The following is a 57,671-nucleotide window of genomic DNA, read 5'->3' on the forward strand; positions in this document are numbered from 1 at the left end:
CCTTAACGACTTAATTAGAATAACATGATTAGTTGATTTCGTCAACTACTTTTGAAAAGTTTTTTTAATTAAGTTTATTAGAGCTTTTAATCTCGTTCGTTTTTTTACGACTTTTTTATAATATCACTTGAATCAATCGATGTCAACATCTTTTAAAAAGTTTGTTAAACACGACTTCGCTTGTCTCAAGGACATGTATTAATATACCAAGTTTAGAATAAAAAGGCAAGTCTAAATCTGATTTTTTTTAATAACTGGGATTTTAAATAAAAATAGCTTAATCATGTAAACATGATTAAGCTATTTTTTCTGACAATCCGGACAAATGCCATATAATTCCATTCTGTGTTTATTTATTTGAAATCCTGTTAACTGCTCAGCAGCAACCTCTACATCATCTAAACCTGGATAATATGTATCTACTATTTTTCCACACTCTTCGCAAATAGCATGATAATGTTTCTGGCTACTAAAATCAAAACGACTAGATGAATCACCATATGCCATTTCTTGAACAAATCCAATTTTTGTAAATAATCTCAAATTATTATAAACCGTCGCCACGCTCATACTTGGAAAACGTGTTGCTAATGCTTTATATATATCATCTGCTGTCGGATGAGAGTGGCTTTCAATTAAGTATTCTAAAATAGCATACCGCTGAGGAGTGATTCTGATATCTGACTGTTTCAATTGTGCAACTGCAGCTTCTACTTTCATTTCCGTCATAGCTTCCTCCCCCTATCTAGCAATAATCTTTAAACTAATGATACTCTTTATACTCTAATTTTTCAAGAATTCTGTCCGATACTTTTTTTAGATTCCCTATTATATAATCTTACAGTAAATCTTTAAAACAAAAAAAAGCGAGAAAGACTTAACTTTCTCACTAAAAAATTCTTAAGATTGTACATTTTCCTTTATTATAAGCGCTCTATTCCATAGCATTAATACAAAAGATACAATCGCTCCTATCGCGACTCCAATCCATTTGTATTCTGAAACCTTAACAATAAGATAAGGTAACCATGAACCACCATAATCCAAACTTGAGATTAAGCTAGAACCTTTTGGAATAGCAAAGTTAGCCTTTGCCGCTGCTTCTGTAAAGATTGAGGCAACCCCTGTTCCAATTAATAAAGCCATACCACAAGTGACAATCCCTACTACAAGTGTTCTAAAGAAATCATTTCGACAAATAGGCGTTATGAGTACAAACATAAATGTTAAACCTGATAAACTTGCAATCGGTAAAAATTGATTACCAGGAATAATAAAGGCTAGTAAAATAGTGACCGGAATCATCACTAATGAAATAGTCAGTGTCACAGGATTTCCTACACCTACTGCCGAATCTAAACCAATAAGTAACTTTGCATTCCCATTGAATTTTTCTTGTAATTTTTCTTGGACAGACTCACTAACCGGCATTAGACCTTCCATTAAGATTGCTGCCATCTTCGGTATCAGTACTAATACTGCTGCAGTGGTAACCCCTAGGTTTAATATACCTTTCACATCATACTTTGCGATTACACCTAATAGAGCCCCAATAATCATTCCTAATACTGCAGGATCACCAAACAAACCAACTCTTTTTTGAAATTGCTCGTAATCCAAGCTGATTTTATTAACACCTGGTATTCTGTCTAAAATCCAGTTAACAATAAAAGCAATCGGTACAAATGAAGCTGTGAAGGCGTGAGGGATTGAAATACCGGGTAATCCCAATTCTTTTTCAACATATTTAGCCGTTCTATCTCCTATTACCATGATAATAATCATGTTAAATGCTGCCATTAATAAACTAACAATCAAATCCTGCGTAATCATATATACTAATGATCCTGTAAATGCAAAATGCCAGTAGTTCCATATATCCACGTTTACTGTTTTAGTCGTTTTAGTTAAAAGCATTAACACATTAACAACCAAACCTACGGGTATAATTAACACCCCTACGGCAGAGCCGAATGCAATCGCACTAGCTGCTGGCCAACCTACATCAATAACTGTTAAATTTAACCCTGAGTTTTCAACCATCCGTGTTGCGGCAGGACCTAAGTTTTCTGTTAATAATTGAATTGTTATATTTAACCCAATGAAACCTATCCCAACCATTAAACCAGACTTCAACGCCTTACTAAATTTCAATCCAACCACAAGCCCGAATATCAAAAAGATGATAGGCATCATAACTGCCGGACCCAAGTCTACTATATAATCCAAGATAAACATCTTTATTCCTCCCCTTCTTTATTCACACATAACAAAACTTCACTAGCCGTTTGAGCTTCAAGTAATTGATTAAGAAAATATCGGTTTGAGAAATTACCCATCAACCTACTTAAAACAGTAACTTGCTTCTCCTTATCCTTCACCAATAGGAAAAATAGCAATTTAACTTTTACGTTATTTAACGTTACCATCTCTTTAAAATTACAACTATTCGATAACCTTACAATTGCAATACCATGTTTTAAAATATGTTCACTGTCTGTATGAGGGATTGCAACGCCACACACTTCAGTTTGAATAGCTGTAGGAAACTTCTCTTCTCTGTCAATAATATTTTCCAAATAAGAAGGTTTCACATAACCAGATGCTTCTAACTTATTTGCTATTTCACTATATAATTGTTCCTGCGACTCACAATTAATATCTAAAAATATTAGTTCTTCTTGAAACATTCTCTACACCTCACTTGAATTAAATATTTAAAATAGATACTACTTCATCGATAACTTTATCTACCCCTATCCCTGTTATCAATCCTAAACCTGAAACCACGGGTACACCTAAATCAGTTCCACCCTGAGCTGTTGTTACAATTAAATCATGCCCTTCAACAAGTGAAGGTAACTCCGATAATGATGTTTGACTAAAATTAACTTGATCTAACTTCCCTCTCTTTTCCAATCCCGTTTTTAATTTTTGCAAAGCAACTGTACTAGTTGCAACACCTGATCCACACGCCACAATAATCTTTTTCATAATAATAAATTCTCCTTCTCTTCTATATAATTAATTTTTGTACTTGTTCAAATGACCGCTTAGTTAAAATCGCCCTGACTTTAGTATCGCTGTCTATTTTTTCATATAATTCCATAAATAATTCTCTATAATCCGAATCATCTACTTTATTACTCACTAAAGTCATGATGAGGGAAACCTCTCCCACTTCCCAAAAAACCGGACTTTCTAACAGAACAATCATCAAACAAGGCTTATGTACTCTCCCGGCCATATTATGTGGAATAGCAACACCATGACCTATTTCAGTCGTTCCAATCTTTTCTCTGGCAATAATAGACTCTGCACATTCATAATCTACATATCCTTTTTCGTGTAATGTCCTAGTGATGTAACTAAGTACTTCTGGTTTACTAGGTTTCCCCTTATATACATGAAATAATTCTTTATTAAACAATTGCCCAAGAGATAGTTGACTCGTTTTTTTTTGAATAACCTGTTTAACCTTCTTAATCTCTTCATCACTAACAATAGGAGAAATATACAAATAAGGAACTCGCCACTCCTCACTTAAATGAATAGTACTAATTATTAAATCAATGTCAGATAGATCTCGTTCTGGTAATTCATAGTAAGAGCATGTTCCCTTAACTTCAAGTACATGACCTAAACGTTTTTTTAATTTAGTTTGCAAAAGAACTGCAGTACCCATTCCAGATGTACATACAATCAAGATTGATTTTTTTTGATATTCTTCCCCTTGTCCATGCCTCTCCATTGCACCACAAAAATGAAGCGCCAAATATCCAATTTCATTTATATCAAGCGTTATTCCCAACGTTTTCTTAATATTATTAGATAAAAAATTGGCTAATTGAATTTCAAACGGATAGGTTTCAATGATATTATCCAACATATCATTACGTATGGGCATATTAAGACTAATTCGTTTCAATACACTTTCTAAATGAGTCAAAATCCCTTGTTTTAAAATTAAGTCGTTCTCAAAATCAAACTGATAAACTGTCTTAATTTCTTTCATCGTTTCTTTATAAAGTAATTCTTTTTCTTTTGATGTAGACACCGGCTCATCTGAAAACTTAGTAATAACTTTTTTTTGAGAAATGAGATGAATATAGATGTTTGTCTTTTCTTGCTTAGGCATCTCTAAGTTAAATCGCTGCTCAATTAATAAACACAAATGAGTTGCACATTGATATTCTCTTGTTGTTCGTTCAATAGGTCTCACTTTAGAACCCACATCATCTATTCGATTTTTATTCAATCTTATTATTAGAATTTCTAGATGCAATAATAGGTTTTGAAACCCCATATCAGTCACCTTTAACTCATGTCTTTTTAATGACTTCAAAAGTAGTACTTTTAATACCTTTCTACTATTATCATCAAAAACATATACCTTATTAAAATTGACTAACGAATTATCTCGTGTTAATTGATAACTAATAAATGATCTGACATGCTGTTCTTCTCCAACCACCTTCACTCCCTTATTATTCTTCTTAACCAAAGACAAATCAAAACTCAAAAGATCCTTTTTGACTAATTCCATGTCTCTTTTCAACGTTGACAAACTTATATATAATCCAGTTGCTAAATCGTCGTAAGAAATAATCTCATCATTCAAGGCAACTTTTGCTAATTCCCTTTCTAGCCACTCTACTCGTTTAACTTGAATATCAGGTACTATCTCTTCTTGATATGCGCCTTGTTTCACTAAAATTTCATTTGCTCTTTGAGTTTTATTCTTAGGAATAAAAAACCCTCTTCCTTTTAGAGAATCAATTTGTACATTATAATTTTCTAAATAGTCATTTATTTTCTTGATTTCTCGACGGATGGTTTTCCCAGATACTTCAAAATTTTTAGCGATTTCTTCACTTGATACATAAGTCCGTTCTTTAATCAGTAGAACTATAATTTCTACTTGTCGTTTAGAAAGATTCATGAGTATTTGCCTCCTTAATACACAGTCTAGCCTTTAAGTATCCGTTTTCACAGTTTAATAATGTCCACTAAGCATATGAGTAACGGACAACTTTTTTCATAAATGAAAATAAATCCTTATCCTTATAGTCTTACGCTATAGTATCCCCAAACTAACGTGTCAACAAGGCTTTATAAAAAAACACCTAAAATAGGAACTGTAAAAAAAAAAGAAGGTAACGTATCGTTACCTTCTTTTTATATAACCTCATCAGACCTTACCCATTCGTTCGCCTGTCTATGTTCTTCATTATATTCCAATAATAATAATTCTAAATCTTCTTGAGCCTGGCTATCATCATAACCATAAACACTTTCACTCAATACTTTCTGAAGACGATATCCCATTGGTTTAATCCCAAAATATGTTAACCCACCAGAAAAAATACCTCCCGCTAACGGTATCGCCTTAGCTAATCCCTGACTTAATGCTTTTTTAGATGACTTCAATCCCAATAGTTTTAAAGTTTTTTTTGCCACATGATGAACAATTGTTTGCTGAAAAACATGATTAGGTAATTTTTCAAGTACAGTTTTGCTTAGGGTATTTGATAACATACGGGTAGCTGATGCCGCAACATTGACTCCCATCATAACTCCTAAATAAACTAATAATTGATCTTCTGCTTCCGTTATTTCCTCAGAATCTTTGTACCAAATATCTTCTGCTCCATATATATAAGATAATTCTTGCGCTAACTTTAATGTTGTGGCATATATTTGTACTGTATCTACGGGCAACGTCCCTAAAATTGCAAAACCACCAGGTATTCCTGTAACAAATGACATCATAGTCGCACTTTTTGTTGCTGCTTTTATTTTTCTTAATGCAATTTTATCTACTGTTTCTTGGTTGAATATCTCAGTTGGTCCTTTTTCTAATAATTCTGCTTTATGATCCGTACCTGAAACATAATCTGTGAAAGCTTCCAATAAGAACGCTTCCCTAGAGACTTTAACTCCTGGTATTTTCAATAACTGCCTCACGATAAATACAGAATTAGACTTAATTGCTTTTTTATTTTTCTTCATATATAACCTCCACTGGGTAACTCTTATATCACAGTATACGCTACACATCACTATATAGATTCCGTCCTAAGACTGATTTATTAGCTCTATTTCTCACTCTAAAATCATCTTTAGCATTATATAGAAGATAATCGTCAAAATTATTTAATTGTAAAGGAATTAAAGTAATTTAGCTGCCACTTTTGGGTTTGAGTTGCTTGTTTATTCAAATCATGAGACCATTCAGGATAAACACGCATGGCCATTTTACCTTTTCGTTTATCTGTTGAATAAATTCCTTTTGTTTCTAATACTGTTTGATCAAACAAGAAAATGCCTTTATTTTCACCTTCTTCTACTTCTATCAATAAATATTTTGGAGAGTCATTCAAGTCATATGGTTTGTTTTTGTTTTGGAAATCTTTTTCCCAAAATGCCACAAATAGACCTGATTTTTTAGGTGTTACTTTAGCAAATCTATAACGTGTTAAAATGCCTGATACCTTGATAAGTGCGCCCCCATATTCTTCATTTTGATTTTCAAACATTACTATCTCAATTGATTCATTTAATTCTTTTGAAATTATAGCCAACTTGTCTGTTATATTATTTTCCATCCTAACTCCCTTTACTATGTTTTGATCTAATTAAGATTACTCTTTCTAGTCCTTATTAGCAACTCACCCATTCCCTTACTATTTCTCTCATAAACCACACATAAATGAATAAACCGGTCTATATCAATCACCGCGTACCCATTAAAAGAAAGCGAATACACATTTTTTTATATAATCCGCTCATTTTTTAATAGGATTCTCATAAAAAATAAGTTATACTAATAAAGTCCCTATTTTTTTCATAAATAATTAATAAATAAAAATAGGGGATTCGAAATAAGAAAGGGTGTTTTTTATTGTCATTAGAAAGAGGATTAAGTAACCGTCATGTCCAGTTGATTTCTATCGGTGGTGCTATCGGAACTGGATTGTTCTTAGCATCTGGTAAATCAATCGAACTAGCCGGACCTTCTATTTTATTAGTCTATTTAATAGTCGGAGGTTTCATCTTCCTGATTATGCGTGGGCTAGGGGAATTATTATTATCAAATTTAAATTGTCATTCATTTGTCGACTTGGCTCATGAGTATCTAGGACGTCGAACCGCCTTCATAACAGGTTGGACATACTGGTTCTGTTGGATTAGTGTGGCGATGTCGGATTTAACGGCTATTGGGATTTACATGAGATATTGGTTCCCGAATCTACCACAGTGGATTCCAGCCTTTATTGTTCTAATTGCTTTAATGCTTTTAAACTTAACATCAGTTAAATTGTTCGGTGAAATTGAGTTTTGGTTAGCATTAATTAAGATTATCGCTATTGTCGCTTTAATCGGTGTTGGTCTTTATATGATCATTACACAACACGAAACAGAAGTTGGAAAAGCATCATTAACTAATCTTTATAAATATGGTGGCTTCTTCCCTAAAGGGTTCACAGGATTTATCTTAGCCTTCCAATTAGCAGTATTCTCATTTACAGGTGTTGAACTTGTTGGCTTGACTGCTGGTGAAACAAAAGATCCTGAAAAAGTTATTCCAAAAGCGATTAATAATATTCCGATTCGTATTTTATTATTCTATATCGGTTCATTAGCTGTAATCATGAGTATCCAACCTTGGAACACAATCGATCCAACTAAGAGCCCGTTCGTAACAGTATTCTCAACAATCGGTATCGTCGGTGCTGCAAGTATCATTAACTTTGTTGTATTAAGTTCTGCTTTATCAGCATGTAACAGCGCGATTTTCAGTACAAGTCGTATGTTATATGGTTTAGCTGCTAACGACAATGCACCAAAACCTTTTGCTAAATTAACAAAACGTAAAAACCCATCATTATCATTATACTTCTCAACTATGGTTGTAGGAATTACTGTCGTACTTAACTACATCATGCCTGAAGGAGTATTCAGTTTAATTTCTGGAATTTCAACAGTATGTTTCTTATTCATTTGGGCAATTATTATTATCTGCCACATTAAGTACATTAAGACAACAAAAGAGCGTGGTTCATTCAGAATGCCATTCGCACCTTTTAGTAACTACTTAAGCTTAGCTTTCTTAGCACTAATCATTGTGATTTTAGCAATCTTACCTGACATGCGTTTCTCATTAGTCATTAGTCCATTATGGTTCTTAGGACTCTTCATCATGTATGAAGTAAAATATAAAAATACATAACAAAAAAGCAACTAACTTTAGAGTTAGTTGCTTTTTCTTTTGAATTTTATAATGATGACGTTACTGTCGCTTCTGTATCATTTAAGACCTCATCATCTAACTCACCAATACGTCTACTTGTTACTACACCAGCCAACATACTATCATTCACGTTAACTGCTGTTCTAGCCATATCAATTAAAGGTTCAACAGATATAACTAGACCCACTATAGCAACTGGTAAACCTAGACTTCCTAGTACGATTAGAGAAGCAAATGTGGCACCGCCACCTACTCCAGCTACACCGAATGAACTAATAGTTACGACTGCAACAATCGTTAAAATATACATTGGACTAAAGACATCTAGTCCTACTGTTGGTGCGACGATAGCTGCTAACATAGCAGGATAAACACCAGCACACCCGTTTTGCCCAATTGAGATACCAAAACTTCCTGCGAAGTTGGCTGTTGTTTCATCTACACCTAGTGCTTTACGTTGTGTTTCTATGTTCATCGGCAACGCTCCTGCACTTGAACGAGAGGTAAAAGCGAAACTTAAAACTGGCATAACCTTTTTAAGATAAACAAATGGGTTAACTTTTACTCCAACTAATACTAGCATATGCATAATAAAGACTAATCCTAATGCTACGTATGAAGCGAGTACAAACTTACCTAAATTTAATAAGGCTGCAAAGTTACTTGTTGCTAATACTTTAGTCATCAATGCTACGATGCCGTATGGTGTTAAACGCAAGACCAATGTCACGATACGCATCACAATTTTATATAAACTTTGAATTAATTTTGCAAAAAATTCAGCTTCTTCAGGACTTTTACGTTTTACTCCTAAGTAAGCCATCCCTACAAATGTTGAGAAAATAACAACAGCAATCGTACTTGTCGCACGCGCCCCTGATAGATCTTCAAAAATATTAGTTGGAATAAATGATACGATTTGTTGTGGAACTGTTAAATCTTGAACCATTTCTTGTCGGCTTGCAAGATCAGCTATTCGAGCTGTTTCAGCTGCTCCTTTAGTAAATTCTGCCCCTTGTAAATTAAATAAGAAGACAGACATAATCCCAATAAAGGCTGATACTGCTGTGGTAATTAATAAAGTAGCTAACACAGTAAAACTAATTTTCCCTAAATTTTTATTACTTTCAAGCTTAGTGAATGCCCCTACTATCGATACAAAAATAAGTGGCATAATAAGCATTTGCAAGAGGCTCACATAGCCGTTTCCTACAATGTTAATCCAATCAATCGATTGTGTTGTAACGGCTGATTCACGGTGAAATAACAGTTGAATAATAACACCATAGACTACCCCTACTCCCAATGCGATAAAAACACGATTAGAAAACTTCACATGTTTCTTTTGCATGCGGTAAAACCCAAATAAAATTAAAACAAATAACGCTAAAATCAATACTGTATAAACTGTTGTCATTTTACTTCCTCCTTTAAGGTGTTCACCAAATGACAGGCGAACGAATCAATCATAAGAGTAAAGGTCTCAGTCCACTCATTTTTTCCGAATCAGTTGACCTAACAAGTGAGAATGTTTCTCATTTATTAGTGATTGAACCTATACTACTATACAAAAGTAAGTAAATCAACTATAACGACTTTCATTTGGATTCATTCAAGAAAATTACACGTCTGAATTTCATTTTTTCACAAACTTCAGTTGACATCAATGCAAAGGAAACCTTATTTAATCAAGGTTTTTTAGTGAATATTATCAATTAGATAAAAAAAGTTTGTTCTAATTGAGAAAACGGTTTATTTCACTTTACAAAAAACTTATAAGACACTATTATGTACTCACACAAGTTGGTTTGGAGGGAAAATGATGAAAGTAAGTATATTTACAAGTTGTGTTGTTGATTTATTATTTCCAAATGTGGCAATTGCCATGGTAGAAGTTTTAGAACGTTTTGGTGTAGTGACTGATGTACCAGAGAAACAAATCTGTTGTGGCCAGCCTACTCTTAACAGTGGCTACAAAAAAGATTCTCAAAAAACATTAGTCAACCAATTAGAGTCATTTAAAGACTCTGATTACGTAGTAGGCGCTGCAGGAAGCTGCGTAGCAATGCTTAAAGAGTATGAGCACTTATTCGAAGATGATCCTAAGTATGCTGCGATGGCAAAAGAGCTAAATGAAAAAACATATGAATTCACTCAATTCTTAAATAAAGTATTGGGCTTAACAGATGTTGGTGCAACGCTAGATGCACGCGCAACCTATCACCGTTCATGTCACATGACACGTTTACTTAAAGAGAAGCAAACACCTTTTACAATGCTAGATCACGTTAACAAACTTGAGATGATTCCATTAGGACACTTAGAGAATTGTTGTGGATTTGGTGGGACTTTCTCTGTAAAAGAACCACTTATTTCAGAACAAATGGTTTGCGAAAAAATGAACGACGTAATCGACACAGGGGCTGAAGTATTAATCAGTGCGGATATGGGCTGTCTGATGAATATCGGTGGTAAATTTAACCGAGAAGGTAAAGAAATTAAGATTATGCATATTGCTGAAGTATTAAATAGCAATATCAACAAGACTCGTGTTGAAGAGATCAAAGCGGCTATGGCCGTAACTAACTAATATCTACTTTATATAAAAGAAAGAGGGACTCCAATGGGATTAAAAACAAGTGACTTATCTTTTGAAGATCGTGTAAAACGCAGTATTGATGATAAATTTATGCAAGCTGCCGTTCGTAAATCACAAGATGATCAATGGGTAAAACGTGAATCATCACGTGAACAACTCGGAAATTGGGAACAATGGCGTGAACTAGGTGAACAAATTCGTAAAGAAACAATCGCCTACCTACCCGACTACTTAGAACAATTTGCTGATAATGTCGAAAAAAATGGTGGTCATGTTTTCTTTGCTCAGAATGAACAAGAAGCACAAGACTACGTAAAAAAAATAACTCTTGAAAAACAAGCGAAAAAAATTGTTAAATCAAAGTCTATGGTTACAACAGAGGTCGGCCTAGATCAAATGCTTTTAGAACTTGAAGGCGTTAGTGTAATGGAAACTGATTTAGCTGAATTTATCCTACAAATGGATGATTGGGACGAACCATCTCATATCGTATTCCCTAACATTCATAAAAATAGAGAACAAATCCGTAAAGTCTTTGAAGAAAAATTAGGCTATGATGGTGATAACGAACCTGTTCATATGGCTCGTTTTGCCCGTGAAGTGTTACGTGAATTTTTCTTAGAAGCGGATATCGGAATTACCGGTTGTAACTTCGCTATTGCCGATAGTGGTGTTATTAACCTTGTTACTAATGAAGGAAATGCCGATTTATGTATCAGTATTCCTAAAACACAAATCGTTTTAATGGGAATGGAACGTATCGTTCCTTCTATGAAAGAAGCTGAAGTTGTCGATAACCTACTTTCACGTAGTGCCGTTGGCCAAAGCTTAACCAGTTATATTACCTTTGCAGGTCAAAAAAATGAAACAGAATCAGATGGACCTGAAGAGTTTCATGTTGTTATCTTAGACAACGGCCGTTCAAATGCTTTAGGGACTGAATTTGAGTCGATGTTACAATGTATCCGTTGCGGGGCGTGCTTAAATGTTTGTCCTGTTTACCGTCAAATTGGTGGTCATGGTTACGGTTCAATTTACCCTGGACCAATGGGCGCTGTTTTATCTCCTATCTTAGGTGGCTATGAAGACTTCGGTGATTTACCATATGCATCAAGTCTGTGCGGGGCTTGTACAGATACATGTCCTGTGAAAATTCCATTACATGAATTATTAGTGGCTCACCGTACTAAGATGACCGATGAATTGAAAATACCTAAAGGGATGGACCACCAGACCATGAAACTTATCGGTCGTGCGACATCTTCTCCTATCTTATTCAAGATGGCAATGAAGATGGATCACGGGGCTACTGGCTTAATGGCTAAAAAAGGTGATGTAACTGTCGAAAACTTCTACAACCATGGTGGCTATATTGATAAAGCTCCTGCAATGGCAAAAGGATGGACAGATGTGCGTGACCTTCCTCGTCCACCGAAATCTAAAGATGCCTTTAGAGAATGGTACAAACGCCACAAAAAAGAACAAGAGGAGGCTGGAAAATAATGGCTGAAACAGCAAACAATAAAGAAAAATTCCTTAACCACTTAGCTGACCGGTTAGGAACTCCTCGTCATTCTTTAGGCGATAAAAAAATCGAAGCCGTTCATGACCTAGCTCAAACGACTTTAACAGATAAAACACAAGACGAATTACTGGAAATTGCAAAAGAAAAATGTAAAACAATCCACACACCAGTTGTTGAGGTTAACTATGCTGATTTACTTCCTAAATTAGAAGAATTAATCGCTGACTACGGAGATGGTAATTTACTATTCCCAGACGATGCTCGTTTTAAGGAATTTGAGTTAGATAGCTTACTAGCTAAGGAAGAGGCCCATATTTGGAAACGTGGAAATGAATTCCGTGATGAAAATATCCGCGTGGCAGCTGATACTAATGTAGCAGTAGCTTTCGCCGAATTCTTCTTAGCAGAATCAGGTTCAGTCGTTGTAGAATCAAATGCTGGCCAAGGACGTTCTTTACACTTCCTACCAAAACGTTATATTTCAATTATTCCAAAAAGTAAGATTGTTCCTCGCTCGACACAAGCAGCAGCTTACTATACTGAAAAACGTGAACGTGGTGAAGAAACTGGCGCTATTCACTTCATTTCAGGCCCTTCGAACTCTGGAGACATTGAAATGCAACTCGTTGTTGGGGTGCATGGTCCTCTAGAGGTTACTTACTTAGTGGTCATGGATAAATAATAAAAGCAGACACGAAAAATCGTGTCTGCTTTTTATTTATAAACTCATATGCAAGATTGGGTAGTCTCTACCCTCATTATCTTTTTCATCTCGTCCGATTTTTCTAAATCCTCGAGCCTTATAAAAAGAATAGGCACCTGAATTCTGTTCATTTACATCTACTGTTTTCAAGCCCTCATTGATCATAATTTGAATAATCGTTGTACCATGACCTTTCCCTTGATAGATCGGATCTAAAAACAACATTTCTAAATGATCTTTGGAAAGGGCACTGAAGCCTATAATCTCACCATGTCTATACCATAACTGGACATCAAGTAAGTCCAAGTACTTAGGTATAACCTGTTTTATCTGCTCAAAATCATCTTGTTTCAAAAAATCATGTGTATGCTCCACCGATTTACTCCAAATATCTAAAATATCTGGATAATTCTCTTTAACTGCACGGCGCTTTTCCATAATATTCCCCCGAATTAATCACTGAAATATTATCTTACCATTAGCATCACTATTTTAATAGTTATTTTTGTTATTTCGATCTAATTTAATTCAATTTACTCTTTGATAACATCATATTACACCCAATAGTTGCTACTACTAAATAACAACTAATCACCCAAAGGGAAAGTGAAAAAGCGTGCTGATAATCTTTTAATGATGCATTATCTAAACTAGCTTTTAAAAAGTATTGAAATAATAAACCTGCCACACATACACCTATAACATTAGCTAAATACATCACCGTATTGATAAATGCACCACCTATTCCTAACGTTTTTACTGACACTTTTTGTAGGACTATACCTACTAACGGTGTCGTAGTTGCACCCAAAAATCCACCATATAGAAATAATAATGTTGCATTTAGTGGTGATAACAGATTAGGCATTACTAAAATACTAAAACTTAAACTAGCTAATGAAACAATCATCCCTACACATCCAACTAATAGAATTGACTTACCCACTACTGCTAATAAATGGCTAGATGCTAAGGAGGAGAAGATAAACCCTAGTCCTAGTGTCAAAAATATTAAACTAGTTCCTCCTACTGTTTTACTTAAGCCATATTGGGCATAGTAAGTGATAATAAAAAATAAAGAAAACATTGCTACATATGTGAAAAAAACGGTAAATAAACCTTTATTATAATAGGTATTTTTAAATAATTCCGTATCCACAACAACTGATTTATGTTGTATTTTTCGAATTCGTTCGATTTTAAAAAATAATACAATACCGACACTGCCCAATAAAATAAGTAGTAACTCTAGATAAAATGCCCCAGTTTGAATTTGATACAAACTATTTATAACCAGTAAAATAGAAGGAACTAAAAGTCCTACACTCCACCAATCAAATTTAGAAGAATCCTTTACACTGACCAGTTTAGTCTTAATATCTAATTTTTTCATACCTATTAATACAAGTAAGCAACATGGGATATTAAATAAAAAAATATTACGCCAACCTAATCCCATGATATTAGCACTCATTATGATACCACCAAACATTAATCCAAATGTAAATCCTAATCCTATAACCACACCATAAATACCAAATACAAGAGGTTGATCATCTTCTTTAAACTCCTGTCGCATTAAAACTAAAACTTGTGGTTGAATACATGCCGCGAATCCCCCTTGTATCAATCTAATAAAAATTAATACATCTGGACTACTTGTTAAAGCACCAGAAATTGAAGCAAGTAAAAAACCCACTAAGCCTAACACTAATAGTTTTTTTTGACCAAATAAATCGCCTAATCTACCTCCGATAATAAGTAATGCTGATAGCCCCAATGAATAGGCACTTAATATGTATTGTGCTTGAGTAAACGTTGCATCTACATCTAGTTGTATTTGGGGCAATGCTACCTGTAACATATAAGTATTTAGTGAAATAATAAGATTAGGTAACAAAATAATAGCTAAGGCAAACCAGTTAAATTGCTGTTTCTTATTAGTTTCGTTAATTTTGCCCATTATTATCCTTTGCCATTTCCTTAGCCAATGCCTCTATTCCATCAAATGATTGATAGCCATAGCCAAACATGGCATTATAATCTAGTCCATACATCTTATTTTCTTTAACGGCTTTCATCCCACTTAAACGTTTATCTGCTTTTATCCCCTCAATCAGTTCTTCTGCCGTTACACCATTTCCTTTACCATCAGACCAATCCGGAACAATTAAATAATCTGGATCTGCTTTAATCAATGCTTCAACACTAACATTACCTTTTTCATCTTTAAAACTATTAGTCATATTCAAAAGTTCAAAAACACTTTGGAAAAAGGTTTCTTTTGCTGCTGAATAAACCATAACCTCATCTTTCGTACTCATGTGTAAATACGCAAAGGTAGCACTATCTCTTGAACCAATTGTTTTCTTAATTCTATTTTCTTTTGCTTGTAATTTCTCAGAAAATTCACTTGCTTTGTCCTCTACTTGAAAGACTTTTCCTAGCTTTTCTATATCTGAATAAATAGACTTAATGGTTCCCCCTTGGATAGATGATTCTAAAATAAGTGTAGGAATTTTCATACTTGCCAGCGTTTCAACAGAACCATTTCCCCATTCATCTTCAGTAAACAATGTTCCTCTACCAAAAATTAAATCCGGCTCCGTACTTATTGCTAGTTCTTTACCTACATAATCAGTTGAAACTTTAGTTAACGTCTTATATTCTTTTTCTACCTCAACATCTCCCCGACCAAAATCAGCTCCAACTCCAGTTATATTATCTTTTAAACCTAGGTGCAATAATAACTCAGCTGCCGGCTTAGTATTTACAAATACTTTTTTCGGAACAGCTTTATAAGTCATTTGTTTTTCTTCAAAATCAGTGGATCCCGCATTGTTCCAATAATTAGTAACAGTAACGCCTTCTTTATCATTTGCTTTTTCAGACTGATTTGCACCACATCCTACTAATACAAGACTACTTATTACCAAACTGACAATTAATTTTTTCATTAGTTATTCCTCCAATTTAAAATAAAAATTTAAGCCTTGATCTATTGGATTTCGGTAAATATGACAAGGCACATTATATAACTCACTTACTACGCTTTCTGTTAATACAATTTCTGGTGTTCCTTCTGCTACTATCTCGCCATCTTTCATAGCATAAATATAATCACAATATTGTGCTGCTGTTTCCAAATTATGTAAAGCTGTTAGTATCCCGCACTCTATTTTTTTCAACTCATTTAATAAAGAGAGCTGGTGATTCACGTCAAGATGATTTGTTGGTTCATCTAGTATCATGTAATCCGTTTGTTGACACAAGGCACGCGCTATAATAACGCGTTGCTTTTCTCCTCCTGATAACGATAAGAAGTTGCGATGTCTATATGCGGTTAGTTCCGTTTTCTCTAGTGCCTCATCTACATAATTTTGATCTTCAGTTGTATTTCCTTCCATCATTTTCTTATAAGGCGTTCTCCCAAGAAGAACCATATCTTCAACTTTTAAATCAAAATTCACTTCATTAAATTGTCCTACGACTGACAAATGCTGGGCCGTTTCTTTTGTCTTAGTCGTCATAAGGTTAAGCTCATCCAATTTTATAACCTTTGCTTTACATGGCAGAATACCCGCAACTCCCTTTAAAAGAGTAGACTTACCACACCCATTCGGTCCAATAATTCCAACAAATTGTTTATCAGATACTTTTAGTGAAATCTCATTCACAATTGTTTTAGCTTGACGTTTTATCGTTAATTTTTCAACTTGTAGACTCATTTATTCTCCTCCAAAGTTGTATTCTTTTTTCACTATCATATATATAAAAATAGGGGCACCGATTAATGCCGTAATGATCCCAATTGGTAACTCACTTTTAGATAAAATTAAACGTGAGACTAAATCACAAGCTAGCATAAATAGTCCACCTGATACTATTGAAAGAGGTACTAATTTTTTATGACTCGACCCACAAAATCCTCTGACTATGTGAGGGATAATCAAGCCAACAAACCCTATCATACCTGAAAAAGCAACAACTACACCTGTTAAGACCGCTGCCAATCCCATGTATAAAAATCTATAAAATCGCAAATTGATACCTAATGATGTTGCAGCTTCTTCACCTAATAACATAACATCGAGAACTCTATATTGAGTTAAAAAGAAGCCAATTAAACTCACAAGTACCAACGCTAGAACCGTTACATTTTCCCACGTCGCCGAAGCTAAACTTCCCATTGACCAAAACGTCACTGTTTTCATACCTTCTGCATTATTTGAAAGAAATACAATTAAACTTGTTAATGCCCCAAATAACGAGCTGACAATGGTACCCGATAAAATTAATTTAATAGAGGTCATCCGTCCTCCTATAGAAGAAAATGTAAAAACTAAAAGTGATGCGATAATAGCACCTACAAAGGCACCAAATGAAATTCCTGCCGATGCTAGATAGGGGATTGAGCTAAATCCAATTAGTATTGAAAAGGTTGCACCTAACGACGCACCTGATGAAATCCCTAGAATATAAGGATCTGCCAACGGATTTTGAACCATAGCTTGCATAATAACACCTGCTAATGATAATCCCATACCTACAAATAATGCTAGAAAAACTCTGGGTGCTCTAACATACCAAATAATATTACTGTTAGCTAAACTAACCGAATCACTTCCAAGAGTTATATGATTAAATGTTAATTTTTCAATCAATACACTTGCTACATCACCGAATGAGATAGAGGCTTGACCATTAGCTATCGATATAATAATCATTCCTATTATTGCCAACCCCAATAGTACCAAACTCATTGAAACTAATTTTACTTCTCTCTTTATCACTCTATTCACCTCGATATTTTTTAATTGAGAATGATTATCACTATCAATAACAAAATAATAACATAGTTAGTTGACTTAATCAATGTGCCTTATCTCACAATCTTAAATCATAATGAAAAAGCCTTAGTACATCAGATTATGTACTAAGGCTTTTTCTATTAATAAACTAATCGCTCAAATGGGTACTCTTTATTAAAGCGTTTCTTATACGCTGCTGACATATAATCATACCAATCATCGGATCCTTTTTGCCCCTCTAACTCTAACTTACCTGGTAATTGATAATACTTATAATCTTCTTCTGCAAAGAAAAGGACTTCCTGAATGTAATCTTCTTTATTCTCAAAACTACTAAAACGATCTACTTCTTGTGGATCAAAGTGAACAAATACTCCCCAACCACTTTGATTATGAGCAGAGACATAGTCCCCATCTTCAGAACCTTCTCCGCCAAATTCTATTTCAGCAAAACGGTTGGCTAATTCTTTTTCTAAGAATAACATTAACTCATTACGAGTCGTAACATATTTTTCTAAATCTTCATCTGGAATAATCCAACCTCCGATATCAGTTCCACCCTCATATTTTTTTCCCATTATAATTCCTCCTACCTCAAAAATCGCCATAATTCACGCCCTATCTTAAAGAGCTATTCACCATCCATTATAGCATGTTTAAAACTAACTTCCTCACTACTTAAACAATAAATTAAAACAGAAAGCCCTATTCGAGCTTCCTGTTTATAGTTCTGATAAGGGATACTTCTCCCAGATGTTAAATAATACTTGATTTTCTGAGTTATAAATATAACGATTAATACGGTCATAAAATTCATCAAAACTATTTAATGTAATCTCCTCATCCCATAAAAATCGGCCTGTTAAAAATGAAAGTAAATACTGATCCCAATCCTCAAACTCTTTACGAATAATAGGTAAGATTTCATTTGATGATCTCTCGAAAAATTCTTCTAACTCCACAAAACCAACTAAGTAACCATGTAACATAATATTACCGGCACGACACAACTCCCATGCTTTTATATTTGGCAACTCTTTAAGTGATACCGACTCTAATTCATTTGCTTGTCTCATTAAATTTAACTTATCTAAATAGTCGAAGCCACCTTCAATTAAACCTAGTTTCATCATATCTATCACTGACAATTTCTCATGATTTAGTAGACAATTTAAAATAGGCTCTGCACTTTCCATCAAATAAAACATATCAGCTACTCGTTGAACCCCAAGATAATTCTCAGTGGGCATGTTATCCACTTGGATATGTGCTTCGCTAAAAATCACCAACAATTTTTGATAATCTTTTTCAAATTGAAACCGTTCAATCTCTGATTCAAACACCCATTTTTCAGATCGACCATAATTTAATGTCGCGATATACCGTTTCATATCCGTACTCGATATGTAATTATCTTTGGTATTCATCGCTTCATAGTGAACCTTTCCTTCAACTAACTGATTTATTGTCGTTAACAAGTCCTCACGTGAGTGTATATTCCACCCTTCAGCTAATACAGCTAAACTATCAGTATGCTGGGCAGCTGTTCTAGGATAAAGATAATAAGGAGCTTTCTTTGCCCAAGCTGTATATATTGCCATAATGGTTAATACTTTCTCATCTTCTTCTGAAAACTTCATTCCTTCATAATGATGAGCTTTTTCATCCGAATCATACACTTTCGGTTCTACTGTTAACCATTTTAACTTTTTGAATCGCTGTCTATTCGTAGCACTTATATAATCAAAGTTGGTAAATAATAAGTAATTGTAATTATTCTTTGGAAAATTAAGACTATTTTCATTTAAATAATGTCTCATTTTAATTATATAATCTTCCCATGATTCAAAATAAGGAACAATTTTTCTCAAAATATGAGTACTATAGTTATCAAAATCTTCATCTGATAGCTTTCCTATTTTTTGAAACCATCTCAAACGTGTCAGTATCATCAACAAGCCTCTGATTTGTTCTCCGTCAAAGTAAACCGATGTGTCTTGACTTTTTCTCTGCACAGTATTTTTTAGTACCATAAACCCATAACTACTCATTGTATAATTGCCTAAATTAACTGCTTCTATTTTTTTTAATAAATTTTCATCTACTTCATCGCGCTTAAACTCACTTAAAAGTACTCGTTGTTGCTCTTTAGAAAAGTTAGCTGCATCTAAATCTGTTTTTAAAAAAGGCATCAATAAATAATCTAGAGGTAAATTGTTCTTATTTAATTCATAAAACGAAAATTTATACTGTTTTTTCTTTATATACATCCAGCCAACCATCCATCCATCTAAAAGTCACACAAAACGTATTTTTATTGTAACATAAATGAACTTTTTTTCCTTGCTTGATGTTTCATTTTTTTTATATTTTTTAAGTTAATTTTTAGTTTTTACTAAATCCATTACCATCTCTGGATTCTCTTTTTTTAATTGTTTTAAAAAAGTTTGGGTAGCACTATAAGAATCTCGTGACATTTTTATTGCACACACATCTTTTTCAGTCGCACCTACCAATTGTAAAAACTGAACCTCACCATGTATCGTTTCTAGTTTACCTAATAAAGGATCTTCAGAAACGATACATGTTGTATAATGCATTTCTGATGAGAATGGTTTGTTATTACTACTTAACACTTCATCTTCGATAAAATAACACTCTGTATTTTTTGTATGCTCACCATATTCAATCATTTTATCCAATAACCAGTAACACTCTTCAACAGTATCAACCTTTAATTTAGCTGTCATTTCATATCCATATTTACTATACCTACTACTAAAAGCTGCTTTTTTAGAATATAGTTCAGACATTCCCAAACTCACGATATGAAAATATTCATTATTAACATGATAAATTCTAAATCCTTCAATCGGTGATTTTGCTCTTTTTTCTACAGGAATTGAAATATATATAGGGGTAATCAATGGATAAACCTTACTCAATCTTTTTTCTATTGCATCTAACCCAGGAGCATTCTCTTTTACTGATACTACTTTTGTATAATTGAAACTATTCCAACCTAATGCTATTCTTTTTTTCAATCGACTAAATTTTGTAGTCTCATTTTTAGGTACAAATATTTCCATTTATAAACTCCTCCACTTCATTGCGTTTTTCTATCTTAAATAAGTATAACTAATAAAAAAAATAATTTTTATTTTAGATTTCAAGTTTTAATAAATCAAAAAAAAAAGCTCACACAAGGTGAGCTTTTAATCTTGCCATTCTACAATTTTTGTAACCTCAGCTAATTTAACATCTACTGTGTATTCCATATCTGGATCTTTCGGATAACGACTCTCACGTCTATAGATTTTCATCTCAACTGTTTTTCCATCTTTCGATTTGGTAAGGGATACAAAATGTAAACGTGACCGTTCTAATTTTTCTTTTTCTTTTTTCTCTGTATCCTTATCTTTGTCTTTATCCTTGTCTTTATCTTTTGCGGGATCTTTGTATTCGCCTTTCCACTTCATAGCGATTGTATCATTCTTATTCTCTTTGACTAACCAATTTTTATTATCATAATTATCCCAGTCAATTTTTTCATTCATAATAACGCCAGAATTTTTATAAGTTTGTTCTAACAATTTTATAGCTTCATCTCTTGTCCAACGACGCTTTTCCTTATCTTCTGTATCCACTTTAACTTCTTTACCTGCTACGATATCCTCAAAACCTTTTTGTAATTCTTTATTATCTGTAGGGCTAAAGTAAACCAAACCAGCACTGTTTGACTCATCTTGTAAAGTTACAATAACTTTAGGTTTATTCTCAGAAATAGCGAAGAAATAAAGATACGCAGCATCATCTTTACTTGCGTCAATATCTGAATAAATACCTACAATATTATACTCTTTTTTACCCGTTCCATCTTTTGATACTCCAACGGTCACTTTGTTACCATTAACTGCAATATTATTTTTAGATAAATCAGCTGGAAATTTCATACCATGAAAATTAACATCAGAACTACCTGGATAATAACGCTTATATGTTTGATCATATTTCTTACTCCATGAGGACATAAATTTATCTAATGACTCACCTTTTTGTGTGGACCATACTAATTCTGTAGACGGCTTAACTTTATCTTTTTTCTTATCTTTGTCTTTCGCCTTATCCTTATCTTTTTTCTTATCTTTCTTCTTATCTTTCTTCTTATCTTTGTCTTCTTTTTTCTCGTCTTTTGGACCTTTTTCAATTTCATCCATTAATTCTTCTGCTTGTTTTTTTAAATCAATCGAGCCACCAACAACACGTCTCAACTCTTTTAACTTATCCATAGATGCTTTGTAAGATTTGTCTTCTTTCAATTTAATCGCTTCTTTATACATAGCGAGTTGTTCTGTGAAGATCTTAGCATCTTTATCATCTTTTTTCAGATCTAAAGCTTTTTTAAAGGCTTTCTCTGCCTTATCCCAGTCTTTATTCTCTATTGCTTTCTTACCTTCTGCCATAGCCTCTTCATAGGTTTGCTTCTTTTTAACACCTTCCTGACTATTAACAGAACTTGTTGGTTTATCTTCATTTTTGCTTTCTACTTTTACCTCTTTAGCACAACCTGTTATGCCAAGTAAAACAGAAAACAAAACTATCATCTTTGTGACTTTCATTATATACACTCCTAAAATATTTCAATTTAAACTTTATTATACAATACCTATGTTTTTTTTCATATAGACTTTCATACAGTATAATCAAAATTTTGATTTTTTCATGTTTAATTCACAAAAGAATCTTATTTAATATCCCATTTTTCCGACTATTTTTCCTTGTTACACTATAAAAAAAAGCCTACTTCATGTAGACTCTAGTTTTTTACCACGCATTTCTTTCTCTGAAATCACAGGTTAATTTATTTTTTGCTTCTAACGCTATTCGCCCCGAATATGTCATGACACACTTTTCTGATGATGGAATAATTCCCACCAAAGTATATTCATAATAAGGAGCTTGCATTTCTTGCCATCCAGCTTCTTCAAAAAGTTGTTTACTTTCACCAGAAGGTGAGAGCGCACCAAAATGGTAACATTTATCAATCATTTGATTGATTTTCTGCATCATTGCTTGCCCAATTCCTTTATGTTGATACTCAGGTATAACACCCATCGCTTCAACATACCCAACTTTATATGGCTTGTTATCCAATAAAATAGAGCGCTGAACAACTGCTGCATGAGCGATTAATTGATCCTTTTTAAATGCCAGAAAATGACTCCCACCTAATGCATGAGACAGCTCTTCTACTGAAAAATCATCACCATTAACTTCTTTCAATAACTTGAATACTGTCAATAACTCATCATCAGATAAATCACTCGTATGTTTTTTTTCTATTATAACTTCTTCCATCTTTTTTCACCTCGTTAGTTTTAACAGAACTATCATACTAATTTTACTAATAAATAGCAATTAAATAACCATTTTCTACTACAAATAGACTCTTTTTTATATAACGAACCATTTGTATACAGGTTTAAGAATTAAAAAGAAGTAACACTGATAACAAAATTAATGGGATAGCGAACAAAACACTCCCCAAAGTAACAAGTATTTTATCTAATCTATCGTGTTTAACTAACTTTGAAAGCCCCCTATACACACCCAACCCAATAATTCCACCTAGCGTATTAGTTAGCACATCCGTAATATCAGTTGCCCCTATTCCTAGTATATACTGACTCATTTCGATGCAGACACTGAACCCTAACATCATCAGTATTTTCTGTAGATTACTTGACTGTTTACTAATAATACCCAATAACCCACCAAACGGAACAAAAATCAAACAGTTATTTATAATTTCACTAAGGTCCATTTTGCCATTTATAATAACTGATTCACTGAACGGAATTAAATTAATAGCACGTTGTCCTGATGTTACCAACGCTTTAAAATCTGCTGGAGATGCTGCCATCTTAAATAACAAAATCCAAACTAATACAACAAGATAACACATGAATAAATAATTACCTTTTACTTTTTTCTCCACACAACCATCCCCCTCGTCCTTTTTAGTCTTTACTAAGTATACGAACTATTTGAACATTAGACTATCCAACTTTTGAATGATATTTTTAAACCTCTCTGTAAGACTTTAGTCTGATAAAAAAAGCAGAGGCCTCATTGGCACTCTGCTTTTAATTAATTTTCTAATACATTTTTTTGATAAAATGTGACCAAATCAGCCACTGATCCTTTAGTTATGAGAGGCATGGCTTCTTCTACCAAGGGACGCTTCCAATCGAACCATCTCATCTCTAACAACTGTTCTGTTTCTTCTTCAGTGAAACGTGATTTAATCACCTTAGCTGGATTCCCCCCAACCACAGTGTAGGGGGGGACATCTTTGGTTACAACTGATCCCGATGCGACAATAGCGCCCTCACCAATCGTGATACCTGGCATAATCATCGCATTCATACCAATCCATGCGTCACTTTTAATAACAGTATCACCTTTAGGTTCATATGTATCTGCAATTGTTTCTGCAAAAGGATAGACACTGATACTGTCTGTAGGGTGGTTATGATTCCCCCCCATCAAAATAATAACACCACTGGCGATACACACGTAATTTCCAATACTTAATTTATCGACATGCCACCCCATATCTTCTATAGGATTAAATAGTCCTCGAGACACTTGATCGCCCCACATATAACGGACACAGCCATCTTCAAAATTAGGGTTATCATAGTAGCCTGAATAGTAAGAATACTCCCCTGCTTCAATTAGTGGATTTGTTATAATATCTTTTATATATTTAGTCTCTGACCAATGATTAAATGTTGTCATCTTTTTTCCTCGCTTCTAAGTTTTAATTTAATGGTTAACCTAGAAGCATACTACGGTTGCAACATTTTTGAATTTTAATAATCGTCTTACCATGCTATAAAACTCCCTTTTAACGATAGTTCTTATAGTTTAATACCAAATACTAAGTTCGTCAATCTTATTGCAACACATGATTCAATCTTACTTCGTCTTTTTTAAAAACTCGGAAATATCTTTTGCCATCTCTTCTGATTTTGTATGATGGAGATAGTGACTTCCTTCATAGATCTTAATGTCTGTATACATACTGTCTTTTAACATATCCTCATGAATTGGAAGCCATTTATCATCCGGTTCTACACTTTCAGATGCTAAAAAATATAAAACTGGTAGGTCTTTCGGATAGCTAAGTTTTTTTGTTTTCTCAAAGGTCTCTGTCATCTCTTCACCTTCAGCCATTGTGGCTTTATTTCCCATATTCTTTAAAGAAATATAAGTGAATTGTTCAGCCAGTTTATCCTCCACTGGTGGAAGAGATAACATCTCAGGACTTGCTTTTACCAATTGTCTGTATAGACCTGATTTACCTAAGAAACGTAATGTTCCAGTTGGATTGTCACCCGCTCCTTCTTGAGAAGGTAAACTGCTGTCGATTCCGATAAAACTTTCGACCTCATCAGGGTACTTCGTAATATAGTCTAAACTATACACCCCCGAAATAGAATGCCCGATCAGACTATAGTGCGTCATACCTAACTGTGACAACGCATCATGTAATTCCTCTGTTAAATTTTCAATGGTTCTTTCCTTAGCTGTATCCTCACTTAACCCATAGCCAAACGGTTCAACTACTACAACTTTAAATTCTTTAAGTAGTTCATCAGTTAAGGGTTTAAAATCTATTACTGGCGAACCTGTCAGATAGCCTGGTAAAAGGACTAGTGTTCGATCACCCTGTCCTAATATTTGAACTCGCATACTTTTACCATCTACTTTTACTTCTTGTCCATACGGTACAATCTCTTTTTGCTCCTTCTTAAGTGCGGACGTGCTAATTACTTTTAGACTAATAAAAAATAACAGAACTAATAAGACTAGACCTAAAATGATACTACCTAAAATAATACCTAATTTCTTCATCTAAAAGTTCCTCTCCGTAAATAACGTCACCTCTTCAACAATTTTCGGTGTTTGCGTATGGTGCAAGTAATGTGTTCCTTTTAGTGGAACTAATTTAGATGTTGTCAGATTAGAAATCTGATCTTCATGCATTTTAATCCAATTTGCCATAGATTGATCATTATCTGCTACAAATAATAACACTGGCATATCTTTTGGATACATCAACCCTCGAGATGCTGGAAAACTAGTATCTAATTCTTTAAGCTCTTCTTTAAGATTACGACTGCTCATATTTTTTAGTGTAATCAAACGCATTTGTTCAAAATCAGAATTTGATTTTGCCATACCTAAGGCACTTTCTGGATTAACTTTTATCATTGCACGTAATACACCGATTTCTTTTAAGAAGTCTAAAGGTCTCATATCAATACCTGGCCATGGTTGATTCGCCACACTTGAGTCAATTCCAATAAAACCGTTCATTTCATCAGCATACTCCTGAGCATAATTTACAGCATATAACCCTGCAATAGAGTGACCCATTAACGTATACTTTTTAAGACCTAATGTTTTAACTATCTCATGAATTTCTTCTGTTATGTTAGCAACCGACCGTTTACGATTCGTTTGACTGCTTAATCCATAACCAAATGGCTCAACTACAATCACTCGGTAATTCTTTTTTAATTCATTAACCATAGGCTTAAAATCAAGATAAGGGCTCGCTGTTCCTTGCCCGGGAAGTAAGACAATCGTCTCTTCCCCTTTACCAATATCTACAACATTTACCTCTCCATCAAATAATGGAATTTTTTCTCCATAAACCTTAATTTGACTGGCTTCTCGTTTCAAACTCACTTTGTTAATAATATAACCAGAACCACTTATTAAAATTAGCGTTAAGATAATCCCAAACATAATCTTACCTGCTCGTTTTAATAATCGCTTCCCTCTTGATACGCCTTGTTTACTTTTTTGCTTGCTCATTTAGTTCTGCCGCCTTTCGTTCAATCTCATTCATAAGGCGTGTCATCATCTCTTCATTCAAGATTGGCATACCTGCTTGTTCTAAAATAGTTGCTGCTGCTGTTAATTTATCCATAAATGTTTCTACCGTATTCGGGAACAATGCTGGAATAAACCAAGTACTCACGATTAATAGACTTAACTCAGCCGATTGTTTAGGCTGACTCACGTTAACTGACCCATCTTCATTACCTTCGATTAGACACCTTTCAATTAAAGGTGCCATGACGTCATTATTAGATAATACATAGAGTGCAAAAAACTTTGGATTTTCTAATAAATTGAACGACAACTCTCGTGTGCCTCCTAGATCACTATTAAACATCGTTTGAAACATTAACTCTTGAATTTTTTCCAAACCACTTTTATTAGGTAATGCGACTATATCTGCAAGTTCTTCTTCTTTAAGTAAAAATCGTCGAACAACAGCTTCGATAATATCATCCTTTGACTTAAAGTGATGATAAACCGCTCCTTTTGATAAGCCGTCTAATTCTCTTACAATATCTTGAATCGATGTTTTTTCATAACCCTTTTCAACAAATAAACGAGTAGATACATCTAATATCAAGCTTCGGGCCTGTTCTGCTGTGTATTTTTTAGCCATTATAAACTCCTTCCTCAAAAAAACATTCAATCGGTATGTTTTTAATCTTACGAGATTTATCTGGTCGTGTCAATAAAAAAAGCAAAGCGATTACTCGCTTTGCTTTTAGCTCTCTGTTAAGTTCTGGGTATACTGTATGTATAACTCATCCAATTTTTTCGTAGAAGATGATATGCCTTCCTCTACTGACCACTGACTTACTGTGAAGATAGTCTCAACGAGTTGTCTCGCTGTTAACTGTTTAGGCTCCACGTAACTTGAACACAACTGTAAATAACACATAGCTTCTTCTACCATGATCGCTTTCGTCCATTTTGTTATAAGATGGCTGCCTTCTAAATCATAGTTTTGTGAGAGGATCAAGTCTTGTAAAGGTGAGGTATCAAAAAAATGACCTGCACTACTAAACGGTCTTTGATAACGTTCTAAAACAGGTATTTTTAAATAATCTAACATTAAAAGACCTATACCATATTTAAAAACCGCTTCTTTATCTTCAAAGTGATAGTAAAAACTGGTATGATGAATGCCAACTTTTTGACATATTCCTCGTACCGAAAGCTTACTGTATGTCTTTTTTTCTACGACACATTCTTCGTACATCGCTTGCCAAATTGCATCCTTCAAACGCTATCCCCTCTTTTCCCGACACTCTATCAAAGCTGTCGGATGTTATTTTTTGTTTAATTTATTATACTGATTGTAGAACAAAATAGAAAGGAGCTCACTTAGCATGAAAGCCATTAAATTATTTATCGCTATCAGCTTAGACGGCTATATTGCAGATAAAAAGGGACAGATTAACTTCTTAGAAAGTATTTCCCAAACAGAAGAGGATCATACGTATGAGACATTTATCAAAACCATTGATACGGTTATACTTGGAAGTACAACCTACCTACAAATTATTAATGACCTATCTCCCAATGATTATCCGTATAAAGATATGACTTCTTACGTCCTAAGTAGCCAATCAGATCTACCACTAAAAGAAAATGTGACCGTCCTTAATGAAGATGTCGTAACACTTCTTTCTCAACTTAAACAGACAGATGGGAAAGATATTTGGTTAGTGGGAGGAGCAAGTATCATTAACCCGCTGATTGAAGCGAATCTAATCGACGACTATTATATTAGCATTACCCCTTATTTATTAGGTAATGGTATTCCACTCTTTTCACCTAAATCCCAAAAATTACCACTGGCACTACTATCACATTGTGCTATTAATGGGATGATTCATACCCACTATCAACGCCAAAAATAAAAAGAGCGATTAAATTCGCTCTTTTTATTTTGACTCAAGTTCTCTATAAAACATATCTAATTGTCGTTGATTTTTTATGATTACCACTTTATCAGAATAGTTTTCTCGAATATCTTTAAAAAACTGTCGGCGTTTCTTGTCTCTCCCTCGGTACAATAGCCACCAAATAAACTCAGCATCTAGTTTTTCTTCACACCCTTCAGCCATATCCGGTCTTGTTTTCCCACGGTATTTAAGATAACGTGCTGTCGCACGGCGAAGACTGGCCCATCTCGAAAAAAGAAGTAATACAATTCGCTCTGAATCCTCTAAACGTTTGACCAAATAAAAGTTACTATAATTACCATCGATTACCCATGAGTCCTGTTCTAAAAATTCAGCCACTATCTTTTGTGACTCTTCTAGTGGTCTGACTTCCCAATTTTCTAAAAACTGGACAGTGTCTAGATGCAGTGCCCCACATTTATAAGTCTTCGCAACTTCTTTAGCCAGAGTAGACTTACCGCTGCCACTATAGCCCATAATTGATACTTTCATTCGGTTTCACGCTCCCTTTTTTGAATTAGTTTTTCATTATAGCACGAGCAACTCATTCCAACAATTTGTTTTATAAACTAAAAAGGATGCCTAGACAGCACCCTCATTAGTTTATTTTTTTGGTGTTACGATTTTTAAAAAGCGATTTAATTCATTTAGTGATTGTAATTGACGATTACAAGTTTCACTATTATGACAAATGTAGTTCCCTTTAGTTAAATAATTGCCTTCTTTTGAGACTTTTCCTTTTGCCATAAACAAACTGACACCCGATGTACCATGACAAATCGCACAAATCCCTTTTTTAATATCAGGAGATAGCGTCCCTTCAAGTCCAACTAACTTATTATCCTGATAACTAATCAGGTATTTTCGCTGTTTTCCGCTGTCGTTCCATCCGTAAAAAGTCTGATGAGCTAAGTCTACTTCTTCCCATTTAGGAATACTTAACTTTTTTGTCTTAGCAAACACTTTTTGTAACCCTTTGTCGCTGGGAACTTTAAATGGGATAACATACGTTTTTACTTTCATAAGGTACCGCTCTAATTCTCGTTGGGTTTTTCCTAAGTTTAACGGTTCCATCAGCAATTCTTTTTGTTCAGTTGTTGCATCTGGAAACTCTGCCATGATTTTCTCTATAGCTAACGCTTTTAAAGTTGCCACCGTTTGTTTATCGTTTACCGAACGCTGGCTTGTTGTAATGGTTATGGCTTGCTCTTCTATAATATTGTATTGATAAGGTTTAATAAATTTAGTCATCTCTGTTTCCTCCTTTAGTGTTAACACAGCTAAAATCGGTCCTGACTAATAAAGTTGCTTAGTTTAAACTTACTGTACTAATCATTCCCAATTATGGATGACTGTACAGAGCGATGCGTTTTAATTGGCATCTGTGATCACCACCTTTAAATAATGACAATAGTATACCACACACACCGAATTTAGAATAACAGTTTATTGCGAAGAAAATCTATCTAATATAAAAGTTTTCACCTTCTGACGTTCTTCCCTATCTACTCTAAAGTCCAATTTCTCTGCCACACTATCTTCTAATTCGCCAAAATAATCAAACATTAGTATTAATTTTTTTGAAATATCCTTAAACTCTCCACTTGGAAAAATCCCTTGAAAACGAGCCATTTCCTCTTCTGAAAGGTATCTACCAATATATTTACCAAACGCTCCTGTTGATACTTTAAAATCATTGGCTAATCCAATCTTCCAATTCACCATCTGAATTACCATAGGCACGACAAACTGATCATAATTATGCTTAGCATACATTAATTCCTTACGGCAAACTCCTTTACTAATCGAAAGGCACAACCATCTAAATTCATTAACCGTATCTAAAAATTCTTTTTCAGTTGGTACGGTTATATAAAAAGAATCTTCTGTTTCTATAGGAATAAGTTCTGAGTAATTGTCTTTATTTAATAAAATTTGCCTTGGTTCTCGATTAGTCTCTTCTGGTAATTTTCGGATATCACATAGTGTCAAATCAAGACGATGGCCATCTTTAAATTGAATCAGGTAGGCAAATCTCTCAATCCCAGCAAAATCATAAGGCTCAGAAAACCAATCCATAGGCTTTTGCATCAGTAACCGCTCACCAAATACGTCTAACCAACCCTCTTCTTTGATGAAAGACTGTATATCTCTTACGTAAAAAACACAATCAAAGTCACTGTACTTATCTCGAGTGGCCGATGGATTAACACGTGACCCATCTAGTGTTACCGCACGCACCCTCTCTTCATTTTTAGCAAACGTCATAATTTGCTCAAGCATCTCTTTATCTGTTCTCATATGAGTCTCCCCACTCCTAACATTTACTAGTTTATTTTTTAGTAATATTCGGAAATCTCTCTCTCTTACTATTAACATACTCAATAACAAGATGATCCAGCTCACTAGCATACACAACTTGATCGTACTGCTCAAATATATCCTCTGTTTCACATAAGAGATCTAACTTAGCTTCAATGGAATTCTCTGAACAATTTTCTAAATCAATTGGCTCTAATTGTACTAATAATGCTTTAAAGTTATTTAAAATATCATACATTCTTAATTCTTCTAAACCAATCAAAACATCTCGGGTAATAATTCTAGCATCTTGGGTTAAAAAGCCTATATGACCATCTGTACAAATAATAGCTTGATAGACAACAAGACTAAACATAATCTGTTCACTTTGAGTATATACTTTTTTACTTTGATGATAATGTTCTAAACTATTAAAAAGAACATTAACAAACATCTCATCAAAAAGTGTAATCACATCTTTTTCCTTGAGAATACATTCAAAATTCGGAGAAATAGATTCTTCTCCAACAGAATTTAACAAGTCATTAAATTCTTTATTAAAATCATCACTTCTGATATCACTCTCTTGTTTAGTACTATCTATTTTTTTAAAACGATTAAACAATCTCATTTTTAGTTCTCCCAAATCATTTGATATACTTATCTTACCTCATATCACTAGTCAATAAAATAATAGATAAAAATAATTTTAAATAGAACTCTTTCAATATTGAAGAAATAAAAAATGTAAAGCCACGACCTAGACCGTGGCTTTACATTTTTTATTTAGATAGCATCTCGCTGACAACTGGATCTTTAACTGTCACACCTTCTTTTTCAAGACGTGCAATTGTTTCTGCAAAGTTTGGTAAAAATTCTTTATGTGCGATTAATAATTCATCTAGAATGCGTTTAGCCGTTTCGCCTGCTGTTACTAAAGGATTAATCGTAAAGGCTTGTAATGCTAAGCCGTAATCTCCTGTAATCGCTGCTTCAATTGTTGTTAATTCCATATTTTTCATTACTTGTAACCAACCTTTTTCTGCTGGTTGTAATGAGCCGAAAGCGATTGGTAATGCCCCTTCTGCTCCAACAAAAGCTGATACTTCAACCACGCAATCCGCTGGTAGGTCAGGAACTGCTCCATTATTTTTAGTTGAGACAACGATATGTGTTTTTTTATTACCGTAAATTGAGGCAATCGTTTCACAAGCGGCATCTGAATAATGTGCTCCGCCACGTTTAGCTAATTGTTCTGGTTTATGGTCTAAGTTTGGATCTTTATAAAGCTCGAATAATTCGGCTTCTGTTTCTTTTACTTGTTGCGCACGTGTCCCTACTGTTTTGTACTCTTCTAGAGAATGAGCAAGCATCTCTTCCTCTCTATAGTAGTAACGGTGGTAACCACACGGAATAGCTTTCATTTGCTCTAATTGTTCTCTAAAGAAAGCAACATCAAAGATATTAGCTGGAAGTCCTGCATCTTCACTGTACATTTTATCAATAATTTTAAGCGTCACATCTTCACCGTCTGAATTTGTTACACGATGCCAGTGGAAGTGATTAAGTCCCGCAAATTTGTAAACCAATTGATCTAATGTTGTATCTAACATTTTGGGCTCCATCATCATAGCCCCTACAGGAACATTACATAACCCCATGACTTTATCCCATTTACCATAACGTACAATCGCTTCCGTCACCATACCCGCTGGATTTGTAAAGTTGATTAACCACGCATCTGGACATAAACGCTTCATATCTTCAACGATGTCTAAGATAACAGGAATTGTTCTAAAGGCTTTAAACATCCCTCCTGCTCCGTTTGTTTCTTGACCAATCATGCCGTAGTAGCCCGGAATACGTTCATCTTTAATACGAGCGTCTAATAAGCCCACGCGGAATTGAGTCGTTACAAAGTCCGCATCTTTTAGTGCTTCTTCTCTATCTAATGTTAAATGAATCTCAACATCGTAAGGCGATGCTTCCCACATACGTTTTGCCATTGCGCCAACGATTTCTAATTTTTCTTTACCTGCTTCAATATCTACTAACCAAATTTCTCGGATTGGTAACTCATCGTAACGTTTAATAAAGCCTTCCATCAATTCTGGTGTGTAACTAGATCCTCCACCAATTGTTGCAATCTTAATGCCTTTTTTCTCTGTCATTGTCGTCACTCCTTAGTAGTTTTGTTATAAGTTAAGTGTAAGCCTTTTCTTTTATTTAATCGTTAGTTTTAAAAAAATGAAACTTATATTTACAAATTAGCGATAATCTAGTAAACATTTTGTAAATTTAGTTCCAATCCCTTACTACATTACTCCTTTTTCTACTTTCAAAGCTTTCTGATCTTCCACTTTGAAGAACGGAAAGAAAATAAAGAAACTAATAAAAATTTCAACAACTTGGAAAACAGCTCCCCGCCAACCTGATAAAATAAAACCCGAGAAAATAGGAGGCATGGTCCAAGGTAACTGTAGGCCATTGGTTAACGGTACAATCCCCAGTGCCATGACAGCATACGTTAAGATTCCTAATACAAGAGGACAAAGAACAAACGGAATTAACATAATCGGATTCAATACGATCGGCATGCCAAAGATCAAAGGCTCGTTAATGTTAAAAATAGCAGGTCCAAATGATAATTTACCCAATACTTTAAACTGACTTGATTTTGCAAAAAACATACACGCAATTGCCAAACCAATCGTTCCACTAGCCCCACCTAACTTTATATAATTACTATAGAATTGCATGTTAACAATATTCGGAAGGACATCTCCTCTAGCAAATGCTTCTGCATTCTCTACTGCTAACGCTGTCCAAATAGGTGTCATAACTGCTAACATAATGTTTGAACCATGAATCCCAAATGCCCATAATGTCGCTTCGAATAATATTAAAACAATAAGTGCAGGTAATGAACTACCTAATGATAATAGTGGTTTTTGTAAAATTTCAAATACAAAATTATGTGCGGTTTCAAATGGCGTTAATAAGAACCCGATGCGAATTAAATTGACAATAACAACCACTATGAACCCTGGAATTAATGCAGAAAATGAGTTCGCCACATTTGGTGGGACTGACTCTGGCATCTTGATGACCCACCCACGTTTAATAACCAATCTGAATAGTTCTACTGATAAAACCGTCACTATCATACCAATAAATAATCCTGCTGCTCCGAAATTAGCAATCGGTAATCCTTCTGCACCTGCAGTATCTTTCATAACAGGTGTCAAAATAAAGAAAGCTAATAGCGATACTGCTTGACTACCTACAATATCTATTTTATATTCCTTAGCTAAACTTCTTGATATTCCTAAAATGACAAACAACGTCATTATATTCATGGTCATCGTATTGACCGTTAAAAAGTAACTGGTCCATTCTTTACCAAAGATACTTTCCATAAAATCAAGATAAGGTTGAAACGGTAACTGGGTGATTAATAAAAAGACTGATCCAATAATAAGTAGCGGCATGACCACAAAGAAACCATCTTTAATCGCCGTTAAATATCTGTTTCGATCTAATTTTTGAGCTAACGGTGCAAGTTTATTTTCTACTGCTTCTAGAAATTTATCCATCGATTGAACACTCCTCTTATCTAGTCGTTGTAAACGTTTACATACCAAGGATAAATTATTAGGTCTTATCATACAATTCGAAACAGTGATTAAAAAAAATGATTTACATATTGTTAAATATTGTATTAGAAAACAACAAAATGAATTTTACAGATGATCACTTATTTAAAAGAGACATTTCTTATTAATTACGATACAATCAATGTAAACGCTATACTAAACGTGAAGGAGCTTATCTTATGCTATTAACTGAAAAATTAAAGAAAACTCTATTTTCACCTACTGAACAAGTTGTAGTTGACCACTTACTAGACAAGCGCTCTCTCATCGCCAACCAAACCATTAAAATGATTGCAGAAGAGACCTATACCAGTCCTTCAATTCTTATTCGCATCTCAAACAAGATGGATTTTTGTGGGTGGACCGATTTTAAAAAAGCGTTCCTAGCTGAAATCAATTACTTAGATACTCATTTTCAGGAAATCGATGCCAATTTTCCTTTTACAGAAAAAGATTCCTTCACAACTATTGCCAATAAACTTGGAACACTTCTTCAAGAAACCATCACGGATAGTCTTGATTTACTTCACCACGACGACTTGGCCAAAGCCATTCGCCTAATGGAGGAAGCCCCTACTATAAAAATATTTACAAGCAATATCAATGTGTATCTCGCTCAAGATTTTTGTCATAAAATGAAGCGTATCAATAAAAATGTCTCTATCATCAGTTTAGATGGGGAACAAGTTTTTGAAGCGACAAATTCTGATCATTCGGTTCTAGCATTACTAATTTCATATAGTGGCGAAACCCAATCTATCACACATTTACTGCCTATTCTCAAAAAAAATAAAGTGAAAATACTCGCTCTAACTAATATGGGAGAAAATACCATTGCAGCTAATGCTGATTGTTCTCTAAAAATATCAACTCGAGAAAAACTCTATTCCAAGATTGGTGGATTTAGTAGCCATTATTCTATCTATTTCTTACTAGATACCCTGTATTCATGTATCTTCTCATTAAACTACCAGAAAAATCTGGATCATACGATTGCCATCTCTAAAATAAATGATCCGCGATGTTCACAACTCGAAACACTAAAAGAAGATTAAAAAAAATAGAGCCTATACGGCTCTATTTTTATTGAATTAGCTTCTTGTATTTTTTTATCTTTTTCACTGCCCAGTCATAGTGGCTAGAAGTTGCGGATACTAAATATGCCCCTAATGATGTTGTGTTAGTCCACTTATAATATTTCTTAGTGAATAGCTCTTCGTTTGTATGCGCCGAAATAATAGCCATGACTTTTTGATGTGTGTCTAAAACTAATTGTTTACTTTCCGACAGACTTATATTTTGACACTCTTCCCAAAAATGCTGATTCAAATCCGGTGTGGTCTTCCATGTATACCCTTCTTTGGGCATAACTGGCTTTTCTCCGGACATACCGATCTCATACCAAGTTAAAAATAACTTATGCCAGTCATGTAAATGACAAAGTACATCTCTAATTGTGCGGTCTCGGTCTTCAAAGGGAAAGACTGCTTCTTGTTCTTCCTCTGTCATCGACTCAATAAGTTCCATTAACTTACTATAATTTTCTGATGATAAGGTCACTAAACTTTCTTTTGTTGTCGGTCTCGCCACAGTATAGCCTCCTTTTAGTTTTGTTTATATAAGAAATTATAAGGTACTTTTAAAGATTAAACCATTAAAAACTGGTATTACTGTCTATTATGAGACAGTTAACCCATTATCATCTATCAATGACTTTTTACTCTCACTTTCTTCAAAGAAAATTCCTATCTCTCAACGTATTATTATATTATACTCACCCTATAACATAACACTTAGGAGGATTTACTCATGATAATCAAAAAAATAGTACCACTTCTAACCTTACTTTTGGTTGGGGCTGGATGTACGAAAAAAGAATCCTTACCGGAAAATAGTAAGCCTGAGACACAGTCAACAGTAAACAAAACTAATAAAGGCAGTGAAAATAAAATAACACCAGGTCTGTATTCACTAGACTACCCTTCATTAGTAAGTAATGACCCCATTAAAAAAATTGATTTAGTTATAAATGAAATCGATTACGAACTTGATGGAAAAACCTTTAAACGTTGGGTATATACTGATAAAAATAACACACCCTATTATGCTGGTATGCCCTTAATTTTAAACAAAGGGCAACAAGCTACAATTAATGTAACCAACAATACCTCTGCTGATACTAACATTCATTGGCACGGTTTAGCTCTACCGAATGATCAAGATGGACCTGGTCTTTTAATTAAAAAAAATGGTGGTACGTTCACATATAACTTCACCCCTGATTACACTGGAACTTACTGGTATCATTCTCACAATCGTCCCGTTCGCGATCAAGTTGACAACGGCATGTATGGCCCCCTTGTTATTTTAGATGATACGGATAAAACCTATACCAATGATCAACTGCTCGTTTTAGATGATTGGGTTGTTAATAATGAAGAAGGCCATATGCAAGTTGAAGGAGATGTGGACACAGTTAATGGGTTGACGGGACAAGATATCGAACCTATTACTGTAACCAATGGAGATAAAACCAAACTTAGACTTGTTCAAGCAGCTACCGCTAAAAGTACCACTCTTTACTTCCCAGAAGAAGTTCTTATCACCCATACTGATGGTATGCCTTTGGAAAAACCAGTCTATACAAAAGAGATAACCTTAGCACCTGGGGAACGTTATGATGTAGAAATGATTTTATCAGGAAAGCAAGATAAAACATTAGAGATAAAAAATGACCGTGACCAAGGATTCAGTATCCCTATCAACTATCGCTATGATGCTAAACAAAAAAACGTCCCTACTTTCACCAAATCTACTACTACTCCTAAAGAAATAAAGACAGGTGATAAAGATTTAACAAAGCCAGATATTTTTGTTGAAATGGATAGTCAAATGAGCTCAAACGGACACGAATGGACAATCAATAGGGAAGTCTTCCCTGATACCGAATCATTTGATCTTAAAAAAGATAAACCTTATGTCATTCGCTTTAAAAACAACAATCATATGAGTAACCATCCTATGCATATTCACGGGGCACATTTTAAAGTTCTTTCTGAAGATGGCGTTCCTCTAACCGATGCTATTTGGAAAGATACTATCGATGTTTCACCAAACGGTTATACTGATATTCTTATTCAATTTGACCGAGTGGGTGAATGGATGCTTCATTGCCATATCCTAGACCATGAAGATGGTGGGATGATGACGACTATTAATGTGGCTTAAACGTCAAGATAAGAGAAAAAACGCAATCCTAAGTGGATTGCGTTTTTTTACTATGTTAAATATTCTAACTACATTTTTAATCTAATCGTTCTCCATTTGAAGAAATTACTTGTTTATACCACTCAAAAGATTTTATTATCCTTATAGATAAAACCATTAGTCATATTTTCCATTAACGGGTCAAATAAATCTCATTTTTATTTATTAGTCTCCTCACTAGAATAGACTAACTTCCCATTTTTGTCATAAATTTTACTTTCAAATTCTTCTGTTTCCGTCGCCTTAGTTTGTTTTTCTACAGACGTGGGTGTTGAGAGCTGCGATAAGTAAACCAATAAACCGGACAATCCGATAACAACCACTAGAGTAATGCCTAAAATAACTTGTTTTATCTTCACAAGAATACTCTCCATTTCTTTCAATTAAATACCATTAAATAAAGTATAACAAGTCCTTCTTATTTTGACCTCACTTTATTTATTAATTTTTTATGAATTAATCATCAAATTTTATCTCTAATAATTCTTTTGTGAAGGCATCTATTTTTAATTTAATCTTTTTGTTATCCGCTCTAACTGTTACTTCCCAATACGTTATTCCTAAATTTTTCTCTAAAGACATTTCATCCAAGTGGCTGCCTTTGACTTTTTCTTCTGCCACTTTTAAAATATCATTAATTTCAGCTAATTTAGCTGTTTCAATTGCTTGCGCCTCAAGAACAGATTCATCTTGTTCCTCTCTATCTAAAGGCTCTATTTCTTTATCCAATACTTCCTTAGTCACAGCATCGTACACTACTTTATAGTCATTAGTGTCATCTTTACCCTCAACTTTATAAACCCAGTTTCCACTTTCCTTTTCCAATTCAACTTCAGTAACATTCGCATCTTTTGTTAATTCGTGATAACGCGTTATCGCATCTGCTAGTGTAACTTCTATTTTTACGCCTTCAGGATTTGGATCTGGTTTTACTAAATTTTCAACATCTAATTTTTTTTCTGTTATGTCTTCTTTAACTTGAGTCTTAACTTCTTTATTTTCGCATCCTGTTAAAAAGGACAGTCCCATCATACCAAAAACACTAACTATTACTATATTCTTCTTCATACTAGCCCCTCCTCCAATGATACTACTAGTATACCGTATAAAAAAAATAACACCTCGTACCAAGGTCTGATATCTTAAGAAAAAATGAGTTTAGGTCTGTTAGAGCTTTAGCTGTGTTATACTAAAGCAATAATTTTAACAAAGGAGTGTTATTAATAATCCATTATCCAAACCCAAATCAACTTAATCCGAATCCGATGATTAAGGACTTGATTTTCTTAAAAAATGCTATTACCCGATCAACTATTGAAGTTGGCGACTATACTTATTTTGATTTAGGCAATACAGGTCTGACATTTGAAGACCGTGTCACCCATCATTATGATTTTATTGGTGACAAACTCATTATTGGTAAATTTTGTGCCATTGCCTCTGGGATTGAATTTATCATGAACGGGTCAAATCATGTCATGTCAGGAGCTACAACTTATCCATTCAATATTATGGGAAACGGTTGGGAGAAAGCGACGCCTGCTATTAGTGACCTTCCTTTAAAAGGCGATACCCTTGTTGGTCATGATGTTTGGTTTGGTCAAAATGTCACAGTCTTACCTGGTATCACTATTGGCAATGGTGCCATTATCGGAGCTAATAGTGTTATTACACGTGATGTCCCTCCTTATACTATTGTTGGCGGAAATCCAGCTAAACCAATCAAACAGCGTTTTAGTAAAGAAATAATCGATACCCTGGAACAACTTTCATGGTGGGATCAAGATATTGAATGGATTACTGAACATATCTCAACACTTACCCTTGAAACCGTCACACTTACTCAACTAAAAGAATTAAAAGATAGTCTAAACAACGCTTAATACTAAGGTGTTATTTTAAGTACTAAAAGGAGAGTCTCAAATGCTACCGTTTTACCTATCATTTTCTGATTTACTAATGATTCACCCTACTTCAATTATCGGCTTAGTTATTGTTAGTATTTCTCTTGGTTTTCTTCTGAGAAACAGAACACTCACACATAAAGTCCGAACTATTATAAGTAGCTTATTATTTTACTGCTATCTTGTACTTTCTTTAACCAATGTCTTTGGTATTCCGACCGTAATGGAGCTGTCACGCCTTACTGCTTTAGGGCAACCACTCCTCAACCCTAATCTTGAGCTGGTACCTTTAGCAGATGGCTTTAGTTTTAGTTTTATTCTAAATGTGATTGCCTTTATGCCATTTGGTTTCTTAGTTCCAATGATTAGCCCTACCTACTCAACATGGTATAAAACAGTCCTACTTGGGTTATTGTTCTCATTATCTATTGAAATCAGTCAACTTTTCACACTGTACAGAGCAACAGATATTAATGATTTACTGACCAATACTTTTGGGACATTACTAGGCTACCTCATCTTTAGTATCATAAATAAAATGATCAAAAGAAGTTCTGCTCCTACCTTAAATATAGACCCTACAGGATTTTTGCCACCACTTATTGTGGGTGTTGCCTTTTTAAATGTTTTTTTAATTTGGAATTAATAACTTAAAAAACCACTGATTTGTTTAATCAGTGGTTTTTTTATTGTTTTTCAACTTCTTTATACCGAAGAAAATTAAGCGTAATAAACCCAAAATAATCCCACTAAAAAGTAATAAAAATCCAATAGGTAGCAGGAAAAAGTAAGGTTCATGCAATACCCCACTCTCTAATACCGTTGTTTCAGTAAATGACTTTAAAAGTAAACACATTAAACCAATTACGACCAACGTAATACTTATCATATTGTATTTAGAACGTCGAACTAAATCACTATCCTTAATTAATTTATTTTCCATTGTATCATCTCCTAAGATTAGAGTATCTAAAGAAAGTCCAAACAATTTGGCTAACGTCACGACCATCTCTAAATCTGGTAAATTTCTCCCCGTCTCCCAACTTGAAATCGTTTGGCGAGAAACATTTAGCTTCTTACCTAATTGTTCTTGTGTCAAAGTATGTGTTGCTCTTAATTTTTTTATTTGATTCGAAAATTCCATATTAGTCCCTCCTCATTCAGTTATACATGTCTTTACTAAACTTAACAAGATAGTCTCACTAGCTCGACCTTTTTAGCACGCTAGTAAGACTAGCATCATGATAATAGAGCCATTTCTAGCTATCACTAGTATAATCAATTCTTTTAAAAGTAGGTATTATTTTTACTTAAATAAAAAGACCACTTACGATTGTAAGTAGTCTTTCCCCTAACAATTAGGATAACTTAAGGTAAATACAGTTCCTTTAGTTTCTTCACTTTTAACATCTAATTCTAAATTATCATGAAGCGTGACAATTTCTTTTACTATAGATAGACCTAAACCACTTCCCTCGGTATCAGAATTACGCGCATCATCAACTTTATAAAAACGTTCAAATATATACGGTAATTTCTCAGTGGGTATTCCTTGACCATAGTCCTCTAGTATAATTTTCCAGCTATCAGCCTTTCCTGTCAGACTCAATTTTATTTCTGAATCTGGTGCTGAAAACTTAATCGCATTTCCAAGTAGGTTCTGCCAAATTTGATAAAATAAGATAGGATCACCTTTATAGCTGATTGGCTCTGTGGTTAGCTTCAAATTGATCTTTTTTTCTGATAACTGAACAGAAAAACCTAATTTAACTTTCTCCAATAAATCATCTAAATCAATATCACTTTTAGACAAGACTGCGGTTCCTTCTAATTCGGTCAACTTCAACAAACTATCACTTAAATTTGATAATCTCATGCATTCACTGCGAATGGTCTCTAAATAATAAGCCCTTCTTTCGGGATTTTCTTCTCTCTGAGCCAACTGGGCAAATCCAGAAATAGAGGTCAAAGGACTTCTGATTTCATGAGAGACATTTGAGATAAAGCTTTGTTTTAACTTTTCCATCTCTGCTAAATTGTCACTTGTTTCTTCAATTTGATCGAGAAATTCTACCCATTCTCCATAACGTGCCATCTTTTTCTTTTCTGAAGACAAGTCAATATTAAAATTGCCTCGCCCCATTTCAAATAAACTTTTCGTTAAACTATTAAAGAAAAATCGTTCTGGTCCTGAAAATAGTAACCCTATCCCCATGATAAGTCCTAACCATACTAAAATTGATAGGACAGAAATACCCCACCATTCTAATTTAAAAGGAAGCAAATTAATCACATAAACAACTAATAGAAATAGTAAAACAATACCTACTAAAACCAGAAGAAACTCTATCGTCTTTCTAATTTTTTTCATCCTATTTTTCCTCCAACTTATAGCCTATGCCTCTAACCGAAATAATCTGCAAGTCACTTAATTCTAGCTTATCTCTAAGGCGTTTGATATGGACATCAAGCGTACGGCCATCCCCTTCAAAATCCAATCCCCAAACACGATTAAGCAACTGCTCTCTACTCAATACTTGCCCAATATGTTGCCATAAATATTGGATTAAACTCAGCTCTTTTTTGGGTAAACTGTAACGTTGGTTGCCCACTATAATTTGAGACGAGTCATTATCTAAAGTCGTATCCCCTATCTTCTGCTGGTGGCTCATAGCTTTTTGATAACGAGATAAAATTGCATGAATTCTTGCTACAAGCTCCTCAATTAAAAATGGTTTTTGTAAATAGTCTGCTATACCTAGTTTAAAGCCTTGTAGTTTATCTTCTAATTGACCTTTAGCACTTAACATCAACACTGGCATATCGAGTTCCAATTGTTGCAAATAACGTGCTACTTCCCAACCATCTATTTTAGGCATCATAATATCTAGTACAACCAAATCAACAGATTCTTTTTCGATAAGCATTAAACCTTGCTCACCGTCCAATGCAGATAACACTCGAAAGCCTTCTTGTTCAAGTGCTATCGTAATAAATTCATTAATTCGTCTATCATCATCCATAACTAAAATAGTTGGCATTGTTTCTTCTCCTTTAATCTGTTAATTGTTGGCTACAGAACTCACGGTACAAATCATGCGTTTGTAATAACTCTTGATGTGTGCCTTCTCCCGTCACTTCACCTTGCTCGATAAATAAAATCTTATCCGCATCTACTACGGTTGATAAACGATGGGCAATCACAAAGGTTGTTCGATTTTCCATTAGGTTTTCTAATGCTTGTTGTACTACTTTTTCAGAACGACTATCTAAACTGGCTGTGGCTTCATCTAGTAATAAAATCTTAGGTTGTCGCAAGAATGCTCTCGCAATCGCCACACGTTGACGTTCTCCACCAGATAATAAACTTCCTCTTTCTCCGACTTCACTATCATACCCTTTTGGCAATCGGTTGACAATTTCTGATCCACAAGCTTGCTTCATCACATCATCAAGCTCTTTATCTGTCACCTCTCTATTTAAACCGAATGTTAAATTATCACGAATAGTTCCTGATAACAAGGTACTCGCTTGAGGCACATAGCCAATTTGTTCACGCCAAGATTGTAGCGAATAATTCTCAACATCGTCGCCACCAATCAAAATCTCACCTGAAGTCGGACGATAAAAACGTTCAATTAAATTAAACGTGGTACTCTTTCCACTCCCACTTGGACCAACAAAGGCAATCGTCTGATTTTGTTTTGCTTTAAATGAGATATTTTTTAAAATTGTTTTTTCGGCATTATAAGCAAAGGTAACGTTATTAAACGCAATATCTTTCCCTTCAACTTCAACCGTCTTACCCTTTTCTAAATCTTCTGTCACCACTTGATCTAACTCCTGAATACGCTCTGTTGCCCCTTTTACTTTTTGGTACCCAGAAAAGATGGTACTGAACGATACAACTGGTCCTATGATTTGGAAAATATAAATCATAAAGGCTATAAATTTACCAGGCAATAGTGTCCCTTGAGATACTCGGTAACCACCATAAGCCACGATAAACATAATGAGCCCCATTACCACAAACATCATCAACGGTTGTAGGATTGAATTAACTTTACCTTCTTCTTTCCCATACTCAAATAACGAGTCGATTTCGTCTTCCATTTGTTTTACCATTGTTGCTTCACCGTTTGATGCTTTTACTAACTCTGCTGCCGAAAGGACTTGTGTGAAGTCAGCTGTAAAGCCTGCAATTTTATCTTGTGTTTTCTTTGAAATTGCGAATAATTTTTTCCCTAAAGGTAACATGAACAACGCACATAGTGGCATGGATACTACGATTAAAACACTCATCTTCCAGTCCATATAAAATAAAATAATGACAGTAAAGACTAATGTCACAACACCTGAAATTAACTGCGGAATTTTTTCACCAACAAACTCCTTAATTAGATTGGTGTCATTAATCGTTCGACTGACTAATTCTCCAGGTTTTTCAATTTGAAAATAAGATAATTCAAAAGCTGTGGTTTTTTTGACCATCCGCTCACGCAATCCCTTCACCATCTTAAGTCCAATCCAAGTCAACATGTAGTAGGATAAGGCACTTACTGCTATTTCAAGTAAGAACATAGCAACAGCTGTCGCCCCCATCGCAAAACTAGGTCTGCTTCCTGAACCATCTATCACCTTCTGAATGACCAACGGAATGATCAGACCAAAGATAGCACTCATCCCACTTAACAGAATCGCAACACCCATTAGTTTCTTATTCGGCTGTGCCATTTCAAACAATTTATTTTTTTGTTTTGTTTTTTCCATTTTAATTCCCTCATTTCTTTTTGACACTATTAGAATAACAACGTAATGTTAATAAAATGTTAACACTATTTCCTTTTTACTATAGAATATAATAAATAAAGTCTCATTAATAACATTCTTTGGTGCGATAATAGAAGAGTATTTTAAATTATTGGAGGGAAGTATAATGAAGAAAGCAATAACATTATTAACAGCATTATCTTTATTTGTATCACCTTCATTGTTTTTAGCTGTATCCATTGACAATACCCCTAAAGAAACTAGAACCACTGGTACTTCAACAGAACAACCTATTTCTGAAGAATCACATAGTTCTGAGGACATTGAAGAAAATAAAGAGTCCGCTACTGTAACATCCCAGAATATTGAAACATCAACGTATACCAAAATACTTACCTGTAAAAGTTGGTCATAAAATTGGTGACCTAGATGATTATAGACATGATATTGCTATTATTTATGCTAAGGAATCTTACATCTTAGCAGTTATGACACAAAATTATATTACTTACGAACAAATTTCAATTTTGAGTAAAGAAATTTATGACATCTTAAAATAAACAAAAAAACTCTTTCGCTTTTTTAGCGAAAGAGTTTTTTTATTTTTTAACGGTTAATCCATTTTAATAATGTTTTGGTTTTCTTATCACTAAACTTGCCACCTGTGAAGGTATTGATTTTCTTGAATGGCATATTTAAAACGAAGTAAACATTGTTTGCTACTAAAGGTTTTCCAATTAACTTTAAGAAATTACTACTCCCAATTAATAAACCATACAATGATTTTCCAACCCAATTTTTATACTTACTTTGAGCGATTGTATCGTCCATAGTTAGAGCCGATTTTCTATCCCATGTAGCGGTTGGAATAGGATGCCCTAACAGTGATTCAAACTCACTATCAGAAATACTTTCAACTTGCCCTTTACTATAATGAGGTAAATTTTCTTTCTTAGTAATTAAGGTATGACCTTCAGTTAGTGTTCCTTCTTTTTCAAAAGAAGCTCTTAGCCTAATATCGGCAATTGATGCTCCTATCTGAATATCATATTTTCCAGGTTCAATACACCATGTCTCTGTCTCATCGTCAAAAACATGGAAAAACTCATCTTCAATAGTAAAACTAAGTTCTTTAGTTTCATCAGGCTCAAGTCTTACTTTAGCAAATTCTTTTAATTCACGTTTGGCTCTGACTATTTTCGAATCCTCTTTTTCAATATAAAGTTGCACAATTTCAGAGCCTGCTTGATTTCCTGTATTTGTTAGTTTAACCGTAACCGCATCCTCTACGATAGTTAAGTCACTGTACTCAAAAGTTGTATACGATAGTCCATGACCAAAAGGATACCTTACTTCTTTACCAACTATATCATAATAACGATATCCAATGAAAAGACCTTCTCTGTGTTCAGAAGTTAATTCTTTTCCAGGGAAATAGTTAACTGAAGAAACATCCGAATAAACAAGTGGGAAGGTTTCATTTAACTTCCCGCTTGGATTTTCCTCTCCGCTTAATAAACGCGAAATCGCTTTCCCGCTACCTTGCCCTGCTAAATAGGTATGCATGATCGCTTTTACTTTATTTTCAAATGGTAATTCAATTGGACCACCACCTGCTAGAACAACGACAATATTAGGCGTTATTTTTGAAAGCTCATCAACCAATTCTAACTGATCGTCATGTAATGATAAACTACTACGGTCTACACCTTCCGCTTCTGCAATTTCATCTAATCCAAGGAATAAGACTACTTTCTCAGCTTCTTTAGCCAATTTTAAGGCTTGTTTAATAAGTTTTCCTTTACGTTTACCCGTTCTTTCAAAACCTTTAGCATACCCTACTAATGTTAGATCACTTTTTTTCAAACTTTCCAAGGGACTACTTATTTGAGTAGGATTGATTAACGAACTGCCTGCACCTTGATAGCGTGGATTATCAGCAAAATCTCCTATAATCGCAATTTTTTCTGTTTTATTTAACGGCAAGGATTGCTCGTTATTTTTTAATAAGACAATCGACTCTACTGCTGCCTTAATCGCCATTTCATGATGTAAATCATAGTGGACAGTTTGCTTATTTTTTTTAGATTCTTCTGTGGCATAAATAAGGGTTAACATTTCTTCTACTGCTTTATCTAATACCTCTTCAGATAAGGCACCTGATTCAACAGCTTTTCTAATTTCCGCATCCGTAATGCCATTTGTAGCTGGCATTTCTAATTGATTACCTTCTTTTAATGCTGCAACACGATCATTATTTCCACCCCAATCCGTTACAACCACACCATCAAATCCCCACATTTTTCTCAAAACATCCATCATAAGATAGGGATTTTCATTAGCATAGATGCCATTAACGCGATTATAAGAGGTCATAATTGTTTGAGGCGCACTTTGTTTTACCACTTTTCTGAATCCTTCAAGATAAATTTCATGTAAACTTCTCTTATCAACTACCTCGTCAATAGACATTCTCATATGTTCTTGGCTATTAACAGCATAATGTTTCGGACAAGCTGCCACACCTTTAGATTGAATTCCTTTAACAATCTCGCTAGCTAACTCCCCTGTTAAATAAGGATCTTCTGAAAAATATTCAAAATTTCGGCCACACAACGGATTACGTTTAATATTTAACCCTGGTCCTAAAAGAACATTAACATCTTGACTAGCTGCTTCTTTTCCTAGATGTTCTCCTACTTCAAAAACTAATTGTCTATCCCAACTATTTGCTAATGTGGCAGCCGTTGGAAAACACGTTGCCGGTAGACTTTTATTTAAACCTAAATGATCGGCTTTACCACCTTGCTTTCTAATACCATGTGGCCCGTCTGTCAACATAATACTCGGAATACCCAGTCGTTCAACCGACTTGGTATTCCAAAAATTTTCTCCAGACATTAAGGATACTTTTTCTCCTAATGTCATTTCTTTTATTAATTCTTCATACGCCATTTTAAAGCCACCTCTTTCATCTCATCCTCTATTCAAATAAATATGTTTTTAATAATGTATGTAGAATATGGTGAGAACTTGTTCTTAAACCTTGTGTAATACCTACTGGATCTTTTTTATGAGCTTTATCAATTCGCTTGTTATTTTTACCAACACTCATAACATCTAACATCAAATCATTACCAGATACAATTGCTTTCTGAGCTTCCATAAATCCAAAGACTGCATCCGTTGATACTACCCCTTCAAATCCCCACTCGCCACGTAAAACATCATTTAGTAACTCTGGGTTTCCACCTGACCATTTCGTATTTACTAATGAGAAACTAGACATTACACCGTGAACATCTGCTTTTTTAACCGCCATTTCGAATGGACGTAAGTATAATTCTCTCATAGCTTGTTCATTTACCCAAACATAAATACCCGAACGAGCATTTGTTTCTTGGTCATTTAAAACAAAATGTTTCATAAAGACAATAACACCTTGATCTTGAGCACCCTTAATCATTGAAGATGCAATGTTACCAGTTAAAACAGGGTCTTCTGAGAAGTATTCAAAGTTTCGTCCACCTAAAGCTGTACGATGCAAGTTCATACCTGGAGCATACCATCCTTGTACACCATAAGCGCGAGCTTCTTTTCCGACCGCTTCACCCATTTTCTTAGCCAACTCGTCATTCCATGTTGAAGCAATGACAACTTCACCTGGATAAGCAGCAGCTTCTACCTTTTTAAAGAAGAAACTTAATCCAGCTGGACTATCCATTAAGACTGACTTAGGAACACCTAGTCGGTCGATCGCAACTGTTTTATACGCACCATTTGTTATCAATTCTTGCATCTCTTCTACTGTTAATTGGTCTAAAAATTCTTCCCATTTAGGGTCATCATAATCTAGCCCTTTTAGCTCTTCTAATTTAATACCATTATCTTTACCAACTGTCGGTATATCACCTTTTGTTTCTGTAATTTCTTTATTTTCTTCATCTAATACATATTGCGGTGCCGTATAAGATAACTCATCTGGGGTAGGATACGTTCCTTTGAAATCCGCACGGGATAATTGTTTTTCTTCACCTGCTGCATGTTCAAAGCGATTTTTATAAGCTACACCCGTTATTTCGTCTTTATCGTAGATGACTGTTTCATCCACTTTATACGGTAAGGTTTCTACAATTTCATGTACATTTTTTGCTAACTTAATATCATAATTTCCTTTTTCTAAAACATATGCGCCTTTAGTCATATCATAAGATGATAAGTCTTTTGTATCAAATGATAATGAGACCGTTTCTTTTTCACCTGGTTTAATCTCATTTGTTTTCGCATATGTTGCTAATTCGATAGCTGATTTTTCAATTCCACCTTTTTTATAAGGTGCTGTGAAATATAATTCAACGACATCTTTACCTGCACTTTCGCCTTTATTCGTCACTTCCACATCAAGTGACATTTTATCTTTATCAAATGATTTTTTAGTCACTTTCCATTCAAAATTTGTATAACTTAAACCATAACCATATGGGAACTGTACTTCTTTGCGATACGCTTCTTCATCATCAGCATAAGCTGTTTCATAATAACGATACCCAATATAAATATTTTCTTGGTAATTAATAAACGCCATCTTACTATTATCGTACTTATAATCACCAAAGTTTTTGCTAGCAGGATTATTAGTAATATCATAAGTCATAGTATCAGCTAAACGTCCTGATGGATTTAAATCCCCGGCAACAACCTTACCTAATGAATTCATTCCAAATGGCCCTGGTACGCCGACCCAAACTACTGATTTTATCGCATCAAACTCATCGATGAAACCAAGCTCGTATGTATTACCGGCATTTACAACTAATGTAATATTATCAAAATACTTACTTACTTTCTTAATCAACTCTTTTTTATTAGCTGTTAAGCTAATTTCATTCGCCTCTAAATCTTTAGCCTCTACTCCAGCACTATTAATGACAATCATAGCTTGGTCAGAGTAATCTGCAGCTTGTTTCATTGTCTTGTCATCCAAATAATCAATCTCTGGCTCATCCGGACCTTGTGGGCTAATCATAGCTTTAGCAACTTGAACTAAGCCAACATCATTACCTTCTTTTTTTACAAAACTACTATTTTGATAAAAATCATATAACTCTTTATTGTAGTCAATATCACTATTCTCAAGTCCTTGGTATAAACTAATCGCTCTAGAAACATCAGATGATCCAGAACCACCACCACCAAATACTAAATTAAATGATGATACTCCAAAAACATTTACTTTTTTGTCTTTTAATGGAAGATTCTTATCATCATTTTTTAATAATACTAACCCTTCATTAGCTAATTCCTCAGATACTCTTTCTCCATCATCACGTGCCACTGCTGCTTTTTTAGTTGAGGTATCAATAGTTAAGTCTTTACCTGACATTGTATTTACCAAAGCTGAAACCGTTGGTCCTACAGATACTATTAAACTAATTAGAGCAACACCTATTAGCCCCCAGACAGTAAAACGAACTGATCTATTTTTTAATTTTTTATACAGCTTATTTCGTTTTTTCTGTTCCTTACGTTCCCGCTTCGTTAAACCTTTCAATAACTCTTGGCGTTCTCTTTTTAATTCTTTTTTCTTTGCTTTTTTTTCATCTGAGGATAAGCCTTCTAAAAGCACTTTATCTCGTTTTACCTCCTCTAATATTTCTGACTTTAATTGTCTCTTTCTTGAAAAATAACTCATCCAAACTCCCCCTTAATGCGACTCTATAAAATAATAACACGGAGTAGTATACCACATTTTGTATGCGCTTTCTTTAAAAACATGTTCAATTAATGATGAAGTTTCGGACAAAATCCTCTCAAAAATGTATGTTTTTTTATTGTGAAATAATCAAATCAATATAATAAAAAAAGACAGCCGCCTTATGGCAACTGTCTTTTACAACTTTTTATTTAATATATCGCTTACTTAGTCCTAATTGAACAACAAGTAAAACTATAAAATATAATGGCAATGTTAACAGTGACCCATTATGTAAGACACTCATCATAAATGTACACGCACTTACTAATAAATAGTAACCTAAGCTAAATAATGCCCCAGCTGTTCCCACTACATCTTTAAAATCGACAAGTGCTAAACTTAAACAGTTTGGTAAGGCAATACCCGTACCAACAAGCATTATAAAGACACTCATAATATAAGCAATCATTTGTACTAAAGGGACATCACTAAATAGATAGCTTACACCTAATAATACGATAGCACCTAACAAAGCAACTGATAAACCAAGACGAATAATTTTCTCTGGTTTAAATCGACCTAGTAACTGCTTAGATAATAATGAACCTAGTACCGTTGCAAGTGCTATAACAATACCTAGAAAACCGTATTTTGATTGGGACATACCAAATTTCTCGATAAAGACAAATGGTGCTTCAGCATAATAACTGAATAACAACCCGTTTATCCCACCGATAATAATCCCAAATGTCATCACTCTCGGATTAGTAATAAGACGTTTTCCTACCTCTAAAATTGATACTTTTTGCTTAGTTTCACTTGGTATAAATGTTTCAGGAAGCGATAAATAACTATAAATAAAGATACCTACACTCATTAAAACTAACGTAAAGAATACCGCACGGTACCCTTGTGATTGTCCTACAAATCCACCAATAAGCGGACCAATTGCAGGTGTAAAAGCTAAAGCTGCAGAAATTTTAGCGAATAATTGATGACGTTCATTGCCTTCATAACTTTCACGTAAAATTGTTTGAGTGGTAATTGAACCTGTACTCGCACCGAACGCTTGAATAAAACGTGCCACTAATAATCCTGTGATTGAACCTGATAAATAACACATCAAGCTCCCTACACCATACATTAAAATTCCATAATTCATCGCTTTTCTGCGACCAATACTATCTGATAACCATCCCCACGCAAAGACGCCAAAAGCAAAAGCTAAAAAGTAAACACTTAACGTTAGCTGAGCTGTACTCATACTCACGTCATAAGCGCTAGCGATTTGCGGTAAAGAAGGTGTAAAAATTGTTTCACTGATTTGAGGAAATCCTACTAAACAAATTAGTAATAGAACTCCTGGTTGTTTTTTGATGTTTTTTCTCATTGTTTAAACTCCTAATTATTGTAATCTGAGGAAAAAACATCCTTTACAGGGAAACGGTGGTATCATGACTTTTATCCATTCATAAGTAGTCATCATCTCACCCCTTTCGTTAATATTAAATTTTATTATAACGGACACTGTACAAATAAGCAACATTAAAAGAATTATCTTATAATTTCTTTCTCCATTATGTAATTACGCAATACTTCATTGTCTAGTCTAACATCATTCTCTTTAACGACCCTATATCCCATTCGTTCAAAGAAAGGACGAGCCGTTATCGAAGCGTGTGTTGAATAACGATCACTTTTCACCAGTCCCTCTAATTCTTGCACTAACTTTCTTGCGATTCCCATCCCCTGATACTCTTTATGCACGTATAATCGGTCTAGATAACCAGACGATGCCATATCGGCAAACCCGACTAATTGATTCTTCTCCATCATTACAATACTTTGATTAGCTAACAAGGATTGGTTCCATTTAGTAGGCTCAATTATTTTCCTGTCACCAGCCCATACGGAGATTTGAGAAGCTGTATAATCTTTACTAGTGATAGCCACCACAGTTTCTCTAAATAGCTGTATGGTTTCTTCGCAATCTGATTCTTGATAGACTCTGATTTCCACTTTTAATCACCTCAATTTAAAACGTCCAACTCATTCTATTATTTCTTCTTACTCTTCATATTTAAAAATATCAACTGTATATAACTTTAACCCTACTCTACAAATATAATCCATAATAAATCCTACACCGAACGGTACGATTATAAAGGCAATAACGACGTGAAGTAAAGCCACTCCGAAGCTTCCCTGAACTAATTGAAAAGCATGAATTGGTCCCACTAACCCTACTAAACCAAACCCGGCACTAGACGGTATTCCTTGGATATTTAAAAGCGAAGCGACTACTCCACTAATTGCACCAGTCGCCACGACAGGTACTAACATAATGGGATTTCTTACAAGATTAGGTAACATCATTTTCATTGCGCCAAATAAGATAGCTAGTGTGGTTCCAATTTTATTAACCTTAACAGATGAAATTAATAAAATAGCCGTACACGCAGTCACACCAATCGCTGCGGCACCTGCCGACAAGCCATCTAATCCAATTGCTATACCGATTGCAGCTGTTGAAATCGGTGATACAATAATGAGTGAAAAAGCGATCGAGATTAAAATACTCATCGCCATCGGTTCTAATAATGTAAAGCTATTAATAATATCTCCGATAGTTTTAGAAATCAAACTAACATAAGGCAGCAACAACACACCAATAAAAGCAGGCAATGCCCCACCAAAAATCGGCATTCCAATTGCATTGAATGATCCTATCCTATCTTTTATTTTTAATATAATCCAACAAGCTATTCCAGCAGTAATCATGACATTGATTAAATCACCAATTCCACCACCGGACCAAATCCCATCTTTAAACGTAACGGCACCTGACCCTACAAAACAAGCGGTTCCTACCGTTGCCGCTTGCATCGTATTAAATCCAAAATTGACAGCTACCAAGACACCAATTGCCGCCGCTGTTGCAAATTGCAATGAGTATACGACTTGATAAGCTATTTCAAAAAATCGACCATCAAACGCCTTAAAAACCTCTCCTAATACTGCATTTGGTATTAATCCTACGACTATCCCTGTTGCTGTTCCATTTAATACATAAAAAAATGATTCCTTAAAGCCTAATTTAGATGTGTCTGTCATTCTTATTGCTCCTTTCAGAGTACAAGTCAACGTTCATTTGATTACTTTCTTATTCCAAAATTTCGTCACCAACAGAGATAATAGTCCTATACCTAGTTTAAGCGACCTTAAACCGTCTTGCAACAACACAACAAAAAAAGAGCTAGATAAACTGGCTCTTTTTCTAAACGCCTTTTTCCATATAATTTAAAACAGAGACTGCCATTGCTTTTGATGAGATTAATAAACTTTTCTCATCAATTCTAAACTTAGGATGATGATGACCATAAGCTTCTGTTCCTGGTTCATGTGCGCCTACAAAAAAGAAACAACTTGGACGTTTTGCAGCATAATAAGCAAAATCTTCTGAAGGACTTTGAGCCCCACAATCTACAATAGAAGAAACTTCCTGTAAATTCGCTTCCGTAAGTGCTGTGACAATACTCATCGTTGTCGCTTCATCGTTTACACAAACTTTATAATCATTTTGATAATCCAACTCATACGTCATATCATTGGCTAAACAAACCCCTTCAAGAATACGTCTAAACTCTTGCTCAACAACCTCACGTGACTCCTCTTTTAACATGCGAATATCACCTTCTAAAACAACAGAATCCTTAATGATATTAGCCGTTCCTCTTCCATCAAATGAGCCAATTGTTACAGTGACGGTATCCATCGGGTTAATTTTACGACTGACAATTTTTTGGATACTTGTCACAAACTCTGCTCCTGCTAAGATACTATCCTTTGCTTCATGAGGAACAGCTCCATGACCACCTTTACCTTGAATCTTAATCTTAAATGTCGCACGTCCTGTATGAACAGAACCTGCGTGATACGCAATAATACCTGTTGGCATCGTACTAATAACATGAATACCAAAGACATGTGACACACCTTCTAGGCAGCCTTCTTTAACCATCGTAATGGCTCCACCGGGTGGCACTTCTTCTGCTGGCTGATGGATAATTCTAACAGTTCCTTTTAAGCGGTCTTTAACAGTAATCAAACACTCTGCTAACACTAACATATAAGCTGTGTGAGCATCATGGCCACACGCATGCATGACACCGTCTACTTTAGAACGAAAAGGGACATCAGCTTCTTCGTGAATAGGAAGAGCATCAAAATCAGCACGAATGGCTAATGTATCTCCTGGTAGCCCCCCTTCAATATCTACAAGAATACCGTGTTGACCACCAATATCAGTTGTTACGGTGCAATCTTTTCCTTCATAAAAGTTTTTAATGAATTTGGCTGTCTCAGTTTCTTCAAATGACAATTCAGGATTCTCGTGTAAATGACGTCTAATCTCAATCATCTCTTGCTCTTTTGACTCTAACATCTCAAGTAGTTCTTTTCTCAATGCTTCCACCTTAGGTCACGCTCCTTTTAAACTTCCCTATATAATCGTTTATTAAACGAACGATTAGTTCTACTCAAGTTTAAAATAGATTTTAACCATTAGCAAGTTAGGATTTCTTGTTTTTTATAAAATAACAGTTCCCACTATCAACTTCTATTTTTTTCTTCCACACGACTCCAGATATACCCAAGCATTCCGCCAATAATAGCCGGAACAACAAATCCTAAACTAATCGATGATAAAGGCAAGAGTGCATCTAATTTATCAGATAGTCCAAAAAATGATATGTTAGCTGATTTAAGACCATCGAATAAACCAACTACTGCAGAAAATAGGATCGCTACCTGATAAACACGCTTCTTACCATGAAATAATTTGTCCGCCATAATTAGAACAACCAAACAAATCGCTACGGGATAAATGCCATTTAATACAGGAGCTGAAATTTTTATTAAACTTGTCAATCCTAAATTTGATACTCCGAAACTGAATAATGAAAAGAAGACAACAAATTTTTTATAGCTGATTTTTGGTAAAATTTTATTAAAATATAACGCACATGATGATACTAAACCAATAGCTGTTGTCATACAAGCCACAGTAATGATAGCTGCCAGAATAATACTGCCATATAATCCAAAGTAATAATTACAAACTTTCGCTAAAACTTCACCACCATTTGACTGATAGCCGATTACATTAACACTCGTGGCACTCATATACGACAAAGCACCATACATGATCAATAATAAGGCTCCTGTGATAACGGACGCTTTGCTCATAGCAGAAGAAACATGTTTAAGACTGGTTGTTCCTCTGGCTCGAACCCCACTCACTATGATAGGAGCAAAAGCAAAAGCCGCAATCCCATCCACGGTTAAGTATCCTTCTTTAAATCCTTTACCAAAGACACCTGTTTCAAAAGCAGAAGTTGGAGCTTGAATAGGTCCCATAGGGTAAAGTACCGCGACAGCCACTAACAAGGTGATTAATAGAATTTTTACCGGTGTTAAATACTTCCCGACCACATCAACAACCTTACCTGGAGCTAAAGATAGCACACAAGCTATACTGAAAAAGATTAAGGTAAATAGGAACAAGGTTGTTGATTCTCCTAATTGCGTGCTGAAGGGTTTGATTCCAATCTCAAAAGCAACCGTCCCAGTACGTGGCATGGCGAAAAAGGGTCCGATAGATAAGTACATCACAACAGCAAAAATGATACCGAATCCTGGAGACACTCTGGCGGCCAATTCCTCCACATCATTTTTCCCACTGTAAACCAATGTTAAAACAGAAGCTAACGGTAAAAATATTCCTGTTAAGACAAATCCTGTCATGACTGTCACAACATTTGTTCCTGCTTCTTGTCCTAATATTGCTGGAAAAATTAAATTACCAGCTCCAAAAAACATGGCGAATAGCATCATACCTAAAACTAATACATATGAAAATGGTAACTTCTTAGACATAAATTATCTCCTTCTCTAAAAAAAACAGTCTTCAACTCTTGTAACTCATGGTTGAAAACTGTTTATCAACGATTAATTTGCATAAAGGATATGTCAGTTGAAATCACATAATTGTTTAATGCGCATTACTTCTTTTACCAAACGAAAAAGAGGCACCGGACAAATAATCCGGTGCCTCAAGTCTAGTTACACTAACAACTTAGGTATGTACTCTGATCAATCTACCGTAAAAAGGGTCTATCCTTTTTAAAAGTTGGTTTTGCAAAACCTTGCGACTTCCTTGATTATCGGCCAATTGATTGTATTCACAATCCTATTTATTTTTCTATTTCTTTGAGTCATCTTATTGTAAGCGCTAAACACCAATAGAGTCAAGGATTCGTTTTATTATTTATCCGTCTTAGTTACTTTCATTGATAAACCAAATCCTAGTATACCAATCCCAATTGTGATCAAACCTTTAATAATAGTTGGGATATAAGCGAAGGTTACAAATACTAGATACAACAATAATAAAATTAAAACAATAAAACTAATCATTTGATATTTTTTATAACTCTTTGTTGTAGCAATGATCGCACTAATGCTTGCATAAACAATTAACCCGATCATAGGAACAAGAGGGGACACTATTCCATCTGCACTCGAAACTGAATGAGTTAAAACCTGTCTAATAAGTACTAGATCGATAGCATAGAGTAAGATTAATTGACGTTCTCGGTTCATATATTTTTCTGATTTTACCCACTCACCTTTATCTAATTGGAATGAATAAATAACGGTAATTGCTAAAAGTAAAAACATTAAAATAACACTTCCCATTGGAGGTTCTCCGAAGTCTTTCACCGACGTCACTGCTACATATAATCCCATCACACACGCATAAAGTTGCGCGAATAAGAAATAGGAACGGACTTTTTTAAATCGAGTTGACTTCACAACTAATGCTATTATTGTCAAAATCGCACCTAAACTATAAACGATTGAATAATTACTTACAAAATTATAAAGCAGTTGATATAAACTAATCCACCATATCGCCCCTAAAATTAACCAATTATAAGGAGTTAAAATCCCTGAAATAAAGGCTACTTTTGAAGGTTCTGATTTCTTACTTCGATATAACATATATATAAGAATACCGCTCAATACGGATACTATTAGTTGCAAGCTTCCATTGTCAAACTCATAATAATTATAAATTTGTCTCATTGTAAGAATCATATATAGTAGAATCGAAAGCCAAAATGTCTTTCTTAAACCATTGTTAAATGCTACGACTAAAGCATATACAACCACTAAAATATACGCTAGATATTGCCATTGTGTCAGACCTGATTCAACCCATAACATTAAACCGTCTAGAGACATAATTGTTAATAGAATAACACTCAATAAA

The 57,671-nt window shown here is 34.5% G+C and carries 56 protein-coding genes (1 of these 56 running past the window's edge); 10 read left to right on the forward strand and 46 right to left on the reverse strand.

All coding sequences use genetic code 11. The features are described 5' to 3' along the window. Positions 1 to 300 precede the first annotated feature (300 nt). From OL233_RS10215 to OL233_RS10245, 7 genes are all read right to left on the reverse strand, one after another. Entirely contained in the window at positions 301 to 729 is a 429-nt protein-coding gene (locus OL233_RS10215) for a Fur family transcriptional regulator (RefSeq protein ID WP_275472206.1), read from the reverse strand. Positions 730 to 900: 171 nt separating this feature from the next. After that, the gene (locus OL233_RS10220; protein WP_275472207.1) at positions 901 to 2,238 is read right to left on the reverse strand and encodes a PTS galactitol transporter subunit IIC; all 1,338 of its coding nucleotides are present in this window, start codon (positions 2,236 to 2,238) and stop codon (positions 901 to 903) included. Between the two features lie 2 nt (positions 2,239 to 2,240). Further along, complete coding sequence (locus OL233_RS10225; RefSeq protein ID WP_275472208.1) at positions 2,241 to 2,690, reverse strand: PTS sugar transporter subunit IIA; 450 nt, start codon at positions 2,688 to 2,690, stop codon at positions 2,241 to 2,243. Positions 2,691 to 2,709: 19 nt separating this feature from the next. Continuing rightward, the gene (locus OL233_RS10230; RefSeq protein WP_275472209.1) at positions 2,710 to 2,994 is read right to left on the reverse strand and encodes a PTS sugar transporter subunit IIB; all 285 of its coding nucleotides are present in this window, start codon (positions 2,992 to 2,994) and stop codon (positions 2,710 to 2,712) included. Positions 2,995 to 3,016: 22 nt separating this feature from the next. After that, positions 3,017 to 4,942 carry a BglG family transcription antiterminator gene (locus OL233_RS10235; RefSeq protein ID WP_275472210.1) on the reverse strand — a complete coding sequence of 642 codons (1,926 nt, stop codon included), beginning with the start codon at positions 4,940 to 4,942 and terminating at the stop codon, positions 3,017 to 3,019. 236 nt (positions 4,943 to 5,178) lie between these two features. After that, the gene (locus tag OL233_RS10240; protein WP_275472211.1) at positions 5,179 to 6,012 is read right to left on the reverse strand and encodes a bacteriochlorophyll 4-vinyl reductase; all 834 of its coding nucleotides are present in this window, start codon (positions 6,010 to 6,012) and stop codon (positions 5,179 to 5,181) included. A 140-nt stretch (positions 6,013 to 6,152) separates the two neighbouring features. Next, complete coding sequence (locus OL233_RS10245) at positions 6,153 to 6,608, reverse strand: MepB family protein (RefSeq protein ID WP_275472212.1); 456 nt, start codon at positions 6,606 to 6,608, stop codon at positions 6,153 to 6,155. Between the two features lie 296 nt (positions 6,609 to 6,904). Here OL233_RS10245 and OL233_RS10250 point away from each other — a divergent pair, with 296 nt between their 5' ends. Further along, complete coding sequence (locus OL233_RS10250) at positions 6,905 to 8,233, forward strand: amino acid permease (protein WP_275472213.1); 1,329 nt, start codon at positions 6,905 to 6,907, stop codon at positions 8,231 to 8,233. 46 nt (positions 8,234 to 8,279) lie between these two features. Here OL233_RS10250 and OL233_RS10255 read toward each other — a convergent pair whose 3' ends face one another. Then, a complete protein-coding gene (locus OL233_RS10255; protein WP_275472214.1) occupies positions 8,280 to 9,671 on the reverse strand; it encodes an L-cystine transporter in 1,392 nt (463 codons plus the stop codon). 405 nt (positions 9,672 to 10,076) lie between these two features. On the opposite strand from OL233_RS10255, the gene OL233_RS10260 reads away from it, so the two are divergent. Genes OL233_RS10260 through OL233_RS10270 form a run of 3 tightly spaced genes read left to right on the forward strand, consistent with a single transcriptional unit; the run spans position 10,077 to position 13,060 of the window. Continuing rightward, a complete protein-coding gene (locus OL233_RS10260) occupies positions 10,077 to 10,844 on the forward strand; it encodes a (Fe-S)-binding protein (RefSeq protein WP_275472215.1) in 768 nt (255 codons plus the stop codon). Positions 10,845 to 10,877: 33 nt separating this feature from the next. After that, entirely contained in the window at positions 10,878 to 12,356 is a 1,479-nt protein-coding gene (locus OL233_RS10265; protein ID WP_275472216.1) for a LutB/LldF family L-lactate oxidation iron-sulfur protein, read from the forward strand. Continuing rightward, complete coding sequence (locus OL233_RS10270; protein WP_275472217.1) at positions 12,356 to 13,060, forward strand: LutC/YkgG family protein; 705 nt, start codon at positions 12,356 to 12,358, stop codon at positions 13,058 to 13,060. Before OL233_RS10265 ends, OL233_RS10270 begins: the two co-directional genes overlap by 1 nt. 36 nt (positions 13,061 to 13,096) lie before the next feature. On the opposite strand, the gene OL233_RS10275 is transcribed toward OL233_RS10270, so the two are convergent. From OL233_RS10275 to OL233_RS10350, 16 genes are all read right to left on the reverse strand, one after another. Beyond that, entirely contained in the window at positions 13,097 to 13,519 is a 423-nt protein-coding gene (locus OL233_RS10275; RefSeq protein ID WP_275472218.1) for a GNAT family N-acetyltransferase, read from the reverse strand. An 85-nt stretch (positions 13,520 to 13,604) separates the two neighbouring features. Further along, complete coding sequence (locus tag OL233_RS10280) at positions 13,605 to 15,044, reverse strand: MFS transporter (RefSeq protein WP_275472219.1); 1,440 nt, start codon at positions 15,042 to 15,044, stop codon at positions 13,605 to 13,607. Then, complete coding sequence (locus OL233_RS10285) at positions 15,031 to 16,038, reverse strand: ABC transporter substrate-binding protein (RefSeq protein ID WP_275472220.1); 1,008 nt, start codon at positions 16,036 to 16,038, stop codon at positions 15,031 to 15,033. The genes OL233_RS10280 and OL233_RS10285 overlap by 14 nt, the downstream gene beginning before the upstream one ends. A 3-nt stretch (positions 16,039 to 16,041) precedes the next feature. Further along, positions 16,042 to 16,809 (reverse strand): ABC transporter ATP-binding protein, encoded by a 768-nt coding sequence (locus OL233_RS10290; RefSeq protein ID WP_275472221.1) that lies wholly within the window; start codon positions 16,807 to 16,809, stop codon positions 16,042 to 16,044. Continuing rightward, complete coding sequence (locus tag OL233_RS10295) at positions 16,810 to 17,844, reverse strand: FecCD family ABC transporter permease (RefSeq protein ID WP_275472275.1); 1,035 nt, start codon at positions 17,842 to 17,844, stop codon at positions 16,810 to 16,812. A 188-nt stretch (positions 17,845 to 18,032) separates the two neighbouring features. Further along, positions 18,033 to 18,470 (reverse strand): hypothetical protein, encoded by a 438-nt coding sequence (locus OL233_RS10300; RefSeq protein WP_275472222.1) that lies wholly within the window; start codon positions 18,468 to 18,470, stop codon positions 18,033 to 18,035. A gap of 144 nt (positions 18,471 to 18,614) precedes the next feature. Continuing rightward, positions 18,615 to 20,162: a DUF1266 domain-containing protein gene (locus OL233_RS10305; RefSeq protein ID WP_275472223.1), complete on the reverse strand. Its 1,548-nt coding sequence runs from the start codon at positions 20,160 to 20,162 to the stop codon at positions 18,615 to 18,617. 108 nt (positions 20,163 to 20,270) lie between these two features. Then, on the reverse strand, positions 20,271 to 20,981 hold the full coding sequence (locus OL233_RS10310) for a suppressor of fused domain protein (protein ID WP_275472224.1): 711 nt from the start codon (positions 20,979 to 20,981) through the stop codon (positions 20,271 to 20,273). 126 nt (positions 20,982 to 21,107) lie between these two features. Beyond that, positions 21,108 to 22,511: a DUF4767 domain-containing protein gene (locus OL233_RS10315; RefSeq protein WP_275472225.1), complete on the reverse strand. Its 1,404-nt coding sequence runs from the start codon at positions 22,509 to 22,511 to the stop codon at positions 21,108 to 21,110. 205 nt (positions 22,512 to 22,716) lie between these two features. Then, the gene (locus OL233_RS10320; RefSeq protein WP_275472226.1) at positions 22,717 to 23,250 is read right to left on the reverse strand and encodes a GNAT family N-acetyltransferase; all 534 of its coding nucleotides are present in this window, start codon (positions 23,248 to 23,250) and stop codon (positions 22,717 to 22,719) included. 124 nt (positions 23,251 to 23,374) lie between these two features. Next, positions 23,375 to 23,890: a VanZ family protein gene (locus tag OL233_RS10325; protein WP_275472227.1), complete on the reverse strand. Its 516-nt coding sequence runs from the start codon at positions 23,888 to 23,890 to the stop codon at positions 23,375 to 23,377. A 152-nt stretch (positions 23,891 to 24,042) separates the two neighbouring features. Beyond that, on the reverse strand, positions 24,043 to 24,696 hold the full coding sequence (locus tag OL233_RS10330; protein WP_275472228.1) for a CatB-related O-acetyltransferase: 654 nt from the start codon (positions 24,694 to 24,696) through the stop codon (positions 24,043 to 24,045). 180 nt (positions 24,697 to 24,876) lie between these two features. After that, positions 24,877 to 25,815, reverse strand: coding sequence for an alpha/beta fold hydrolase (locus OL233_RS10335; RefSeq protein WP_275472229.1), 939 nt, complete (start codon positions 25,813 to 25,815; stop codon positions 24,877 to 24,879). Continuing rightward, a complete protein-coding gene (locus OL233_RS10340) occupies positions 25,816 to 26,784 on the reverse strand; it encodes an alpha/beta fold hydrolase (RefSeq protein WP_275472230.1) in 969 nt (322 codons plus the stop codon). It lies immediately after the preceding gene. Then, positions 26,765 to 27,430, reverse strand: coding sequence for a TetR/AcrR family transcriptional regulator (locus OL233_RS10345; RefSeq protein WP_275472231.1), 666 nt, complete (start codon positions 27,428 to 27,430; stop codon positions 26,765 to 26,767). Before OL233_RS10345 ends, OL233_RS10340 begins: the two co-directional genes overlap by 20 nt. Positions 27,431 to 27,535: 105 nt before the next feature. Next, positions 27,536 to 28,057: a TetR/AcrR family transcriptional regulator gene (locus OL233_RS10350; protein ID WP_275472232.1), complete on the reverse strand. Its 522-nt coding sequence runs from the start codon at positions 28,055 to 28,057 to the stop codon at positions 27,536 to 27,538. Positions 28,058 to 28,163: 106 nt separating this feature from the next. Here OL233_RS10350 and OL233_RS10355 point away from each other — a divergent pair, with 106 nt between their 5' ends. Further along, the gene (locus tag OL233_RS10355) at positions 28,164 to 28,697 is read left to right on the forward strand and encodes a dihydrofolate reductase family protein (RefSeq protein WP_275472233.1); all 534 of its coding nucleotides are present in this window, start codon (positions 28,164 to 28,166) and stop codon (positions 28,695 to 28,697) included. A gap of 24 nt (positions 28,698 to 28,721) precedes the next feature. Here OL233_RS10355 and OL233_RS10360 read toward each other — a convergent pair whose 3' ends face one another. The 6 genes from OL233_RS10360 to OL233_RS10385 all read right to left on the reverse strand — a co-directional run bounded on the left by OL233_RS10360 (position 28,722) and on the right by OL233_RS10385 (position 34,639). Continuing rightward, positions 28,722 to 29,234, reverse strand: a complete 513-nt coding sequence (locus OL233_RS10360) for a P-loop NTPase family protein (protein ID WP_275472234.1) — start codon at positions 29,232 to 29,234, stop codon at positions 28,722 to 28,724. Positions 29,235 to 29,345: 111 nt separating this feature from the next. Then, positions 29,346 to 29,993: a FusB/FusC family EF-G-binding protein gene (locus tag OL233_RS10365; RefSeq protein ID WP_275472235.1), complete on the reverse strand. Its 648-nt coding sequence runs from the start codon at positions 29,991 to 29,993 to the stop codon at positions 29,346 to 29,348. 195 nt (positions 29,994 to 30,188) lie between these two features. Continuing rightward, a complete protein-coding gene (locus OL233_RS10370) occupies positions 30,189 to 31,154 on the reverse strand; it encodes an aminoglycoside 6-adenylyltransferase (RefSeq protein ID WP_367618501.1) in 966 nt (321 codons plus the stop codon). Then, positions 31,075 to 31,674, reverse strand: a complete 600-nt coding sequence (locus tag OL233_RS10375; protein WP_275472237.1) for a hypothetical protein — start codon at positions 31,672 to 31,674, stop codon at positions 31,075 to 31,077. Before OL233_RS10375 ends, OL233_RS10370 begins: the two co-directional genes overlap by 80 nt. A gap of 151 nt (positions 31,675 to 31,825) precedes the next feature. Next, entirely contained in the window at positions 31,826 to 33,214 is a 1,389-nt protein-coding gene (locus tag OL233_RS10380) for a 6-phospho-beta-glucosidase (protein WP_275472238.1), read from the reverse strand. A gap of 144 nt (positions 33,215 to 33,358) precedes the next feature. Continuing rightward, positions 33,359 to 34,639, reverse strand: coding sequence for a PTS sugar transporter subunit IIC (locus OL233_RS10385; RefSeq protein WP_275472239.1), 1,281 nt, complete (start codon positions 34,637 to 34,639; stop codon positions 33,359 to 33,361). 239 nt (positions 34,640 to 34,878) lie between these two features. On the opposite strand from OL233_RS10385, the gene OL233_RS10390 reads away from it, so the two are divergent. Then, positions 34,879 to 35,754: a MurR/RpiR family transcriptional regulator gene (locus OL233_RS10390; RefSeq protein WP_275472240.1), complete on the forward strand. Its 876-nt coding sequence runs from the start codon at positions 34,879 to 34,881 to the stop codon at positions 35,752 to 35,754. A 28-nt stretch (positions 35,755 to 35,782) separates the two neighbouring features. Here OL233_RS10390 and OL233_RS10395 read toward each other — a convergent pair whose 3' ends face one another. Then, positions 35,783 to 36,289, reverse strand: a complete 507-nt coding sequence (locus OL233_RS10395) for a ClbS/DfsB family four-helix bundle protein (protein WP_275472241.1) — start codon at positions 36,287 to 36,289, stop codon at positions 35,783 to 35,785. 219 nt (positions 36,290 to 36,508) lie between these two features. Here OL233_RS10395 and OL233_RS10400 point away from each other — a divergent pair, with 219 nt between their 5' ends. After that, entirely contained in the window at positions 36,509 to 37,927 is a 1,419-nt protein-coding gene (locus OL233_RS10400) for a multicopper oxidase family protein (protein WP_275472242.1), read from the forward strand. 197 nt (positions 37,928 to 38,124) lie between these two features. Here OL233_RS10400 and OL233_RS10405 read toward each other — a convergent pair whose 3' ends face one another. Further along, the gene (locus tag OL233_RS10405; RefSeq protein ID WP_275472243.1) at positions 38,125 to 38,325 is read right to left on the reverse strand and encodes a hypothetical protein; all 201 of its coding nucleotides are present in this window, start codon (positions 38,323 to 38,325) and stop codon (positions 38,125 to 38,127) included. A gap of 97 nt (positions 38,326 to 38,422) precedes the next feature. Then, complete coding sequence (locus OL233_RS10410; protein ID WP_275472244.1) at positions 38,423 to 39,034, reverse strand: PepSY domain-containing protein; 612 nt, start codon at positions 39,032 to 39,034, stop codon at positions 38,423 to 38,425. 197 nt (positions 39,035 to 39,231) lie between these two features. Here OL233_RS10410 and OL233_RS10415 point away from each other — a divergent pair, with 197 nt between their 5' ends. After that, positions 39,232 to 39,849, forward strand: coding sequence for a CatB-related O-acetyltransferase (locus tag OL233_RS10415; RefSeq protein WP_302470598.1), 618 nt, complete (start codon positions 39,232 to 39,234; stop codon positions 39,847 to 39,849). A 40-nt stretch (positions 39,850 to 39,889) separates the two neighbouring features. Further along, complete coding sequence (locus OL233_RS10420) at positions 39,890 to 40,516, forward strand: VanZ family protein (protein ID WP_275472245.1); 627 nt, start codon at positions 39,890 to 39,892, stop codon at positions 40,514 to 40,516. A gap of 24 nt (positions 40,517 to 40,540) precedes the next feature. Here OL233_RS10420 and OL233_RS10425 read toward each other — a convergent pair whose 3' ends face one another. The 5 genes from OL233_RS10425 to OL233_RS10445 form a co-directional block, all read right to left on the reverse strand. Beyond that, positions 40,541 to 41,014 (reverse strand): helix-turn-helix domain-containing protein, encoded by a 474-nt coding sequence (locus OL233_RS10425; RefSeq protein WP_275472246.1) that lies wholly within the window; start codon positions 41,012 to 41,014, stop codon positions 40,541 to 40,543. Between the two features lie 207 nt (positions 41,015 to 41,221). Next, positions 41,222 to 42,241 carry a sensor histidine kinase gene (locus OL233_RS10430; protein WP_275472247.1) on the reverse strand — a complete coding sequence of 340 codons (1,020 nt, stop codon included), beginning with the start codon at positions 42,239 to 42,241 and terminating at the stop codon, positions 41,222 to 41,224. Position 42,242: 1 nt separating this feature from the next. Then, a complete protein-coding gene (locus OL233_RS10435; RefSeq protein WP_275472248.1) occupies positions 42,243 to 42,911 on the reverse strand; it encodes a response regulator transcription factor in 669 nt (222 codons plus the stop codon). A gap of 13 nt (positions 42,912 to 42,924) precedes the next feature. Beyond that, positions 42,925 to 44,640 carry an ABC transporter ATP-binding protein gene (locus tag OL233_RS10440; RefSeq protein WP_275472249.1) on the reverse strand — a complete coding sequence of 572 codons (1,716 nt, stop codon included), beginning with the start codon at positions 44,638 to 44,640 and terminating at the stop codon, positions 42,925 to 42,927. Positions 44,641 to 44,688: 48 nt separating this feature from the next. Further along, entirely contained in the window at positions 44,689 to 44,964 is a 276-nt protein-coding gene (locus OL233_RS10445; protein WP_275472250.1) for a hypothetical protein, read from the reverse strand. A gap of 41 nt (positions 44,965 to 45,005) precedes the next feature. On the opposite strand from OL233_RS10445, the gene OL233_RS10450 reads away from it, so the two are divergent. Further along, on the forward strand, positions 45,006 to 45,200 hold the full coding sequence (locus tag OL233_RS10450) for a serine hydrolase (protein WP_275472251.1): 195 nt from the start codon (positions 45,006 to 45,008) through the stop codon (positions 45,198 to 45,200). A gap of 46 nt (positions 45,201 to 45,246) precedes the next feature. On the opposite strand, the gene OL233_RS10455 is transcribed toward OL233_RS10450, so the two are convergent. The 8 genes from OL233_RS10455 to OL233_RS10490 form a co-directional block, all read right to left on the reverse strand. After that, a complete protein-coding gene (locus OL233_RS10455; protein WP_275472252.1) occupies positions 45,247 to 47,595 on the reverse strand; it encodes a glycoside hydrolase family 3 C-terminal domain-containing protein in 2,349 nt (782 codons plus the stop codon). A gap of 28 nt (positions 47,596 to 47,623) precedes the next feature. After that, a complete protein-coding gene (locus tag OL233_RS10460) occupies positions 47,624 to 50,332 on the reverse strand; it encodes a glycoside hydrolase family 3 protein (protein ID WP_275472253.1) in 2,709 nt (902 codons plus the stop codon). A 208-nt stretch (positions 50,333 to 50,540) separates the two neighbouring features. Next, positions 50,541 to 51,725 carry a multidrug effflux MFS transporter gene (locus OL233_RS10465; protein WP_275472254.1) on the reverse strand — a complete coding sequence of 395 codons (1,185 nt, stop codon included), beginning with the start codon at positions 51,723 to 51,725 and terminating at the stop codon, positions 50,541 to 50,543. A 164-nt stretch (positions 51,726 to 51,889) separates the two neighbouring features. Beyond that, the gene (locus OL233_RS10470) at positions 51,890 to 52,354 is read right to left on the reverse strand and encodes a GNAT family N-acetyltransferase (protein ID WP_275472255.1); all 465 of its coding nucleotides are present in this window, start codon (positions 52,352 to 52,354) and stop codon (positions 51,890 to 51,892) included. Positions 52,355 to 52,402: 48 nt separating this feature from the next. Next, positions 52,403 to 53,449: a PTS sugar transporter subunit IIC gene (locus OL233_RS10475; RefSeq protein WP_275472256.1), complete on the reverse strand. Its 1,047-nt coding sequence runs from the start codon at positions 53,447 to 53,449 to the stop codon at positions 52,403 to 52,405. 163 nt (positions 53,450 to 53,612) lie between these two features. After that, complete coding sequence (locus OL233_RS10480; protein ID WP_275472277.1) at positions 53,613 to 54,779, reverse strand: amidohydrolase; 1,167 nt, start codon at positions 54,777 to 54,779, stop codon at positions 53,613 to 53,615. 167 nt (positions 54,780 to 54,946) lie between these two features. Continuing rightward, complete coding sequence (brnQ, locus tag OL233_RS10485; protein ID WP_275472257.1) at positions 54,947 to 56,272, reverse strand: branched-chain amino acid transport system II carrier protein; 1,326 nt, start codon at positions 56,270 to 56,272, stop codon at positions 54,947 to 54,949. A 387-nt stretch (positions 56,273 to 56,659) separates the two neighbouring features. Beyond that, positions 56,660 to 57,671, reverse strand: partial view of a hypothetical protein gene (locus tag OL233_RS10490; RefSeq protein ID WP_275472258.1) — the 3' portion only. Its footprint extends 2,114 nt past the window's final position; the window shows 1,012 of its 3,126 coding nt (coding positions 2,115-3,126); its start codon lies beyond the right edge, outside the window; its stop codon occupies positions 56,660 to 56,662.

The sequence above is a fragment of the Vagococcus proximus genome, assembly GCF_029143285.1.
GTDB classification, from domain to species: Bacteria; Bacillota; Bacilli; order Lactobacillales; family Vagococcaceae; genus Vagococcus_D; species Vagococcus_D proximus.

Coding starts and splice junctions, on each gene's coding strand:
- OL233_RS10270 (WP_275472217.1), top strand. CDS start 12,356: ATGGCTGAAACAGCAAACAATAAAGAAAAATTCCTTAACCACTTAGCT.
- OL233_RS10275 (WP_275472218.1), bottom strand. CDS start 13,519: ATGGAAAAGCGCCGTGCAGTTAAAGAGAATTATCCAGATATTTTAGAT.
- OL233_RS10305 (WP_275472223.1), bottom strand. CDS start 20,162: ATGTATATAAAGAAAAAACAGTATAAATTTTCGTTTTATGAATTAAAT.
- OL233_RS10440 (WP_275472249.1), bottom strand. CDS start 44,640: ATGGAAAAAACAAAACAAAAAAATAAATTGTTTGAAATGGCACAGCCG.
- OL233_RS10365 (WP_275472235.1), bottom strand. CDS start 29,993: ATGACTAAATTTATTAAACCTTATCAATACAATATTATAGAAGAGCAA.
- OL233_RS10380 (WP_275472238.1), bottom strand. CDS start 33,214: ATGACAGAGAAAAAAGGCATTAAGATTGCAACAATTGGTGGAGGATCT.
- OL233_RS10330 (WP_275472228.1), bottom strand. CDS start 24,696: ATGACAACATTTAATCATTGGTCAGAGACTAAATATATAAAAGATATT.
- OL233_RS10245 (WP_275472212.1), bottom strand. CDS start 6,608: ATGGAAAATAATATAACAGACAAGTTGGCTATAATTTCAAAAGAATTA.
- OL233_RS10445 (WP_275472250.1), bottom strand. CDS start 44,964: ATGTCCTCAGAACTATGTGATTCTTCAGAAATAGGTTGTTCTGTTGAA.
- OL233_RS10400 (WP_275472242.1), top strand. CDS start 36,509: ATGATAATCAAAAAAATAGTACCACTTCTAACCTTACTTTTGGTTGGG.
- OL233_RS10460 (WP_275472253.1), bottom strand. CDS start 50,332: ATGAGTTATTTTTCAAGAAAGAGACAATTAAAGTCAGAAATATTAGAG.
- OL233_RS10290 (WP_275472221.1), bottom strand. CDS start 16,809: ATGAGTCTACAAGTTGAAAAATTAACGATAAAACGTCAAGCTAAAACA.
- OL233_RS10315 (WP_275472225.1), bottom strand. CDS start 22,511: ATGAAAGTCACAAAGATGATAGTTTTGTTTTCTGTTTTACTTGGCATA.
- OL233_RS10215 (WP_275472206.1), bottom strand. CDS start 729: ATGACGGAAATGAAAGTAGAAGCTGCAGTTGCACAATTGAAACAGTCA.
- OL233_RS10300 (WP_275472222.1), bottom strand. CDS start 18,470: ATGGGAAAAAAATATGAGGGTGGAACTGATATCGGAGGTTGGATTATT.
- OL233_RS10385 (WP_275472239.1), bottom strand. CDS start 34,639: ATGGATAAATTTCTAGAAGCAGTAGAAAATAAACTTGCACCGTTAGCT.
- OL233_RS10370 (WP_367618501.1), bottom strand. CDS start 31,154: ATGCTAGTGAGCTGGATCATCTTGTTATTGAGTATGTTAATAGTAAGA.
- OL233_RS10340 (WP_275472230.1), bottom strand. CDS start 26,784: ATGAGCAAGCAAAAAAGTAAACAAGGCGTATCAAGAGGGAAGCGATTA.
- OL233_RS10295 (WP_275472275.1), bottom strand. CDS start 17,844: ATGAGTTTGGTACTATTGGGGTTGGCAATAATAGGAATGATTATTATA.
- OL233_RS10355 (WP_275472233.1), top strand. CDS start 28,164: ATGAAAGCCATTAAATTATTTATCGCTATCAGCTTAGACGGCTATATT.
- OL233_RS10285 (WP_275472220.1), bottom strand. CDS start 16,038: ATGAAAAAATTAATTGTCAGTTTGGTAATAAGTAGTCTTGTATTAGTA.
- OL233_RS10475 (WP_275472256.1), bottom strand. CDS start 53,449: ATGACAGACACATCTAAATTAGGCTTTAAGGAATCATTTTTTTATGTA.
- OL233_RS10335 (WP_275472229.1), bottom strand. CDS start 25,815: ATGAAGAAATTAGGTATTATTTTAGGTAGTATCATTTTAGGTCTAGTC.
- OL233_RS10480 (WP_275472277.1), bottom strand. CDS start 54,779: ATGTTAGAGTCAAAAGAGCAAGAGATGATTGAGATTAGACGTCATTTA.
- OL233_RS10455 (WP_275472252.1), bottom strand. CDS start 47,595: ATGGCGTATGAAGAATTAATAAAAGAAATGACATTAGGAGAAAAAGTA.
- OL233_RS10280 (WP_275472219.1), bottom strand. CDS start 15,044: ATGGGCAAAATTAACGAAACTAATAAGAAACAGCAATTTAACTGGTTT.
- OL233_RS10255 (WP_275472214.1), bottom strand. CDS start 9,671: ATGACAACAGTTTATACAGTATTGATTTTAGCGTTATTTGTTTTAATT.
- OL233_RS10260 (WP_275472215.1), top strand. CDS start 10,077: ATGAAAGTAAGTATATTTACAAGTTGTGTTGTTGATTTATTATTTCCA.
- OL233_RS10430 (WP_275472247.1), bottom strand. CDS start 42,241: ATGAAAAAAATTAGAAAGACGATAGAGTTTCTTCTGGTTTTAGTAGGT.
- OL233_RS10390 (WP_275472240.1), top strand. CDS start 34,879: ATGCTATTAACTGAAAAATTAAAGAAAACTCTATTTTCACCTACTGAA.
- OL233_RS10465 (WP_275472254.1), bottom strand. CDS start 51,725: ATGAGAAAAAACATCAAAAAACAACCAGGAGTTCTATTACTAATTTGT.
- OL233_RS10410 (WP_275472244.1), bottom strand. CDS start 39,034: ATGAAGAAGAATATAGTAATAGTTAGTGTTTTTGGTATGATGGGACTG.
- OL233_RS10320 (WP_275472226.1), bottom strand. CDS start 23,250: ATGGAAGAAGTTATAATAGAAAAAAAACATACGAGTGATTTATCTGAT.
- OL233_RS10375 (WP_275472237.1), bottom strand. CDS start 31,674: ATGAGATTGTTTAATCGTTTTAAAAAAATAGATAGTACTAAACAAGAG.
- OL233_RS10435 (WP_275472248.1), bottom strand. CDS start 42,911: ATGCCAACTATTTTAGTTATGGATGATGATAGACGAATTAATGAATTT.
- OL233_RS10265 (WP_275472216.1), top strand. CDS start 10,878: ATGGGATTAAAAACAAGTGACTTATCTTTTGAAGATCGTGTAAAACGC.
- OL233_RS10420 (WP_275472245.1), top strand. CDS start 39,890: ATGCTACCGTTTTACCTATCATTTTCTGATTTACTAATGATTCACCCT.
- OL233_RS10415 (WP_302470598.1), top strand. CDS start 39,232: ATGATTAAGGACTTGATTTTCTTAAAAAATGCTATTACCCGATCAACT.
- OL233_RS10225 (WP_275472208.1), bottom strand. CDS start 2,690: ATGTTTCAAGAAGAACTAATATTTTTAGATATTAATTGTGAGTCGCAG.
- OL233_RS10220 (WP_275472207.1), bottom strand. CDS start 2,238: ATGTTTATCTTGGATTATATAGTAGACTTGGGTCCGGCAGTTATGATG.
- OL233_RS10425 (WP_275472246.1), bottom strand. CDS start 41,014: ATGGAATTTTCGAATCAAATAAAAAAATTAAGAGCAACACATACTTTG.
- OL233_RS10230 (WP_275472209.1), bottom strand. CDS start 2,994: ATGAAAAAGATTATTGTGGCGTGTGGATCAGGTGTTGCAACTAGTACA.
- OL233_RS10345 (WP_275472231.1), bottom strand. CDS start 27,430: ATGGCTAAAAAATACACAGCAGAACAGGCCCGAAGCTTGATATTAGAT.
- brnQ (WP_275472257.1), bottom strand. CDS start 56,272: ATGTCTAAGAAGTTACCATTTTCATATGTATTAGTTTTAGGTATGATG.
- OL233_RS10235 (WP_275472210.1), bottom strand. CDS start 4,942: ATGAATCTTTCTAAACGACAAGTAGAAATTATAGTTCTACTGATTAAA.
- OL233_RS10240 (WP_275472211.1), bottom strand. CDS start 6,012: ATGAAGAAAAATAAAAAAGCAATTAAGTCTAATTCTGTATTTATCGTG.
- OL233_RS10310 (WP_275472224.1), bottom strand. CDS start 20,981: ATGGAAATATTTGTACCTAAAAATGAGACTACAAAATTTAGTCGATTG.
- OL233_RS10360 (WP_275472234.1), bottom strand. CDS start 29,234: ATGAAAGTATCAATTATGGGCTATAGTGGCAGCGGTAAGTCTACTCTG.